Genomic DNA, 57,671 nt, shown 5'->3' on the forward strand with positions numbered 1-57,671 from the left:
CGCATCGACGGCCGTGACGTCAAGACCGTGCGCGACATCGTCGCCCAGGTCGGCGTGCTGCCGCGCGCCCATGGTTCGGCGCTGTTCACCCGCGGCGAGACCCAGGCGCTGGTCGTGACCACGCTCGGCACCGGCGAGGACGAGCAGTACATCGACGCGCTGCCCGGCACCTACAAGGAAACCTTCCTGCTGCACTACAACTTCCCTCCCTACTCGGTGGGTGAGACCGGCCGCATGGGTTCGCCCGGCCGCCGCGAGATCGGCCATGGCAAGCTGGCATGGCGCGCGATCCATCCGGTGCTGCCGCTGCATCACGAGTTCCCCTACACCCTGCGCGTGGTGTCGGAGATCACCGAGTCCAACGGCTCGTCGTCGATGGCGTCGGTGTGCGGCGCCTCGCTCGCGCTGATGGACGCCGGCGTGCCGCTGAAGCGGCCGACCGCAGGCATCGCCATGGGCCTGATCCTGGAAGGCAGCCGCTACGCCGTTCTGTCGGACATCCTCGGCGACGAGGACCACCTCGGCGACATGGACTTCAAGGTGGCGGGCACCGAGAAGGGCGTGACCTCGCTGCAGATGGACATCAAGATCGCCGGCATCACCGAGGAGATCATGAAGGTCGCCCTCGGCCAGGCCAAGGACGGTCGCGTCCACATCCTCGGCGAGATGTCGAAGGCGATCACCGCGGCCCGCGCCGAGCTCGGCGAGCATGCGCCGCGCATCGAGGTGTTCCAGATCGCCACCGACAAGATCCGTGAAGTGATCGGCACCGGCGGCAAGGTGATCCGCGAGATCGTCGAGAAGACCGGCGCCAAGATCAACATCGAGGACGACGGCACCGTGAAGGTCGCTTCCGCCAACGGCGAATCGATCCGCGCGGCGATCAAGTGGATCAAGTCGATCGCCTCTGATCCGGAAGTCGGCCACATCTACGACGGCACCGTGGTCAAGGTCATGGAGTTCGGCGCGTTCGTGAACTTCTTCGGCCCGCGCGACGGCCTCGTTCACATCAGCCAGCTCGCGGCCGCCCGCGTGCAGAAGACCTCGGACGTCGTCAAGGAAGGCGACAAGGTCAAGGTCAAGCTGCTCGGCCTCGACGATCGCGGCAAGGTCCGCCTGTCGATGAAGGCCGTCGACCAGACGACCGGCGAAGACCTCGAAGCCAAGCAGAAGGCCGAAGGCGGCCAGCCGCGCGAAGCCGCCGGCGAGTAACGGACAGCATCGGTCACACCGGCCGGTCACTGATCTGGAAAAGGGCGGCTGCGAAGCCGCCCTTTTTCTTGGTGCGCATGGATGCGCGATGGGCACGCCCGATCCGATACTGCGGCCCCTTCCCGACATGCGGCCTGCGGGCGAGCATTGCCGCTCCGCCGATTCGCGCACGCAAGGGGCTTTCGCGATGATCATCCTGTCAGTCTCGGGCAGCCTGCGCACCGTCTCGTCCAACACGTCGCTGCTCGAGGCGGCGCGGCGCCTTGCGCCGGCCGGCATGGCGATCACGCCCTATGTCGATCTGGCGCAGCTGCCGCACTTCAATCCCGATCTCGAGGATGCCATGCCGCCGCCAGCAGCAGCGTGGCGGGCCCGGGTCGAGGCCGCGGACGGCATTTTGATCTCCTGCCCCGAATATGCCCGCGGCATCCCCGGATCGTTCAAGAACGCACTGGACTGGCTGGTCGGCAGCACGACCTTCCCTGGCAAGCCGGTGGCGCTGTTCAACGCCTCGCCGCGCGCATCGGCGGCGCAGGATGCACTGCGCCTCGTGCTGACGACGATGTCGGCGCAACTCGTCGACGCCGCGGCGCTGACGCTTCCGCTTCTCGCCAGGGGAATGGACGCCGCGGCGATCGTCTCCGATCCGGACCTCGCGCGCCAAATCACCGCCACGCTGAATGCATTCGCGGCGGCGATCCGCGCGCAGCCGGCCAGTTCTCCCGACGCTTCGTCCGGTGTCTGAACACGACAGGCGCGGCTCCGCCGCGTGATTCGACCGCGCAATCGCACTGCAGCAAGGCTGGCGCGATGCGTCCGCGCAACCTGTAACCATCGCGAATTCAATGGCTTGAATTCATCGCCGGTTCATTCGCTGGAACAGAGAATCCCGATTTGTTACCTAGGGGTGCGCGACTCAACCGCGTGTTGATGATCAGGGGAAGCAGCGATGACGAGAAAGCTCGCGGCGGAGTTCTTCGGAACATTCTGGCTGGTGTTCGGAGGTTGTGGCAGTGCGGTTCTTGCTGCCGGTTTTCCGCAACTGGGAATCGCATTTGCCGGCGTCGCGCTGGCGTTCGGCCTTACCGTCCTCACCATGGCATATGCCGTCGGTGGCATCTCCGGCGGTCATTTCAATCCGGCGGTGTCGCTGGGCCTCGCGATCGCCAACCGCTTCGAATGGCGCGAGCTCATTCCCTACTGGATCGCCCAGGTCGTCGGTGGCGTCGTCGCTGCGGCCATTCTCTATGCGATCGCCTCCGGCGCGCCGGACTTCAAGGTCGGCGGCTTCGCCTCGAATGGCTACGGCGACCTGTCGCCGGGACACTACAGCCTGTTCGCGGCGTTCCTGATCGAGGTGGTGCTGACCGCCGCTTTCCTGGTGATCATCCTCGGCTCGACCTCGAAAGCGGCGCCCGCCGGCTTCGCACCGATTGCCATCGGTCTTGGCCTGACGCTGATCCACCTGATCTCGATTCCGGTGACCAACACGTCGGTCAATCCGGCGCGCTCGACCGCGGCCGCGCTGTTCGCCCAGACCGGGGCGATCAGCCAGCTGTGGCTGTTCTGGGTCGCGCCGCTGATCGGCGCCGCCATCGGCGCGCTGATCTGGAAGGTGCTGCTGTCGCCGGGCGAATCGCCGGGCCTGATCGGCCGCGAAGGATAATTGCGCGCCTCTCGTTTCGCGCGCTCACGATACCAGGCCGCCGCGCCCAGATCGGGCGCGGCGGCTTTTTTGCGCCCCCGATTCGCAGGAATCGTTCGCGGCGATCCCTGCGCGAGCGATGCACCGGCGAGCTGCGGCGTCTTGTCTCGCGGGCACCGGCAGCCTCCCCCGCGAACTCTTGATCTGTATCGCAGACGGCCGCCGCACACCTGTCCCATGCTTTCCAGCCGTCCGGCGCGCCGGCATCAAACCGTCATCGAAACTTCATCAGCAAATCTTATCGGCTCGATCAGCATAGATGGCTTCACCTGATGAACAGCCTTGCGTAGATTGGGCGCCAGCCAGTCTGGAATTTGTCAAAGGAGAAAGACATGGACGATCAAACCAAATGTCCGTTTTCGGGCGCCGCCCGCGGCCCCACCAACCGTGACTGGTGGCCGAATCAACTGGACGTTCAGGTCCTCCATCAGCACTCGACGCTGTCGAACCCGATGGACGAGGCGTTCGACTACGCCAAGGAATTCAAGACTCTCGACCTCGACGCCGTGATCAAGGACCTGCATGCCCTGATGACGGACTCGCAGGAGTGGTGGCCGGCCGACTTCGGCCACTACGGACCGCTGTTCATCCGCATGGCCTGGCACAGCGCCGGCACCTACCGCATCGGCGATGGCCGCGGCGGCGCCGGAGCCGGACAGCAGCGTTTCGCGCCGCTCAACAGCTGGCCTGACAACGTCAACCTCGACAAGGCCCGCCGCCTGCTGTGGCCGATCAAGCAGAAGTACGGCCGCAAGATCTCGTGGGCCGACCTGCTGATCCTGACCGGCAACGTCGCGCTGGAATCGATGGGCTTCAAGACGTTCGGCTTCGCCGGCGGCCGCGCCGACACCTGGGAGCCCGAGCAGTCGATCTACTGGGGTCCGGAAGGCAAGTGGCTGGCCGACGAGCGCTACAGTGGCGACCGCGACCTGCAAGACCCGCTCGGCGCCGTGCAGATGGGCCTGATCTACGTCAACCCGGAAGGCCCGAACGGCAATCCGGATCCGCTGGCGGCCGCACGTGACATCCGCGAGACCTTCGCGCGCATGGCGATGAACGACGAAGAGACCGTGGCGCTGATCGCCGGCGGCCACACCTTCGGCAAGACCCACGGCGCCGGCGACGCCGCCCTGGTCGGCCCCGATCCGGAAGCGGCCACCATCGAGGAACAGGGTCTCGGCTGGTCGAACAAGTTCGGCAGCGGCAAGGGGGGCGACGCCATCGGCAGCGGCCTCGAAGTGATCTGGACCACCACGCCGACGAAGTGGAGCAGCAACTTCTTCTGGAACCTGTTCGGCTACGACTGGGAGCTGACCAAGAGCCCGGCTGGCGCGCATCAGTGGAAGCCGAAGGGCGGCGCCGGCGCGAACACCGTGCCGGACGCCCACGACAAGTCGAAGCGCCACGCACCGTCGATGCTGACCACCGATCTCGCGCTGCGTTTCGACCCGGCCTACGAGAAGATCTCGCGCCGCTTCTACGAGAACCCGGACGAGTTCGCCGACGCGTTCGCGCGCGCCTGGTTCAAGCTGACCCACCGCGACATGGGCCCGCTGGCACGCTACCTCGGCCCGCTCGTTCCGAAGGAAGAGCTGATCTGGCAGGACCCGCTGCCGCCGCTCGACCACGAGGTGATCGGTGAGCAGGACATCGCCGCGCTCAAGGCCAAGATCCTCGCCTCCGGCCTGTCGGTGTCCGAACTGGTGTCGGCGGCATGGGCGTCGGCTGCGACGTTCCGCGGCTCCGACAAGCGCGGCGGCGCCAATGGCGCCCGCGTGCGCCTCGCGCCGCAGAAGGACTGGGAGGTCAACGAACCGGCCCAGCTCGCCAAGGTGCTGAAGACTCTCGAGGACATCCAGAAGGAGTTCAACGCCACCGGCAAGAAGGTGTCGCTTGCCGACCTGATCGTTCTCGGCGGCAGCGCCGCGATCGAGAAGGCGGCCAAGGACGGCGGCAACGACATCGCCGTGCCGTTCACGCCGGGCCGCGTCGACGCATCCCAGGACAAAACCGACGTTCATTCGTTCGCCCCGCTCGAGCCGACCTCCGACGGCTTCCGCAACTACACGCGCGGCGGCCGGCAGCGTCTGTCGCCCGAGCAGCAGCTGGTCGACCGTGCCCAGCTGCTGACGCTGACCGCACCGGAAATGACGGCGCTGGTCGGCGGCCTGCGCGTACTCGGCGCCAACACCGGCAAGTCCGCGCACGGCGTCTTCACCAAGAAGCCGGGGACGCTGACGAACGACTTTTTCGTCAACCTGCTCGACATGGCGACCCAGTGGCACCCGGCTGCGGACGGCGTGTACGAAGGGCGCGACCGCAAGACCGGCGAGGTCAAGTGGACGGGCACCCGCGTCGACCTGATCTTCGGTTCACACTCGCAGCTGCGCGCACTCGCCGAGGTCTACGGTTCGACCGACGCCAAGGCGAAGTTCGTCAAGGACTTCGTCGCGGCCTGGACCAAGGTGATGAACGCCGACCGCTTCGATCTCGTGAAGCACTGACACCGCCACGGCAGCGTCGCGGCGCAAGCCGCGCAGCAGCGCACATTCGAGCCGCCGGGCCCTGCGCCCGGCGGCTTTTTTTAAGCCGGGCGTGATTCCGGTCCCACACGTGGCAGCCACTGGCCACAGCGCGCACAGCATGTCTTGCCAGCGAACGGCACCTGCACGATAGATTTAGGCTATAAGACGCCGCACAATGGCAGTTGCCGCCATCGCGCACCTCTCACGCCAGCCGGAAACGCCATGATGAAACTGTACTTCTCGCCAAAGAGCCGCTCCTTCACCGCCCTGTGGCTGATGGAGGAGACCGGGCAGCCCTATGAGCGCGTGCTGACCGATATTTCGACCGGCGCGCAAAAGGCCCCCGCCTATCTCGCGATCAATCCGATGGGCAAGGTGCCCGGCCTGCAGGACGGCGACGCCGGCCTCGGCGAGGCGGCGGCGATCTGCGCCTATGTCGCCGAGCGCTATCCCGAAGCCAGGCTCGCCCCTCCGCTCGGCGACCCCCGCCGCGCGCGCTATCACTACTGGCTGTTCTTCGGACCGAGCTGCATCGAGCCGGCGATCATCCAGATCTTCACCAAGATCCAGGTGCCCGCCAGCACCGCGGGCTGGGGCGACGCGACGCAGGTGTTCGACGTCCTGGAGCAGGCCCTCGACAAGGGCCCGTGGCTGCTGGGCGAGGATTTTTCCGCCGCCGACGTCGTCATCGGCTCCGGCCTCGACGTCGCGGTGCGACGTTTCAAGATGGTGCCGACGCGGCCGGCATTCGATCGCTATCTCGATCTCTGCGCGGCACGGCCCGCGTTCCAGCGCGCGCAGCAGCTGTCGCTCGGCTGAGGCGCCGTCGCGAGAATCGCAGCCCGGATGAGCGCAGCGACATCCGGGTTTCGCACGGGTTTCGCGGAGCATTGCGCGATGCGACGATCGCGGCCGGTGATCACCGGTGAGCCGTTTGCGCTGCCATCGACCGTGTCCCGGAGCAGCATGGCTTCAGACCGAGCCGCAATCCGTCATATTGAGGTGCGAGCGAAAGCGAGCCTCCAAGGATCAACGGCCCCGAGGCTGCTGCACTGGCCGTCGCCCTTCGAGGGCCATGCTCCATCACAAGTCGGGCTTGCCCGACTTGTGGCTCTTCAAGAGACGCCTCGGCTAAAGCCGGGGCTATAGCCACCTCAGGGGGAGGGATCACCTGGATCCCATTTCAAACCACGACGTTCTGGAGACGGCCGGCTTACGCCTCGTCGGCCTTCAGCGCGCTCGGCTTCGGCATCAGGATGCTGTTGTAGCCGGAATCGACGTAGTGGATCTCGCCGGTGACGCCGCCCGACAACTCCGACAGCAAGTAGAGCGCCGAGCCACCGAGCTCGTCGAGGGTGACGCCACGGCCGAGCGGCGAGTGCTTTTCCTGGAACGCAAACATCGCGCGCGATTCGCCGATGCCGGCGCCGGCGAGCGTGCGCACCGGCCCCGCCGAGATGGCGTTGACACGGATGTTCTGCGGCCCGAAGTCGGCGGCGAGGTATCGCACCGAGGCTTCCAGCGCCGCCTTGGTGACGCCCATCACGTTGTAGTTCGGCATCGACCGCATCGAGGCGCCGTAGGTCAGCGTGATGATCGAGCCGCCATTCGGCATCATCTCGGCGGCGCGCTTGGTGAGCTCGGTAAAGGAGAAGCAGGAGATCACCATGGTGCGCGAGAAGTTCGCGCGCGTGGTGTCGACATAGCGGCCGCGCAGCTCGTTCTTGTCGGTGAAGCCGATGGCATGCACCAGGAAGTCGATGGTGCCCCACTTCTGCTTCAGCGTGTCGAACACCGCATCGACGCTGGCGATATCCTCGACATCGCACGGCAGCACGGTCTCGACGCCCAGCGATTCGGCGAGCGGCTTGACGCGGCGAGCCAGCGCATCGCCCTGATAGGTGAAGGCGAGCTCTGCGCCGTGCGCCGACAGCGTGCGGGCGATGCCCCAGGCGATCGAGTGATCGTTGGCGACCCCGAGGATCAATCCGCGCTTGCCCTGCATCAAGCCTGCCATCACATCGCTCCGTCGTTATGAGATTGGATGATCGGCGCTACCCTTGCGCATCACCTGCAACAGACAGGTGACAGTGTGGCGCCATGACTGTGGAAGCGTGCGCGCTCCGCCGGACGCGGGGCGCATCGCAACGATCGTTCGGCCGGGCTCACGCCTCCAGCCGCTTGAACACCAGCGTCGCGTTGGTGCCGCCGAAACCGAACGAGTTCGACAGCACGGCGCCGATCCTGGCATTGTCGATGCGCTTGCGCACGATCGGCATGTCGGCGAACGCCGGGTCGAGCTCCTGGATGTTGGCGCTCTCGCAGATGAAGCCGTTGTTCATCATCAGCAGCGAATAGATCGCTTCCTGCACGCCGGTGGCGCCGAGCGAGTGGCCGGTCAGCGACTTGGTCGCGGCGATCGGCGGACACTTGTCGCCGGCGCCGAACACGTTGCGGATCGCGTTGATTTCGGGCGCATCGCCCGCCGGGGTCGAGGTCGCATGCGGATTGATGTAGTCGATCGGCACATTGACGGTCGACAGTGCCATGCGCATGCAGCGCTCCGCGCCCTCGCCCGACGGAGCGACCATGTCGTAGCCGTCGGACGTCGCGCCGTAGCCGACGATCTCCCCATAGATCTTGGCGCCGCGCGCCCTGGCATGCTCGAGCTCTTCCAGCACCACGACGCCGGCGCCGCCGGCGATCACGAAGCCGTCGCGGTTGGCGTCATAGGCGCGCGAGGCAGTGGCCGGCGTCTCGTTGTACTTCGACGACATCGCGCCCATCGCGTCGAACAGCACCGACAGCGTCCAGTCGAGTTCTTCGCAGCCGCCGGCGAAGACGATGTCCTGCTTGCCGATCTGGATGGTCTCGTAGGCGTTGCCGATACAATGGTTCGACGTCGCGCAAGCCGAGGAGATCGAATAGTTGACGCCCTTGATCTTGAACCAGGTGGCGAGCGTCGCGGATGCCGTCGACGACATCGCTTTCGGCACGGCGAACGGACCGACGCGCTTTGGCCCCTTGGTGCGGGTGATGTCGGCGGCCTCGACCACAGCGCGCGTCGACGGACCACCGGAGCCCATGATGATGCCGGTGCGGACGTTGGAGACTTCGTTGTCCTCGAGGCCGGCGTCGCGGATCGCCTGTTCCATCGCGACATGGTTCCACGCAGCGCCTTCGCCGAGGAAGCGCATCGCGCGACGGTCGACGACGTCGGCCGGATTGAGGGTCGGCGCGCCGTGCACCTGGCAGCGGAAGCCGAGTTCGGCATACTTGTCAGCGCGCGAGATGCCGGACCTGGCATCATGCAGGCTCGAAAGCACTTCCTGAGTGTTGTTACCGATGGACGAGACAATCCCCATCCCGGTCACCACAACGCGCCTCATGATGTAGCCTCACTTTGAAAGATATCGACGTTAGCCGACTTGAGATTAGATGTGCTGCGACGATTTTGCGACGACGAAGCCGCAAATCGCGGCTCACTGTCCGGCAGAGTCCTGACCAGCCTTACGGCTGCATCACGGCATCCTGCCGAAACAGCCCCACCTTCAGATCCTTGGCGCGGTAGATAATCTCGCCGTCACTCGAAAGCCAGCCGTCGGCAATGCCGAGCATCAGCTTGGCGCGCATCACGCGCTTGATGTCGATATTGTACACGACCTTCGTGACGTTCGGCAGAACCTGGCCGGAGAACTTGAGTTCGCCGATGCCGAGCGCGCGGCCACGCCCCTCGCCGCCGAGCCAGCCGAGATAGAAGCCGACCATCTGCCAGAGCGCATCGAGACCAAGGCAGCCCGGCATCACCGGGTCACCCTTGAAGTGGCAGCCGAAGAACCAGAGATCCGACTTGACGTCGAGCTCGGCGCGGATGAGGCCCTTGCCATACTCGCCACCGTCGGCGCTGATCTCGGTGATGCGGTCGAACATCAGCATCGGCGGCAACGGCAGCTGCGCATTGCCGGGACCGAACATCTCGCCGCGACCGCACGCCAGCAGGTCCTCATATTCATAACTGCTGCGCCGATCGTGCATGCCGTGCTCGCCCCCTCAGGTTGCTGGATTCCGGATGGAATAATCCGTGCTGTCGGGCGCTCTCTATCATAGGGCTCAGGCGGGGCAAAGCCGCTGTGGATCAATCATATAGGGGCAATTTGCCCGGAGATCGCCACATGTTGCGCCGCACCCGGTTCCACGGTCGTGACCCTCACGGACCGTGCGGGGCGGCGTCCGGCCCCTGACGGTGCATGGCGGAGACAGTTGCGAGAAACTTGCATGTAGCTGCATCCTTTCCTATAATTGCACCGTCATAAAGACGGCGATCCGAACCGGGCAGATTTAAGTAGTAAAATGAGTGACTTGATCATCACCGACGATCAGAGCGACGCCGATATCCTCGGGGCGGTCCGCATGCCGACCCTGACGGGGTGCCCGTGGCACGACGTCAACGAGATGCTGCAGTCGGTGGGCCTGCGCCCGACCCGTCAGCGCATGGCGCTTGGGTGGCTGCTGTTCGGCAAGGGTGACCGTCACCTGACCGCGGAAATGCTCTACGAGGAAGCGATCCAGGCCAAGGTGCCGGTGTCGCTCGCCACCGTCTACAACACGCTGAACCAGCTGACCGAGGCCGGCCTCCTGCGTCAGGTCAGCGTCGATGGCACCAAGACCTATTTCGATACCAACGTCAGCGACCATCACCATTTCTACCTCGAGGGCAACCACGAGCTGGTCGACATCGCCGATCCGCACCTCGTGCTGCAGAAGATGCCCGACGTGCCGGAAGGCTACGAGATCGCCCGCATCGACATGGTGGTGCGGCTGCGCAAGGTGCGCTGAGCGCCCGGCCGTTTGACCGCAATTGCTTCGCCGGGTCGACAACAGAAACGAAAAGGCCGCGCCCCGGGCGCGGCCTTTTCGTTTGGACACGGTGCCGGGCAGCGTCAGTCGATCTTCTCGTCGGCGTACACGCCCCACAGCCGCTGCTGCTCGATCCAGCCGTCGAAACCCGCGCCGGTGATGCGGCACCAGCCGCTGGTGCAGCGCTTGACGGACGCGATCACCCCGGCCTGCAGCTTCGCCGACACCGCGCTGGTCGGATCGGCGCGGTCGTAGAGCGGCGCCACATCGTCCTTCGACTTCAGCGTCACCACCGCGGTGCGCTTGCCCGACAGCAGGGAATGGTAGACCCAGCCCTCGGCGCCTTCGGAATCCCGCACCCGCCGCCAGTTCTCGAACTCCGCGGTGATCTCCACCGGCAGTCCAACGCGGGTGTAGACCCAGCTGACGTCATTGTCCTTGGTGGGACCGCCGCGAACATTGACGTGATCTGATTTCAGGCTGACGTAGCGTGGCATCGGCAGGCCGCTGACCGGCCCCATCACATCCTTGGCAGCGTGTCCCGCGGTGACCCCCACATGGCAGAACAAACCCGCCAGCACCGCCACACCCCAATAGCACTTCAACGCCATTGCCCGTTCCTAGCATCCAATTCCGACATTCGCTCTCACTGACCAGCACTTCCGAAAGCGACTTTCGAAAGGACGCCAGCGCCCGCTTTTCGAAGTTCGCGGACCAGCGCGGCAACCCCTTCACGAACTTCGAAAAGCGAAGGGCACAGAAGTCTTTGAATCCAGTGCGGCTTTGGTTCGCGAGCGGTTTGGGTACCTCCCGCGGGCTGCTCTGAACCACCACACCGGCCGTGTCCGCCGCGCCGACACGCGCCTCGCGGGGAGGACGCCGGCCGTCCCGACAGGCCGCGGCCGCACCTGTCCGGGTTCCCGATGGGTTCTTGTGTTGGGCGGGCCTTCTGCTAGAGAGGACCCGATACGACCCTCACGACAAGAGCCGGCGAGAGCTTGGTATCCGGTGCGGACTTGCAGTTTCGGACAGCCCGGTTAACGAGGTCTCAACAGGCCGGCGGGAGCGGTGGGAAACGCAACAGCGCGACGCGACGTGTGACTTTGCTGCACTGACGAAGCTGCACGAATCCGACGCGCCGCTTATTCTGGTTCGGCCTGAACGCCCGCACCGCACATCGCGGCGCGGGGGCGGGCCCCAAGGCGCGGAAAGCACAGCATGACTGTCCGGAAGAAACCTCTCGTCGTCGTCACGCGCAAGCTGCCGGACAGCATCGAGACGCGGATGCGCGAGCTGTTCGACACCCGCCTCAATCTCGACGACCAGCCGATGACCCAGGACCAGCTCGCCGAGGCGGTGCGCACGGCCGACATCCTGGTTCCGACCGTGTCCGACGAGGTCGACGAGAAGGTGCTCAACCAGCCCGACCGCAAGCTGAAGCTGATCGCCAATTTCGGCAACGGCGTCGACAACATCGATGTCACCGCCGCGCACAACCTCGGCATCACCGTGACCAACACGCCGAAGGTCCTGACCGAAGACACCGCCGACATGACCATGGCCCTGATCCTCGCGGTGCCGCGCCGCCTCGCCGAGGGCTCCACCATCCTGACCGACGGCAAGGACTGGGCGGGCTGGTCGCCGACCTGGATGCTCGGCCACCGCATCGGCGGCAAGCGGCTCGGCATCATCGGCATGGGCCGCATCGGCCAGGCGGTCGCCCGCCGCGCCCACGCCTTCGGCCTGCAGATCCACTATCACAACCGCCGCCCGGTCGCGCCGCAGATCGAGGAAGAGCTCGGCGCCACCTACTGGGAGAGCCTCGACCAGATGCTCGCCCGCATGGACATCATCTCGGTGAACTGTCCGCATACCCCGGCGACGTTCCACCTGCTGTCCGCGCGGCGGCTCAAGCTGGTCCGCAAGAACGCCTACATCGTCAACACCGCGCGCGGCGAGATCATCGACGAGGACACGCTGACCAAGCTGATCGAAGCCGGCGACATCGCCGGCGCCGGCCTCGATGTGTTCGAGCACGAGCCGGCGGTCAGCCCCAAGCTGGTGCGGCTCGCCCGCGCCGGCAAGGTGGTGCTGCTGCCGCACATGGGCTCGGCCACCATCGAGGGCCGCGTCGAGATGGGCGAAAAGGTGATCATCAACATCCGCACCTTCCTCGACGGCCACAAGCCGCCGGACCGCGTGCTGCCGGGGATGCTGTAACGAGAGGCCGAACATGGCGGATCAAGGACCGACTGGTGATCCGCCAATGCTGCAGCGAAAACAGTGGACCGCTCGCCGCACGGCCGAGAGCGCCTGCAAGTTTCACTGCTGTGTCATCTGCGGCCTGGAAATCCCCACGTGTTTGACTGTCGCCCATCTTGACCAAAATGCCGGCAACAACTCTCCCGACAATCTCGCGTTCCTGTGCCAGACTCACCACTGGATGTACGACGCAGGTCTCTACCCCATCGAAGCGATCAAATTGCTGCGAAGTCACTGGCAACTGACTGAAGGTCGCCCTTCGCACAAGGCAAGAATGAAGGACGCAGGGTTCAAAGCGGCGCTCGCTCGAAAACGGAGCTCCAGCGCAAGGAAAGCCTGGACAACAAGGCGGCGATTGACGACCGATCTTCCGCAACCGTAGCTCGCAACAACAACCTGATCGAGAAGCTCGGACATCATCCGGACGCGTCGCCCGTTCGGCCGACACCTCATCCCCTTTCTGCCCAGCATTTGGGGCGCCCTGCCGAATCTTTATGTCGTAAAATCCCATTGTCGCCGGGTTATGCTGCGAGACTTCGCAGCGACGCATGACCGACGGGTGGCCCATGATCGACAGCCGGCAGCTCCTCCAGCTCTATCCTACCGATGGCGACATTCCCGCCGCGCATCGGCTGGACGGCCCGCTGCACCAGCGCTTCACCCTGGTGGACGGCCGGCTGAAGGACTGGAACGGCGGCACCCAGCAGGTCGTCTCGCCGATCCGGCTGCGCGATGGCGCCGGCGCGCTGACGCCGGTGGTGCTCGGCAGCATTCCCCATGGCGGCACCGCCGAGGCGGAAGACGCGCTCGCCGCAGCGGTCGCCGCCTATGACAACGGCCGCGGCACGTGGCCGACCATGACCGTGGCGGACCGCATCGCCTGCATGCAGACTTTCACCAAGGAAATGGTGGCGCGCCGCGCCGAGGTGGTGAAGCTGCTGATGTGGGAGATCGGCAAGAGCTTTGCCGATTCAGAGAAGGAATTCGACCGCACCGTCGACTACATCCGCGCCACCATCGACGCGCTGCGCGACCTCGACAACACCTCCTCGCGCTTCGTGATCGCCGAGGGCACCATCGGCCAGATCCGGCGCACCCCGCTCGGCGTCGTGCTGTGCATGGGTCCCTACAACTACCCGCTCAACGAGACCTTCGCGACGCTGATCCCGGCGCTGATCATGGGCAACACGCTGCTGTTCAAGCCGCCGAAGTTCGGCGTGCTGCTGTTCGCACCGTTGCTGGAGGCGTTCCGCAATGCCTTTCCCAAGGGCGTGATCAACACCGTGTACGGCCAGGGCGCCGAAGTGGTGCCGTATCTGCTCGGCTCCGGCAAGGTCAACACGCTGACCCTGATCGGCTCCAGCAAGGTCGCCGACCATCTCAAGAAGCTGCACCCGAAGGCCAACCGGCTGCGCGCCATCCTCGGCCTCGACGCCAAGAACGCCGCCATCGTGCTCGCCGACGCCGACATCGAACTCGCGGTCAAGGAATGCCTGCTCGGCGCGCTGTCGTTCAACGGCCAGCGCTGCACGGCGCTCAAGATGCTGATCGTGCATTCGTCGATCGTGGAGCGCTTCCTCGCGCGCTTCACCGAGGAGCTGGCGAAGCTCAAGGTCGGCATGCCGTGGGACGCCGGCGTCAACATCACCCCGCTGCCCGAGCCCGGCAAGACCGCCTACATGACGGCGTGTGTCGAGGATGCGCTCGCGCAGGGCGCGCGCATCGTCAATCCCGGCGGCGGTGCGCATTGCGAGACGTTCTTCTATCCTGCCGTGGTCTACCCGGTGCAAGAGGGCATGAAGCTGTACCGCGAGGAACAGTTCGGCCCGGTGGTGCCCGTGATGCCGTTCGACGACATCGAGACCGCGCTCGACTATGTCATCACCTCCGAGCACGGCCAGCAGGTCAGCATCTTCAGCTCCGATCCGGCCGAGATCGGCACGCTGGTGGACCCGCTGGTCAACCAGGTGTGCCGCGTCAACATCAACTGCCAGTGCCAGCGCGGGCCGGACATCTTCCCGTTCACCGGACGCAAGGATTCGGCCGAGGGAACGCTGTCGGTGACCGACGCGCTGCGCTCGTTCTCGATCCGCTCGATGGTGGCGGCAAAGCAGACCGAGGCCAGCAAGAAACTGCTGGACGACATCGTGCAGAACCACGAGTCCAAGTTCATCCACACCGGCTTCATTTTCTAGGCCGCTGCCGCGGCGGGTTCCCTGCAAGCTGCGACCCACCCGTGATGCGGCGCGCGCAGGACTGCCGCGCCACCAATGCGCTGCCGGCCATTGTCCCGGCCGGCCCGAGCCGCTATCAGGCGGGCCTCTGCGCGACTGGCGCTTGGATGGGCCACCATCGGGGAGCGCAGGGGTTTGCTGCCGCGCGCCTGGGCACCACTTCCCAATGAGGGTGCCATGACCGCGGACATCATCGACGGGCGCAAGCACGCCCAGCTTCTTCTCGACACCGTTGCCGCCGATATCGCCGCCCTGCCGCAGGCGCCGGGCCTGGCCGTCGTCCTGGTCGGTGGCGACCCGGCCAGCGCCATCTATGTCCGCAACAAGGTGCGGACGGCGCGGGCGGTCGGCCTGCGCGGCGAGACCGAGATCCTGCCCGACAACGTCTCCGAGGCGGGCCTGCTGGCGATCATTGCCAAGCTCAACGCACGCGACGACATCGACGGCATTCTCGTCCAGCTGCCGCTGCCGCCGCATATCAACACCCTGCGCGTCATGGCCGCGGTCGATCCGGCCAAGGATGTCGACGGCCTGCACGCGCTCAACGCCGGCAAGCTGCTGCATGGCGCGGATGCGCTCATTCCGTGCACGCCGCTCGGCTGCATGAAGCTGATCAAGTCGCTGGTGCCCGACCTCACCGGCTATCACGCCGTGGTCATCGGCAGCTCCAACATCGTCGGCAAGCCGATGGCCGCGCTGCTGCTGGAAGAGCGCGCAACGGTGACGCAGACCCACATCCACACCCGCGACACCCAGTTCATCTGCCGTGGCGCCGACATCCTGGTCAGCGCCGTCGGCAAGCCGGGCCTGGTGCGCGGCGACTGGATCAAGCCACGCGCCATCGTCATCGACGTCGGCACCACGCGTGTCGAGAAGGCCGATGGCGGCTACGATGTGCGCGGTGACGTCGCGTTCGAGGAGGCCGTGAAGGTCGCCGGCGCGATCACCCCCGTGCCCGGCGGCGTCGGACCGATGACCATCGCCTGCCTGATGGAGAACACCGTGAAGGCTGCCAGGGCGCGGCGCGCCCGCCCGCACTGACGTACGGCAAGCCGGCGGCCACGATCAGCGGTGGCCGCGCAGATCCGTGATGGCCGGATGGTCGCCGTTGAGCGGATTGGCCGGATCGCGGGCATAGCGCAGCGTCTCGAACCGCATGGCGCGGGCGTCGATCATCAGCAGACGGCCGACCAGCCCCTCGCCGAAGCCGACGATCTCGCGGATCACCTCGAGCGCGGTCATGGCGCCGAGCACCCCGGCGAGCGCACCAAGAATACCGGCTTCCTCGCAGCTCGGCACCGTGCCGGGCGGTGGCGGATCGGGAAACAGGCAGCGATAGGTCGGATTGAGCTGCCCCTCGGCATTGCGCTCATGGGCGCGAATGGTGGTGAGCGAGGCGTCGAACAGCCCGAGCGCCGCGGTGACCAGCGGCTTCCCCGCGAGGTAGCAGGCGTCCGACACCAGATAACGCGTGGCGAAATTGTCCGAACCATCGGCGACGATGTCGTAGCCGGCGAACAGCTCCAGCGCATTGGCGGCCGTCAGGCGCGTGGCGTGGGCCTGGAATGCGACATGCGGATTGAGCGCCTGCACGGTCTCGGCGGCGCTCTCGACCTTCGGCCGACCGACGTCCGGCGTGGTGTGGATGACCTGGCGCTGCAGGTTGGACAGCGACACGACGTCGTCGTCGATGACGCCGAGCGTGCCGACGCCGGCGGCGGCGAGATACATCAGCGCCGGAGCGCCGAGCCCGCCGGCGCCGATCACCAGCACCCGGGCTGCCTTGAGCTTCGCCTGGCCGGGGCCGCCGACCTCGCGCAACACGATGTGGCGCGCATACCGCTCCAGTTCTTCCGCGCTCAGCACGCTGGGCCGTTCCTTTCAAGGTCTGAAGGTCGCTGTCGCGGCCCGGTCATGCCGGCATGGCATGGCGACGCTGAACCGCCGCCGCGCTATGGCCGACCAAGCAGATATGGTACTTACCCCCGCCACGCCAGTGCGGTGGTTCGGAAGTTCGCTTCACGTCCGGTGATGCGGACTTCGGATTCGGGACACTGGCCAGAACAAACCGCGAAGGCCGACTGATGAAGCCGCTGATCGCCGCCACGCTGATGGTGGCCCTCTCAGGTGTCGCGGCGATCGCGCAGACACCGGTCCGCACCCTGTCGGTCAGGCCTGACGGCTCGACCGCGCCAGCCCAGCCCGTGCCGCCCAAGCCGGCGACCGCCGCGCCGAAGCCGGTCGATCCTGCCGCGGTGCAGGCGACCCAGGAGCGTCAGGCGATCCAGTCGGACCTCGCATGGGTCGGCGTCTACAACGGCGCCATCAACGGCGAGCCGGGCGAACGCACGGCCGCGGCGATCCGTACCTTCCAGAAGGACAATGGCGGCAAGCCGACAGGCACACTGACGCCGCAGGAACGTGGCGCGCTGTCCGCCGCCGCGAAGGCGCTGCAGGACAGCGTCGGCTGGAAGATCGGACTCGATCCGGTCAACAGCATCAAGCTCGGCCTGCCGACCAAGCTGGTGCCGACGCAGACGACCTCGCCAACCGGCACCAAATGGGCATCGGCCCAGGGCCAGATCCAGATCGAGACCTGGCGCACGCGGGACACCAACCTCACGATCGCAGCGATCGCCGAGCGCGAGAAGAAGGAGCCTGCCGGCCGCCGCGTCGACTACAGCGTGGTGAAGCCTGATTTCTTCGTGCTGTCGGGCTTGCAGGGGCTGAAGAAATTCTACGTCCGCGGCCAGATCAAGGGCAACGAGGTGCGCGGCCTGACCATCCTCTACGACCAGGCGACCGAAGGCACCATGGAGCCGGTGGTGATCGCGATGTCGAGCGCATTCGCGCCGTTCGCCGGCGCCGCGGCTGCGCCGCCGCCTCCGCCGCCACGCAAGAAGGTGGAGTATGCGACCGGCGTGGTGGTGAGCCCCGATGGCGCCATCGTCACCGACCGCAACGCCATCGACGCCTGCGAGACCGTTGTCGTGCCGCCCTACGGCCATGCCGAGCGCGTCGCCGACGACGCCACGCGCCAGCTCGTGCTGTTGCGGCTCTATGGCGCGAGCGGGCTGAAGGCCGCGAGCCTGGGTGGCGCGGTGAAATCCGATGTCGCCGTGAGCGGCATCGCCGACCCGCAAGCGCAGGGCGGCGGCGCAGCAGCGACCAGCATGACGGCCCGGCTGGTCAGCGATGGCGGCGGCGTGCGTCTCGATCCGGCGCCAGGCCTCGGCTTCGCCGGCGCGGCGGTCACCGATGCCGACGGCAAGGTCGTCGGGCTCGCGCAACTCAGGGCACCCCAGGTCGCGAGCACCGCGCCGGCGCCGGTTCAGGCGACGCTCGTGCCGGCAGAAGTCGTGCGTCAGTTCCTCGCCCGGCACAAGGTCGCGCCGACGGCCGCGGACAGCAAGCCCGGCGACATCAAGGCGTCGCTGCTGCGGGTGATCTGCATCCGAAAGTGATCTTTGAAACGCCAAGCGCGGTCATGTGCGACAATCGCGCACGGCACACCCCGAGGTCGCCGCACTTATTCCGGCTGCAATTCTGTGGCGATCTCACTTCTGGCAGGTCGGACACCAGAAGGTCGAGCGGCCGTTCTGGGTGAAACGCTTGATCGTGCCCTTGCAACCCTTTGTCGGACACTTCTCGTCCTCGCGGTCGTAGACGCGAAACGAGTGCTGGAAATAGCCGAGTTCGCCGGTGGTCTGGCGATGATCGCGCAGCGACGAGCCGCCCGCCTCGATCGCCTGATCGAGCACGGTGTGGATCGCATCCACCAGCCGCCTCGCATGATCGGACGGCGCGCCGCTGCGCAGCGCTAGCGTCGAGGCCTGCCGCTTCGGCGACAGATGGGCGCGAAACAGCGCTTCGCAGACATAGATATTGCCGAGCCCGGCGACGACGCGCTGATCGAGCAGCGCCGCCTTGAGGCTGGTCTTCTTGCCGACGCAGCCGGCCGCCAGCACCGCGGCATCGAACGAATGGCTCAGCGGCTCCGGCCCGAGGCCGCGCAGGAACGGCTCGTCGGCGAGTTCGTCATGCGCCACGATCTTCATGTAGCCGAAGCGGCGGGGATCGTTGAAGGTGACGATGGCGCCCGACGCCATGTGGAAGACGACATGGTCGTGCGCGCGGTCGGCGCTGCGCTCGTGATGGAAATGACCCGGGGTCGTCGCGGTGGCATGCTTGACGACGCGGAACGAGCCGGACATGCCCAGATGCATCAGCAGCACGTCGCCGGACGACAGCTCGGCCATCAGCAGCTTGGCCCGGCGCCCCATGCCGACGATGGTCTGGCCCTCGAGCCGGCCGACGAAATCCTTCTGGAACGGAAAGCGCAGATTGTGGCGGCGCGTCTCCACGCTGGCGATGCGCTGGCCTTCCATGACCGGCTGCAGGCCGCGGCGAACGGTCTCGACTTCGGGGAGTTCAGGCATCGGCGGACATTCGGTTGGCGCGGGCAGCGGCTCGGGTCATGGCGCGGGTAAGCTTGATTGTCACGAAACGGCCTCGTACATGAACCCGCCGGCACGGTTATCGGCAACGCTCGCCGCGGGCCAGGCCAGCCGTTAACGATGCTGGCTTGTAGCGCAGGCGGACCGGGCGCGCTATGGTCCGCCGCCGGAGACAGACAGTGATGGACCAACCCGACCAGACCACCCATTTCGGGTACCGCGACGTGCCGCTAGGCGACAAGCAGACCCTGGTGAACGATGTGTTCCACAGCGTCGCGGCGCGCTACGACCTGATGAACGACCTGATGTCGGCGGGCCTCCACCGGCTGTGGAAGGACGCCATGATCACGGCGCTCAATCCGCCGCGCGGCGACACGCCGTTCGCGCTGCTGGACGTCGCCGGCGGCACCGGCGACATCTCGTTCCGCGCCGCCCAGGCGGCAGGCTTCGGCTTTCACGCCACCGTGTGCGACATCAACACCGACATGCTGGAGGTCGGCCGCGACCGCGCCGTCAAGCTCAACCTCGACGACCGCGTCACCTTCGTCGAGGGCAATGCCGAAACGCTGACCTTCGCCGACCGCAGCTTCGATGCCTACACCATCGCCTTCGGCATCCGCAACGTGCCGCGCATCGACGCCGCGCTGCGCGAGGCCTACCGCGTGCTGCGGCCCGGCTCGCGTTTCCTGTGCCTGGAATTCTCAGCCGTCGATGTGCCCGGCCTCGACCGCATCTACGATCTCTACTCCTTCAACGTGATCCCGGCCATCGGCCGTGCCGTCACCGGCGACGCCGAATCCTACCGCTATCTCGTCGAATCGATCCGCCGCTTTCCGCGCCCGCCGGCCTTCGCCGACATGATGCGCGCTGCCGGCTTTGCCCGCGTCGGCTTTCAGCCGATGTCCGGCGGCATCGTGAACCTGCATTCGGGCTGGCGTTTGTGATCTCCGCGATCCCCCACGTGCTGCGCCTGATCCGCGCAGCCTTCGTCGTGGCCCGCGAGGGCACCTTCGCGGTGGTCGATCCGACACCGCTGCCGCCGCCGCTGCGCATGATGCTGCGCCTCGCGCGGCTGGTCGAGCGCCGTGACGCCAAGTCCGGCCCCCGCCTCGCCCGCGCGCTGACCCGGCTCGGCCCGACCTATGTCAAGCTCGGCCAGGTGCTGGCGACGCGCCCCGACGTCGTCGGCGTCGCGATGGCGCGCGATCTCGAACGGCTGCAGGACCGCCTGCCGGCGTTCTCGCAGGAAGAAGCGGAGGCGGTCGTCGCCTCGTCGCTGGAGCGGCCGCTGACCCAGGCGTTCGCGAGCTTCAGCCCGCCGGTCGCCGCAGCCTCCATCGCCCAGGTCCACCGCGCCGAAATCGAGAAGGACGGCGTGCGCCGCCCCGTGGCAGTCAAGATCCTGCGGCCGAACATCGCCGAGCGCTTCCGCCGCGATCTCGGCGCGCTGATGTTCGCCGCGCGCACCGCGGAGGCGCTGTCGCCGGAAGCGCGGCGGCTGCGCAGCATCGAGATCGTCGACACCCTGGCGCGCTCGGTGGCCATGGAGATGGACCTGCGGCTCGAGGCCGCGGCGCTGTCCGAGATGGCGGAGAACACCCGCGACGATCCCGACTTCCGCGTGCCGACGGTGGACTGGGACCGCACCAGCCATCACGTGCTGACGATGGAATGGATCGAGGGCCTGCCGCTGAGCGATCGCGCACGGCTGGAGGCGGCGCAGGTCGACCTGCCCGACCTCGGCCGCAAGGTGATCCAGAGCTTCCTGCAGCACGCGCTGCGCGACGGCCTGTTTCATGCCGACATGCATCCCGGCAACCTGTTCGTCGACGACAGCGGCCGCCTGGTCGCCGTCGACTTCGGCATCATGGGCCGTCTCGGCCTCAAGGAGCGGCGCTTTCTCGCCGAGATCCTGCTCGGCTTCATCACCCGCGACTACCGCCGCGTCGCCGAGGTGCACTTCGAGGCCGGCTACGTGCCGGCGCACCACTCGATCGAAAACTTTGCCCAGGCGATCCGGGCCATTGGCGAGCCGATCCACAACCGCCGCGCCGACGAAATCTCGATGGCGCGGCTGCTGACGCTGCTGCTGGAGGTCACCGGCCTCTTCGACATGCGCACGCGGCCGGAACTGATCCTGCTGCAAAAGACCATGGTGGTGGTGGAAGGCGTCGCGCGCAGCTTCAACCCCCGGCTCGACATCTGGAAAACCGCCGACCCGGTGGTGCGCGCCTGGATCGAGCGCAACCTCGGCCCGGTTGGCCGCATCGAGGGCGCCATGAGCGGCGCCGGCCAGCTCGGCAAGCTGTTCTCCGGCCTGCCGGCGATTGCCGCCCGCGCCGTGAGCGCGCTGGAGCAGGTCGAGGCGATGACCCGGGACGGCCTCGTGCTTGCGCCGGACACGGTCGCCGCGCTCGCCAAGGCGCAGGCGCGGCGCAACCGCTGGCAGACCCGCGCGCTGTGGGTGATCGCCCTGACGTTCCTGGCGATTCTCTGGAAGATCAGCTGACGCTCTTGCCTGCATTGCAGGCAATCAATTGATTGCATTGCAATCATTTGCTAGCCTCAGTCGGTCTGAAGTTGGGGCGCTGCCATGGCCAGCCTGACGATCCGCAAGCTCGACGAGGCCCTCAAGGCGGAGCTGCGGCTGCGCGCCGCCCGCCACGGCCGCTCGGTCGAGGACGAGGTGCGCGTCATCCTGCGGGAGGCCGCAAGCGCCGACGGAGAGACTGCGGAGACGCCGCCGCCATCCGCCGCGCCCCGCCCGGAACCGGCCCTGCAGCCCGGCCAGGACCGCCGGCGGGTCACCTTGATCATTGGCGGCGGCATCGCCGCCTACAAGTCGCTCGACCTCATCCGCCGCCTCAAGGAGAGGGCGATCGACGTCCGCTGCGTGCTGACCGCGGCAGCCCAGCAGTTCATCACGCCGCTCAGCGTCAGCGCGCTGGCGCATGAGCCCTGCTTCACCGACCTGTTCGACCCGCGCAGCGAGTTCGACGTCGGCCACATTCGCCTCGCCCGCGACTGCGACCTGGTGCTGGTGGCGCCGGCGACGGCGGACCTGATGGCCAAGATCGCCAACGGCCACGCCGACGACCTCGCCAGCGCCATCCTGCTCGCCACCAACCGGCCGATCCTGCTGGCGCCGGCGATGAACCCGCTGATGTGGGCCAACGCCGCGACCCGCCGCAACGTCGCGCAGCTGCAGCGCGATGGCGTGCGTCTGGTCGGCCCCAATGCCGGCGAAATGGCGGAGCGGGGCGAAGCCGGTGTCGGCCGCATGTCCGAGCCGCTGGAGATCGCCGCCGCCGCGCTGTCGCTGCTGCGGCCGCCGCAGCCAAAGCCGCTCGCCGGCAAACGCATCCTGGTCACCGCCGGCCCGACCCACGAGCCGATCGACCCGGTGCGCTATATCGCCAACCGCTCCTCGGGCAAGCAGGGCTTCGCCATCGCCGCGGCGGCGGCCGCCGCCGGCGCGCAGGTGACGCTGGTGTCCGGCCCGGTCAACCTCGCCGATCCGGCCGGCGTCGCCGTGCGCCATGTCGAATCGGCGCGCGACATGCTGGCGCAGGTCGAGGGCGCATTGCCGGCGGACGTCGCGATCTTCGCCGCAGCGGTCGCCGACTGGCGTGTCGCCAATGCGGGCGAACAGAAGATCAAGAAGACCGCAGGCGCCCTGCCGACGCTGAGCTTCGCCGAGAATCCCGACATCCTCGCCACCATCTCGCACCGGACGCAGGGACGGCCGCCGCTGGTGATCGGCTTTGCCGCCGAGACCGAGCACCTCATCGACAACGCCCGCGCCAAGCTCGCCCGCAAGGGCTGCGACTGGCTGGTCGCCAACGACGTCTCGCCCGCGAGCGGCGTGATGGGCGGCGACCGCAACACCATTCACCTCCTCAAGCGCGACAGCGATGCGATCGACTCCTGGCCGGTAATGACCAAGGACGACGTCGCCACCACGCTGGTCGCGCGCATCGCCGACGCCATTGGATCCCCCGCCTCATGACCACCACCACACCCGTTCGTATCGACGTGCAGCAGTTCCCTCATGGCGAGGGCCTGCCGCTGCCGGCCTACCAGACCAGCCACGCCGCCGGCCTCGACCTTCTCGCCGCGGTTCCCGACGCCGCGCCGGTGACGCTGGCGCCCGGCGCCCGCGCGCTGGTCCCGACCGGCCTCGCCATCGCACTGCCCGACGGCTACGAGGCGCAGGTGCGGCCGCGCTCCGGCCTCGCGGCCAAGCACGGCGTCACCGTGCTCAACTCGCCTGGCACGATCGACGCCGACTACCGCGGCGAGATCAGCGTGCTGCTGATCAACCATGGCGACGCTCCGTTCACGATCCGCCGCGGCGAGCGCATCGCGCAGATGGTGATCGCCCCCGTCGTGCAGGCCGAACTGGTTCCGGCCGCGTCGCTGTCCGACACCGCACGTGGCAGCGGCGGCTTCGGTTCCACCGGCCGCTAGCGTCACGGCGCGCGCAATTTGCGCCGCCGCCGCACCGTTCACGGTCTGGACTCTTACCCGTCGAGTCCGCTTGAGGATATTGTGAAACGATTCGCGAACGGCGGAGCGGCCGCTGTTCGTGCAATCGCACACAATGCGCCGTGCCATGCACGGCGGAACGGAATTTCGACGCCGGATCCCGGACTCTCGGTCGCCCGCCTTCGACCGACGGACGTGATGCGGCAGGGGCAGATCATGGCGGGCGTGGTCAGGGCGATTCGTCGGACCTTGATGTCGGGCACCGCGCTCGTGCGCGGCGGACTGGTGAGCCTCGCCGGCATCGCCGCCGCGCGCGCCGACGACGGCGAGCTGCGCGCGGTCGAGACCTTCCTCAACCTGACCCAGCAGGAAATCGCCGCACTGGCGATCGCCGCCGGCGTGCTCGGCTTCTCGGTGCTGGCGACCATCCTGCTGATGCGCACCCGCCTGCGCGCCGCCCATACCGAGGCGCGGCTGCGCGCCGACGTCCGTGCCCTGCAGAGCGAGACCGACAGCCTGCGCGCGCTGCTGTTCACCGAGCCGCAGGTGGTGATCTCCTGGCCCGCCGCAAGCCTGCGCCCCGAGATCAGCGGCGATCTCGCGTTGCTGCTGCCCCCGGCCGCCGCCCAGCAGAGCCCCCAGCGGATTCTCGCCTTCGGCACCTGGCTGCCGCCCGAGCAGGCGCTGCAGATGGACCACGCGGTGGATGCGCTGTGCGCCGACGGCGCCAGCTTCACGCTGCATCTCACCACCAGCAACGGCCGCACCGTCGAGGCGATCGGGCGCGCCATCGGCGGCAAGGCGATCGTCCGCATCCGCGAGCTGAGCGGCGTGCGCCGGGAACTCGCCGAGACCAGCCTGCGCTACCGCGACCTGCAGGAAGAGACATCGTCGCTGCGCGCCTTCGCCGCGGCGCTGCCATGGCCGGTGTGGGCCCGCCGCGACGACGGCACGCTGCTGTTTGCCAACGCCGCCTATGCGGAAGCGACCGAAGCCACGACGATTTCCGATGCGGTCGAGCGCAACCTCGAACTGCTCGACAGTGGCGACCGCCAGGCGATGGCCAGGGCCCTCGCCGACCGCGCCCATTTCGAAGCGCGCCTGCCGGTGGTGATCGGCGGCCAGCGCCGCATCTTCGACGTCCGCGCGCTGAAGGTCACCGGTGGCAGTGCCGGCGTCGCGGTCGACGCCAGCGAGGCATCGTCGCTGTCCGAGGCGCTCAAGCGCATGGCGGAGGCGCATCGCCGCACCCTCGACCAGCTGTCCTCCGGAGTGGCGGTTTTCGACGGCCAGCGCCGCCTCGCCTTCTACAACGATGCCTATCGCCGGCTGTGGAACCTCGACCAGGCGTTCCTTGATTCGCAGCCCGATGATTCCAGCGTGCTCGACCGCCTGCGCGCCACCCGCAAGATTCCCGAACCGCCGGACTTCCGGCAGTGGAAGGCCAAGCTGCACGAGGCCTACCGCGCCGTCGAGCCGGCGAAGGACACCTGGTACCTGCCCGACGGCCGCGCCATCGGCGTCGTCACCACGCCCAATCCCGAAGGCGGCGTCACCTACCTGTTCGACGACGTCACCGAGAGCCTGAAGCTGGCGCGCCAGTTCGACGGCCTGATCCGGGTCCAGCGCGAAACCCTCGATAACCTCGTCGAGGCCGTGGCGGTGTTCGGCAGCAATGGCCGGGCGCAGCTGTTCAACCCGGCGTTCGCGCGGATGTGGAAGCTGTCGCCGGAGGCGATGGAGGAGCATCCGCACATCGAGACGGTGGAAGGCTGGTGCCGGCCGCTGTTCGACGAAGCGGCGACCTGGCGCACCATCCGCGACGCCATCACCGGCATCGACAACCGCAACCCCGTGCCGCTCAAGCTCGAGCGCAAGGACGGCAGCGTGCTCGACTGCCTGGCGATGCCGCTGCCGGACGGCGCCACCATGCTGACGTTCCAGGACATCACCGACACGGTGAACGTCGAGCGGGCGCTGCGCGAACGCAACGAAGCGCTGGAGACGGCGGATCAGATGAAGGTGGATTTCGTCCACCACGTCTCCTACGAGCTGCGCTCGCCGCTGACCACGATCATCGGCTTCGCGCACTTCCTCAGCGATCCGGCGACCGGACCGCTGACGGTCAAGCAGGACGAATACCTCGGCTACATCACGTCCTCGACCAATGCGCTGCTCGCGATCATCAACAACATCCTCGACCTCGCCACCATCGACGCCGGTGCGATGACGCTGAACCTCGGCCCGGTCGACATCCGCAGCGCGATCGAGGCTGCCGCCGAAGGCATCCAGGACCGCCTCGCCCGCGACCACATCCGCCTGCAGATCGATGCGGCGCCGGGCATCGGCAACTTCGTCGCCGACGAGCGGCGCGTCGTGCAGGTGCTGTACAACCTGCTCGCCAACGCGGTCGGCTTTTCGCCGCAGGACGGCGTCATCACCATCAGCGCGCGCCGCCACAGCGACAGTGTCAGCTTCACGGTGAGCGATGCCGGCCCCGGCATCGCGCCCGACGTCAAGGACAAGGTGTTCGACTGGTTCGAGAGCCACAGCAATGGCTCGCGCCATCGCGGCGCCGGCCTCGGCCTGTCGCTGGTGCGCTCGTTCGTCGAACTCCACGGCGGCAAGGTCCGGGTGGATTCGGTCGTCGGCAAGGGCACCTCCGTCACCTGCGATTTCCCGATCGATCAGGCAGCGCATCGCACCGCCGCCGAATGACCACCCCCTCGACCCTCACGCTCTCCCTCGCCGACGAGACGGCCACAGCCCAACTGATGGCGGATCTGGCGCTGTTGATCAGCGCCGGCGACACGATCACGCTGACCGGCGACCTCGGCGCCGGCAAGACCGCCGCTGCCCGCGCCCTGATCCGCTACATCGCCGGCGACGAAACGCTGGAAGTGCCGAGCCCGACCTTCACGCTGCTGCAGACCTACGACCTCGCGGCCGTCCAGGTGCTGCACGCCGACCTCTATCGCCTCGGCGATCCGCTCGAACTCGAGGAGATCGGGCTGTCGCCGCTGCCGGACGGCGTGGTCTCGCTGATCGAGTGGCCTGACCGTGCCGCCGGCCTGCTGCCGGCCGACCGCATCGACCTCGCGCTCGGCCACGTGCCCGCGCTCGGCCCGGACGCCCGCACGGCAACCTTCACCGGCCACGGCCGTGGCGCAGCGGTGGTAACGCGGCTGGCACGGCTGCGCGACTTCCTCGAGAGCGCAGGCGAAAGCGCCGCGCGCCGCGAGCGCATGCCGGGCGACGCCTCGACCCGCAGCTATGCCCGCCTCTACCGCGACGGCGACAGCCGCATCCTGATGAACGCCCCGCGCCGCCCCGACGGCGCGCCCGTCTACGGCGGCAAGTCCTACAGCGCGGCGGTGCATCTCGCCGAGGACGTCAGGCCGTTCGTCGCCATGGCGGGCGGGCTGCGCGCGGCGGGCCTGTCGGCGCCGGCGATCCGCCACGCCGATCTCAGCGCCGGCTTCCTGGTTACCGAGGATCTCGGCCGCGAGATTTTCGTCACCGGCACACCGCCGGCGCCGATTCCCGAGCGCTATGAAGCCGCGACCGACCTGCTGGCGGCGCTGCACCAGCGCGCGCTGCCGCCGACCCTGCCGCTGGCATCGCAGCCCGACTACGCCATCCCGCGCTTCGACATCGACGCCATGCTGATCGAGGTCGGGCTGATGCCGGAGTGGTACCTGCCCGACCGCGGTGCGCCATCGGACGCGGCGCTGCGCGCCGAATTCGACGCGATGTGGCGCGCGCTGCTGGCGCGGCCCGCGTTGGCGACGACCACCTGGATGCTGCGCGACTACCACTCGCCGAACCTGATCTGGCTGCCGCAGCGACAGGGTACCGACCGCGTCGGCGTCATCGATTTCCAGGATACGGTCCTCGGACCGCCGGCTTACGACCTCGTATCTCTGCTGCAGGACGCGCGTGTCGACGTGCCGGAAGCGCTCGAGATCGCGCTGCTGACACGCTACGTGAAAACACGCCGCGCCGCCGATGCGGCCTTCGACGCCGCCGGCTTCGCCGAGAGCTATGCCATCATGTCAGCGCAGCGCAACACGCGCCTGCTCGGCACGTTCGCCCGCCTCAACCGCCGCGACGGCAAACCGCATTACCTGCTGCACCAGCCGCGGATCTGGACATATCTCGGCCGTGCGCTCGCCCATCCCGAATTGGCCGCTTTCCGCGACTGGTATGCGGCGCATGTGCCGGCGCCGGCCTGAGCCACTGCCGCCATTTACCGGCCGTTAGCCATTCCGCCGCTACGCTGCTGCCGCAATCTCTTCAGGTCCGGGCAGGAAGACGATGATGGCTGAGCGCCGCAACGGCGACCGTGTCGTGTTCGAGCGCGGCTTCGCCGCGCACATGATGGGTATCGACGGGACCTGGCGCCGCGGCTGCATCATGGAAGACGTCTCGGAGAGCGGCGCCAAGCTCACCGTGGAGGGATCGGTCGAAGGTCTCAACCTCAAGGAGTTCTTCCTGCTGCTCTCGTCCACCGGACTGGCCTACCGCCGCTGCGAACTGTCCTGGGTCAACGGCGACCAGATCGGCGTCATTTTTCTCAAGCAGGTCGACAAGAAGAAGCGCAATGGACGGCGGATGCAATCGGTCGATGCCTGAGGACAGCCGTCCCGGCCGCGCTGCGCGACCGCCTGCCGTCGCACATCCGTCACGTTTGCCGACTACAGCTTCGCACCATGGAATCGCCTGCTGCCGCGTCGCTGTCGACGCCAGGGCGCGGCGTACGTATCGTGCCAGGATGCCGCACGCTCCGCGGCACAATCGTCTCACTCCCTAGATTTTCGTGACCCCGATGTCCGTGAAACCCACCACAGCCATGGTCCTCGCCGCCGGTCTCGGCGTGCGGATGCGGCCGTTGACCGATCACATGCCGAAACCGCTGGTGCCGGTCGCCGGCCAGCCGCTGCTCGATCACGTGCTCGACAAGCTGGCTGCCGCCGGCGTCGAGAAGGCCGTGGTCAACGTCCACTATCTCGGCGACCAGATCATCGCGCATGTCGCGGCGCGCCGGCATCCGCAGGTGGTGATCTCCGACGAGCGCGGCGTCCTGCTGGGCACCGGCGGCGGCGTGGTCAAGGCGTTGCCCCTGCTCGGCGACAAGCCGTTCTTCCATCTCAACGCCGACACCATGTGGATCGACGGCGTGCGTCCCAACCTGACCCGCCTCGCCGAGACCTTCGATCCGGCGCGCATGGACATCCTGCTGCTGCTGGCGCCGACCGCAGCGAGCATCGGCTATTCCGGCAGCGGCGACTACGCCATGACCTCGGACGGCGCGCTGCGCAAGCGCAAGGAGAACCAGGTGGTTCCCTTCGTCTATGCCGGCGTCGCCATCATGTCACCGGCGATCTTTGCCGGTGCGCCGCAGGGCGAATTCTCGCTAACGAAGCTGTTCGACGCGGCGAATGAGCGCGAGCGCCTGTTCGGGCTGCGGCTCGACGGCACCTGGATGCATGTCGGAACTCCCGACGCCGTGAGCGCCGCGGAAGAAGCGTTCCTCGCCAGCGTCGCCTGAGCGCCCGGCCGCGTCATTCCATCTCCACGGCCCGCCGTGGCATGCTAAGCCCTGATCCCGAATCGGGCTGTCCATGCACGTCTTTACCGTTCCCGCGTCCGTTCCCTTTCTGCCGACCGTGCTCACGGCGCTGGTCGACGGCCGCCTGGTGCACGGCTTCGAGGCACGCACCGCGCCGGAACGTCTCGCCGACGTCACGCTGTACCTGCCGACCCGCCGCGCCGGCCGCGCCGCGCGCGAAGTGTTCCTCGACGTGCTCGGCACCGACGCGGTGGTGCTGCCGCGCATCCTGCCGCTCGGCGACATCGACGAGGACGAACTGGTGTTCGCGCAGGCCGCCCAAGACCCCGCCGCCGCGCTCGACCTCGAGCCGGCGCTCGGCGGCCTCGAACGCCGCCTGGTGCTGGCACAGCTGATCGCGGCCTGGGCGAAGCAGACCCGCCCGGCCAACCCGGCCGATGCGCCGCTCGTGGTCGGCGGCCCCGCCTCCATCCTGGCGCTTGCCGACGATCTGGCGCGGCTGATGGACGACATCACGACGCGCGGCGTGCCATGGCAGGCGCTCGACGGCCTCGTGCCCGACGCCTACGACGTCTACTGGCAGCAGACTCTGAAATTCCTGCGCATCGCCGCCGACGCATGGCCGCGCTACCTCGCTGAGCGCGGCAAGATCGAGCCGGCGCAGCGCCGCGACCGCCTGATCGAGGCCGAAGCGCGGCGTCTCGCCGCGCACACGCGCGGGCCGGTGATCGCGGCGGGATCGACCGGCTCGATGCCCGCAACGGCGAAATTCCTCAAGGTCGTCGCTTCGCTGCCGAACGGCGCCGTGGTGCTGCCGGGCCTCGACACCGACCTCGATGCCGACGCGTGGTCGCTGATCGGCGGCCGCAAGCGCGATTCCCGCGACGGCGACGCGTTGCCGGCGCCCGGTCATCCGCAGTTCGCGCTGCATGGCCTGCTCGAGCGCTTCGGCATCGACCGCGACGACGTCGTCGAACTCGCGCCGCATGCACCCCACGGCCGCGAGATGCTGACCTCCGAAGCACTGCGCCCGTCCAACGCCACGGCGCAGTGGCACCAGCGCCTGAGCCGCCCCGAGGTCGCCGCACGCATCGCCGACGGCATGGCCGACCTCGCGGTAGTGGAAGCGCCGACCGCCGACATGGAAGCGCTGGCCATCGCGGTGGCGATGCGCGAGGCGCATCAGCGACCCGACGCGACGGTGGCTTTGGTGACGCCGGACCGCGCACTCGCCCGCCGTGTCGTCGCGGCGCTCGACCGCTGGTCGCTGGACGTCGACGATTCCGGCGGCGATTCGCTGATGGACACCTCCGCCGGCCTGTTCGCGCGCCTGGTCGCAGCGGCGGCGTCCGATGGCCTCGCCCCGGCGACCCTGCTGGCGCTGCTGAAACATCCGCTGCTGCGCCTCGGTCATGAGGCCGGCACCTTCGCCGCCGCCATCGGTAATCTCGAACTGGCGCTGCTGCGCGGCACGCGGCCGCAACCGGGCACCGCGGGGCTGCAGCGCGATTTCGCAGCCGTCCGCAGCGAACTGACAAAACTGGCGCGCGGCGAGCCGTCGCTGCTGCACCGCTCCGAAGCGCGCACGCGGCTGGCACCCGCGGCGCTCGACGCCGTCGCCGACCTGATCGCACGGCTGCATGCCGCGTTCGCACCGCTGGAGCGGCTCGGCGGCGTCAAATCGCACGACCTCACGGACATCGCCAGCGCCCATCACCACGCCATCGTGGCGCTGTCCGTCGACGCCCGCGGCCTGCCGGCGGCGTTCGAGGGTCCCGACGGGCTTGCGCTGGCGCGCGCCTTCGACGAACTGCCGGCCGACGGCGCGCCGAGCGGCGTGGCGCTGACGCTCGCCGACTATCCCGACGTTTTCCAGACCACGTTCGGCGACCGCATCGTGCGCCGGCCGCAAGCGGCGAATGCGCGCCTGCGCATCTTCGGCCCGCTGGAGGCGCGCCTCACCACCACCGACCGCGTCATTCTCGGCGGCCTCGTCGAAGGCACCTGGCCGCCCGACCCGCGCATCGACCCCTGGCTCAACCGCCCGATGCGCCATCAGCTCGGCCTCGACCTGCCGGAGCGGCGCATCGGCCTGTCCGCCCACGACTTCGCCCAGTTGCTCGGCGCGCGCGAGGTGATCCTGACCCACGCCGCCAAGGTCGGCGGCTCGCCTGCGGTGGCGTCGCGCTTCCTGCATCGCCTCGAAGCGGTGGCCGGCGAGGCACGCTGGCGCGCCGCGCGGGCGAAAGGCGAGCACTACCTGACCTGGGCGATGGCGCTCGATCGCCCCGCCACCGTGACGCCGATCGGCCAGCCGCAGCCACGACCGCCGCGCGCCAGCCGGCCGATGAAGATGTCGGTCACCGAGATCGAGGACTGGCTGCGCGATCCCTACACCATCTACGCTCGCCGCATCCTGACGCTGCAGAAGCTCGACCCCGTCGACATGCCGCTGTCGGCGGCCGACCGCGGCTCGGCGATTCACGGCGCCATCGGCGAGTTCACCCAGACCTTCAGCGAGCGCCTGCCGGACGATCCGGTGCGCGCGCTGCGCGCCATCGGCGAGAGCCATTTCGCACCGCTGATGGAGCGCCCGGAGGCGCGCGCGCTGTGGTGGCCGCGCTTCCTGCGCATCGCCAGCTGGTTCGCGGGCTGGGAGCGCGAGCGGCGGGCGCTGATCGACGAGGTCAAGGCCGAGATCCGCGGCGAGATCGTCATCCCCATCGGCCGCGACCGTGCTTTTACCCTGTCGGCGCGCGCGGACCGCATCGATCGCCGCAAGCGCGGTGACTATGCCGTGCTCGACTACAAGACCGGCGCGCCGCCGACCGGCAAGCAGGTGCGCATGGGGCTGTCGCCGCAATTGACACTGGAATCGGTGATCCTGCGCGAAGGCGGCTTCGACGGCATCGCCGCCGGCGCCTCCGTTGGCGAGCTGATGTACATCCGCCTCAGCGGCAACTCGCCGCCGGGCAGGGCCGAGCCGCTGGAACTGACGCGCGATCGCCGCAAGGAGGAGCCGATCTCGCCCGACGAGGCGGCGATCGAAGCACGCGCCAAGCTCGAGGCGCTGATCCGCGCCTTCGAGAACGAACAGCAGGCCTACACCTCGCTGAACCTGACGATGTGGGCCAACCGCTACGGCGACTATGACGACCTCGCCCGCATCAAGGAGTGGTCGGCGGCCGGCGATGGCGGAGACGAGCTGTGAGCGGCCCGCGCACCATTCCGCGCGATGCACGCGACAAGCAGACGCGGGCCTCCAATCCGGCGGTCTCCGTATTCGTGTCGGCCAACGCCGGCTCGGGCAAGACCCATGTGCTGGTGCAGCGGGTGATCCGCCTGCTGCTCGACGACGTCGCGCCGGAAAAGATCCTCTGCATCACCTTCACCAAGGCCGCCGCCGCCAACATGGCGGAGCGGGTGTTCGACACCCTCGGCCACTGGATCACCCTCGACGACGCCGCCCTCGATGCCGCGATCACCGAAGCCGGCGCACAGACCGGGCCGGCGATGCGGCGGCGGGCGCGCGAGCTGTTCGCCTGCGCGCTGGAGACGCCGGGCGGCCTCAAGGTGCAAACCATTCACGCCCTGTGCACGCGGCTGCTGCAGCAATTTCCGTTCGAGGCCAACGTGCCGGCGCGCTTCAGCGTGCTCGACGACCGCGATCAGAACGAGCTGATGGAGCGCGCCAGCCTGCGGGTGCTGCTCGACGCCGCGGCGAGCCCGGACAGCCTCGCCGGCCGCGCCCTCGCCACCGCCATGACCAGCGCCGCCGACGTCACCTTTCGCGACGTGGTGCGCGAGGCCGTGCTGAGCCGCGACCATTTTCAGGCGTGGACCCACCAGGCCGGCACGCTGGACGCCGCGATGGCGCAGCTGCTGCAGGCCCTGGGGCTGTCGGCCGACGACAGCATGGCGCGGGTCGAGGCCGAGATCGTCGACGGGCCGCAACTGCCGCGCAGCGAATGGGCCGCGGTGGCCGGCCAGTTCGAGGGCGGCTCGAAGAGCGACCAGGACCAGGCGGCGCGGCTGCGCGAGGCGCTGACGCTGTCCGGCGCCGCGCAGGTCGAGGCCTATCTCACCGTGTTCTTCACCACGGCCGGCGAGCTGCGCAAATCGATCCTGACCAAGACGCTGGCCCGCGAGATGCCCGGGCTGGCGGCGATGCTCGACCGCGAGGCGACGCGGGTGCAGGCGCTGCTGCAGATCCGCCGCGCCGTCGCGGTGCGCGACCGCACCCAGGCGCTGGTGGTCATCGCCACGGCCGCCGCGGCGAACTACCGCCGCGAGAAGGAAGAACGCGGCCTGCTCGACTACGATGATCTCATCGACAAGACGCTGGCAATGCTCGAACGCACCTCGGCGGGCTGGGTGCATTTCAAGCTCGACCAGGGCGTCGACCATGTGCTGATCGACGAGGCGCAGGACACCAGCCCGCGGCAGTGGGACATCGTCGAGCACATCGTGTCCGAATTCACCGCCGGCGCCGGCGCGCGCGGCCGCACCCGCCGCACGATCTTCGCGGTAGGCGACGAGAAGCAGTCCATCTTCTCGTTCCAGGGCGCGGCGCCGCGCGAGTTCGATCTGCGCCGCGGCCGCTTCCGCGCCCGCTTCGAGGCCGCGGAGCTGCCGTTCGATCCGGTGGTGTTCAACTATTCGTTCCGCTCCGGTGCCGGCGTGCTCGACGCGGTGCAGAGCACGTTCCAGGCGCCGGAGATCTTCCGCAGCATCACCTCCGACCGCGACGGCATGGCGCCGCACATGGCGCTCGCCGATGCCGCGCCGGCGATGGTGGAGCTGTGGGAGCTGCAGGAGGCCGCCGACCGCGAGGATCTCGAAGGCTGGCGCGCGCCGTTCGACGCGGTGTCGGAGACCAGTCCCGAGGTGCGGCTGGCGCAGCGTATCCGCGACCGCATCAAGGCGCTGATTGCCGAGAAAGCCGCCACCGGCATCGCCGCGCGGCGGCGACCACTGCGCTACGGCGACATCCTCATCCTGGTGCGGCGGCGCGGCAAGACGTTCAGCGCGGTGATCCAGGCGCTCAAGCAGGGCGGCATCCCGGTGGCCGGCGCCGACCGCCTCAAGCTGACCGGGCACATCGCCATCATCGACCTGATGCATCTCGCCGATGCGCTGCTGTTTCCGCGCGACGACCTCGCACTCGCCGTGGCGCTGAAAAGCCCGTTGTTCGGCCTGACCGACGACGACCTGTTCCGCCTCGCCTGGCAGCGCGACGGAAGCCTGCGCGAGGCACTCACGCGGCACGCCGGTGGCGACCTCGTGCTCGCCGCGGCGCTGCGGCGCTTGCAGGCCTATGAGGCACGCGCGCTGACCGAGACGCCGTTCGCGTTCTACGCCTGGCTGCTCGGCGGCGACGATGGCCGCGCCCGCATCCTGCAGCGCCTCGGCCCAGAGGCGAGCGACGCGCTCGACGAATTCCTCGAACTCGCGCTGACCTTCGAGCGGCGCACACCGGCCTCGCTGCAGGGCTTCGTGGCGTGGCTGCGCTCCGCCGACACCGACATCAAGCGCGACATGGAGATCTCGCGCGACGAAGTACGGGTGATGACGGTGCACGGCGCCAAGGGCCTGGAGGCGCCGGTCGTCTTCCTCGCCGACACGACGTCGTCGCCGACCGACACCCAGCGCCTCAGCCTGATCCGGCTGCAGCAGGCCCATGACGGCATCGCCGCGCCGGTGGTATGGGCCGGCCGCAAGGCCGACGATCCCGAAAGCGTCGCCGCCGCGCGCGCGGCGATGACCGGCGACACCGAGGACGAATACCGCCGGCTGCTGTATGTGGCGATGACCCGCGCCGCCGACCGGCTGATCGTCGGCGGCTGCATGCCCGGCAACCGCAGCGAGGTGCGCGAGCACTCGTGGTACGACCTGATCCGCAAGGGGCTCGACGCCTCGGCGCTGCAGGTCGAGGAGCGGCCCTCCCGCCAGGGGCCGGTGCGCTTCTACAGCCGCGCCGGCGATGCGCCGCTGCCGGCGCCGGACGCACCGCCGGCGAGCGAGGCGACGCCGGAGGTCCTGCCGTCCTGGCTGCGCGCCCGCGCGATGCGCGATGCGCTCGACGAGGTGCTGCTGCGCCCGTCCGACGGCGACGACAGCGACGGCCATGGCGCGGTGCCGGGCGAAGCCGCCGCGCAGCGGGCGCTGGCGCTGCAGCGCGGCGCGCTGGTCCACCGCCTGCTGCAATCGCTGCCGGATGTCGCGCCCGCCCACCGCCGCGACACCGCGCGGCGCTACCTGGCGCGCAACGCCGACAGCTGGAGCGTCGCCGACCGCGACGCCCTCGCCGACGAGGTCATCGCCCTGATCGCCGATGCCCGCTTCGCCGCGGTGTTCGCCGCCGGCAGCCGCGCCGAGGTCTCGATCGCCGGCCGCCTGCCACGGTCAGGCCGCCCGCCGGCGCTGGTGTCCGGCCAGATCGACCGCCTGGTGGTGACGCCCGCCGAGGTGCTGATCGTCGACTTCAAGACGAATCACGCCCCACCGGCGACGCTGGCGGAAACCCCCGTCGCCTACCTCCGCCAGCTCGCCCTGTACCGCGCCGTGCTCGCCCGCCTGCACCCCGGCAAGATCGTCCGGGCCGCCCTGCTGTGGACGGAAGCCGCTGAAATCATGGAGGTTCCTTCGTCCGCTCTGGACGCAGAGCTCCTCCGCATCCTGGGTGACCTTGACCCGGCAAGGGCGCGTTCATAGGTTCGCCCTAGTCTTTCTTTGTCGCGCGCGACAGCTCGCACGCTCCCCACTCAACGAGGCTCATCATGTCGGTCGGGAAGGTATCGGACGCCAATTTCGAAGCAGAGGTCCTGAAGGCGCAGGGACCGGTGGTCGTCGACTTCTGGGCCGAGTGGTGCGGCCCGTGCCGCATGATCGCCCCGGCGCTCGACGAGATCGCCGGCGCGATGGGCGAGAAGGTCAAGATCGTCAAGCTCAACGTCGACGAGAATCCGCAGACCGCCTCCAAGTATGGCGTGATGTCGATCCCGACGCTGATGATCTTCAAGGGCGGCGAGCTTGCCTCGCGCCAGGTCGGCGCGGCGCCGAAGGCCAAGCTGCAGCAGTGGATCAACACGGCGGTCTGACGACCCCCGCACCTCATCGATGATTCGACGGCCGGCGCTCTGCCGGCCGTTGTCGTTCGTGGCGGGCGCTTCACCGCGGCGCGGCAGTCACGCGCCTTCATCGTCCGGCGCGTCGCCACCCTGTGCGAGGACCTGGAACAGCTTCAGCAGCCGCGCCGCGTCGCCCTCGACCGGCGCGAAGAACGCGGCGTCGCAATCCTCCACCACGACGACAGCCTTGCGCGCCAGTTCGCGCCCCGCACGCGTCACCGCGATCGCCTTGGCGCGCGGGTCATCGGGATGGGCTTGCCGCACGACCAGTTCAGCCGCTTCCAGCGCCCGCAGCACCTGCGATGTGGTCATCGGATCGATGCCGGTCAGCTCGGCGATCCGGGTCTGCGTCAGCGGCTCGGAGGCGCCGTACCAGGTCGCGGTCGTCAGCACCACGAACTGAGAGTGGGTCAGGCCGTAGGGCTGCAGCACCTGCCGCTGCCGGCGCTGCCAGGCGTTGGAGATCTTCCACAGCAGGAAGCCCGGGCTATCGGCCGGGCCGGACACCTTGCTCGGCAGCGGCGGCTTGCGGCGCGTCATGCGGTGTCCATGCCGGTGCCGGCGGCCCGCATCGCCGCCGCGATCAAAGCGAAATCGCTCGCCGCCAGCGGTAGATGCCCCCGGCGCAGCGTCACGCCCCAGTTCGGAGCCGCACAGAGCGCGAGGTGGTGTCTGATGCTGTCGATCGGCGCGTCCATGGCATCGACATAGCGGATCCGGCGGCGAAACGGAACGAACCCGCCGCCCATGTCGAACGCAAATACATCGTCATCGGCGACCTGCCCCACCGCAGTGAAGGCGCGCAAGGGCGGACCGCCCCTCTCTTCCGACGGCGAGTAGTACACCAGCCAGTCGCCGGTCCGCATGCGGCGCAGGGGCTGCGCGTTGCCGTGACAGAGTTGCGCGAAGCCGCCGGCAACACCGCGCCGCACATGCGCGCGGCTGACCACACCAAGCCACGCGCTCATGCGCCGCCCTCTTCGGCGAGACGTGCGAGGCGCGCCAGCACATCCGGAAAATCCGCCGCGACCGCCGCGCCGATGGCAGCGGCGTCGGGCCCGCGCGCCTCGAGCGCGTAGGTGATGTGCGCGCCCGCGCCCTGCGGCACGATGCGATGGTCGACCACGACGACGAGATCGCCGACCTGCGTCTCGTCGGTGAAGCCTTCGCCGTCGCGAACCGCGACGAGGCGGCAGCGCAGCGGCGCTTCGCCCGGCGGCGTCATGGTGAACCAGGTGCCGGCCGCGAACGGCCCGTCGATGGCGATCGCCGCGATGCCGGCGTTCCAGCGTCCCCAATGGAGGATATCGCTCATCAGGCGCCAGACCGCGGCTGGCGATGCGTTCGTCTCCCTGCTGTGCGCGACGCGCCAGACACTCACTTCATCCATGGCTCACCTTTTTAATATGTGCGCTTATTATAAGCGTGCATATTAAACATCGTCAAGCCGAACTCTTCCTGCGGACGGTGGCGATCAGGGCTGGGGAGGCAGCATCCACCCCGTGGCGAGCACATCGGCCCATTCCGGCCGGCCACGCTGCCGGGCGAGATCGGCCATGGCGTGATGATCGTAGCGCACATGGCGGAAGGTGACCTGCCAGCCATTGTCACCGCGGTCGAGGATCGCGTAGCTGGCGTCCGGCGTGCCGGTCTGAACGACATGCCGGACCGGGGTGACATCGCGATAGCCAGGACAACCGACGCTGCCGGGATTGACGATCAGGCGCCCATCGGGCAACCGCACCGCTCGCGGCAGATGGCTGTGCCCGCACAGCAGCAGCGGCTGGGGGACATCGCCGGCGCGGCGCACGACGACATCGAGCGGCGCGAGGGCGACGGCGCCGTCGGCATGCACGGTTTCGAGCCAGTAGGTTTCGTCGTCGGCCGGCGTCGCATGGCAGGCAAACACGTCGCCGCGAAACACCAGCGACGCCGGCAACGCCCGCAGCCAGTCGAGATGAGAGGCATCGAGCTCGGCATGAGCCGGACGCTCCCATGAGCCCATCGCCTCGGGACGCTGCTCGGTGAGATAGCGATCGTGATTGCCGCGCACGGTGACGATGTTTCGCTGCATCAGCAGCTCAATCGTGCGGCGTGCGTGCAGCGGCCCGCTGGCGACGTCGCCGAGATTGACGATCTCGGCGATGCCGTGCGCCGCGATATCCGCGAGCACCGCCTCCAGTGCCGCGCAGTTGCCATGGATGTCGGCGATCGCGGCGAACCGCATGCTCATGCTCCCGTCGTGCACGCCAGCGAGGACAGGCGCATCATTTCGGCGGCGTGCCGTTGCGTGCCAGCACTTCGCCCGCGAGATACAGCGAGCCGGTGATGAGGATGCGCGGCGGCACCTCGTAGGCGAGGCGGGCGATGCCGCGCAACGCCGCCTCGACATCCCCAGCGATCTCGACGCGCATGCCGATCTCGCGCGCCGCATCGACCAGACGTTCGACTGGCATCGCGTTGGGCTGGCCGGGAATCGGCACCGCGATGATATGGCGCGTCAGACCCGCGAAGTTCGACAGGAAGCCGCCCGCGTCCTTGTTGCCCATCATGCCCGCGACCACCACCAGCGGCCGCGGCACGCGTTCCTCGAGGTCGCCGAGCGCCGCGGCAACGACACGGCCGCCATCGACATTGTGGCCGCCATCGAGCCAGATCTCGGCTCCCGCGGGAGCGGCCGCGACCAGCGCACCGGCGCCGAGCCGCTGCATCCGCGCCGGCCACTCGGCGCGCGAGATGCCGGTCTCGTAGGCCGCCGGCTCGATGTAAAAGGCATCGGTGGCGCGCAGCGCCGCGATCGCGAGCCCCGCATTGTCGAACTGATGGCGGCCGAACAGCCGCGGCGCCGACAGGTCGAACAACCCGCGCTCGTCCTGGTAGACGAGCCGGCCGCGCTCGACGCCGACATGCCAGTGCTGGCCGGCGGCATGCAGCGGCGCGCGCGCCCGCACCGCCACCGCCTCGATCACGGCGCCGGCTTCCGGCACCTGCTCGGCCAGCACCACCGGCACACCGCGCTTAATGATGCCGGCCTTCTCGGCGGCGATCTTGTCGAGCGTATCGCCGAGGAAATCCTGGTGGTCGATGCCGACCGGCGTGATGACGCTGACAGCGGGCCGTTCGACCACATTGGTGGCATCGAGCCGGCCGCCAAGGCCGACCTCCAGGATGACTGCATCCGCCGGATGCTGCGCGAACAGCGTGAAGGCGGCCGCCGTCTCCATCTCGAACACGGTGATCGGCGCACCATCGTTGACCTGTTCGCAGCGCGCCAGCGCAGCACGCAGTTCGTCGTCCTCGACCAGCACGCCGCCGCCGACGCGTCCGAGACGGAAGCGCTCGTTGATGCGCACGAGATGCGGCGAAGTATAGACATGGACGCGCAGCCCGGCGGCCTCGAGCATCGCGCGCAGATACGCGACCGTCGAACCCTTGCCGTTGGTGCCGGCGACATGGATCACCGGCGGCAGCTGGCGCTCGGGATGACCGAGCCGCTCGAGCAACTGCTCGATACGACCAAGGGTCAGGTCGATGCGCTTGGGATGCAGCGCCGTCAGCCGCGCCAGGATATCGTCGAGCGGCGACGGCGGATTGGCGCCATGCCCCTGAAGCTGGCCGTGAAGTCCGTCATTCATCGCGGGTCCCCTCCGCGGCGCCGCGGATCACACCGGCGGCGCGGCCGTCGGATCGGCGGCGGTATCCGCCCCCATGACATGGCGCGGCGGTTCGGCCCCGGCCGGCGGCGCCTTCATCAAGAGGCGGCATAGCCGCGCCAGCGTCGGACGCAGGTCGTGGCGATGCACCACCATGTCGACCATGCCGTGATCCTTGAGATACTCGGCGCGCTGGAAGCCTTCCGGCAGCTTCTCGCGGATGGTCTGCTCGATGACGCGGGCGCCGGCGAAGCCGATCAGCGCGCCGGGCTCGGCAATATGCACGTCGCCCAGCATCGCATAGGACGCGGTGACGCCGCCGGTGGTCGGGTTGGTGAGCACGACGATGTAGGGCAACCGCGCCTCGCGCAGCATCTGCACCGCGACCGTGGTGCGCGGCAGCTGCATCAGCGACAGGATGCCTTCCTGCATGCGCGCGCCGCCGGAGGCTGCGAACACGATGCAGGGCGAGCGCTTCTCGACGGCCAGCTCCAGGCCCTTGATGATGGCCTCGCCGGCCGCCATGCCGAGCGAGCCGCCCATGAAGTCGAAGTCCTGCACCACCACGACGGCGGGCGTGCCCTCGAGCTTGCCGAAGCCGACCTTGACCGAATCGTTCAGGCCCGTCTTGGCGCGGGCGTCCTTGATCTTGTCGACATAGCGACGCTCGTCGCGGAACTTGAGCGGATCGGCCGCGACCTCGGGCAACGCGACATCGAACCAGGTCTCGTTGTCGAACACCGACTTCAGCCGCGCCACCGCGCCCATGCGCATGTGGTAGTTGGAGCCGGGAATGACGAACTGGTTGCTTTCGACGTCCTTGTAGAACACCAGCTGCCCGGAATCCGGGCACTTGATCCAGAGATTCTCCGGCGTCTCCCGGCGCAGGAAGCTGCGGATCTTCGGGCGGACGACATTGGTGATCCAGTTCATGGTGCACACTCCATCGCACAGTCTATGTGCGGCCTCGGGACCTGCACCACAAGGGGCCGGACCCTGGTCAAAACCTGCAAAAAAAGCCCTACTCGGCCGCCTGCCGGGCGTCCCGGACGCCGGCGGCCAGCGCCGCGGTCAGATCCGCGACCGCGGCGACGGTCTTCGCCGTCGCACGGCCCTCGGCGTCGAGGGTGCCCCGCAGCGCATCGACCAGCGCCGTGCCGACGACCACGCCATCGGCATGCCGTGCGATGGCACGGGCGGCGTCCGGCGTCCTGATGCCGAAGCCGACACTGACCGGAAGCGCGGTGTGGCGTTTGATCCGTTCCACGGCCTTGCTGACCGCCGCGGTGTCCGCGCTGGCGCTGCCGGTGATGCCGGTGATCGACACGTAGTAGACGAAGCCCGAGGTGTTCGCGAGCACCGCCGGCAGGCGCTTGTCGTCGGTGGTCGGCGTCGCCAGACGGATGAAGTTGAGCCCGGCGTTCAGCGCCGGCACGCACAGCTCGTCATCTTCCTCGGCCGGCAGATCGACGATGATCAGCCCGTCGACGCCGGCCGCCCTGGCATCCGCGAGGAACGCCGGGACGCCATAGATGAAGATCGGATTGTAGTAACCCATCAGGATCAGCGGCGTGGTGGTATCGTCCTTGCGGAACGCGCGCACGACGTCGAGCGTCTTCTTCAGCGTGGTGCCGGCCTTCAGCGCCCGCAGGCCCGCAGCCTGGATCGAGGGGCCGTCGGCCATCGGATCGGTGAACGGCATGCCGATCTCGATGACGTCGGCGCCGGCCTTCGGCAGCGCCTTGATGATCTCCAGCGAGGTGGCGAGGTCCGGATCGCCGGCCATCACGAAGGTGACGAACGCGGCGCGACCCTCGCGCTTCAGGTCGGCGAAACGCTGATCGATGCGGGTGGTCACTTGCTGCCTTTCAGAATGTCTGCGACCTGCGGAATGTCCTTGTCGCCACGGCCAGAAAGATTGACCACCATCAGGTGATCCTTGCCGCGCCTGGGCGCGAGCTCGATCACCTTGGCGATGGCATGGGCGGGTTCGAGCGCCGGAATGATGCCTTCGAGCTTCGACAGCAGCTGGAAGGCCGCGAGCGCTTCGTCGTCGGTGGCGGAGAGGTAGTTGACGCGGCCGGTCTCATGCAGCCAGGAGTGCTCGGGACCGATGCCGGGATAGTCGAGGCCGGCGGAAATCGAGTGCGCCTCGAGAATCTGGCCGTCGTCGTCCATCAGCAGATAGGTGCGGTTGCCATGCAGTACGCCGGGGCGACCACCGGCGATCGACGCCGCATGCAGCTGGGTGAGGCCGTGACCGGCGGCCTCGACGCCGAAGATCTCGACCGAGGGATCGTCGAGGAACGGGTGGAACAGGCCCATCGCGTTGGAGCCGCCGCCGATGCAGGCGACCAGCGAATCCGGCAAACGGCCCTCGATCTCGCGCATCTGCGCCCTGGTCTCATTGCCGATGATCGACTGGAAGTCGCGCACCATCATCGGATAGGGATGCGGGCCGGCGACCGTGCCGATGCAGTAGAAGGTGTCGTGGACGTTGGTGACCCAGTCACGCAGCGCCTCGTTCATGGCGTCCTTCAGCGTGCGCGAGCCGGACTGTACCGGCACCACCGTGGCGCCGAGCATCTGCATGCGGAAGACGTTCGGCATCTGCCGCTCGACGTCGACCGCGCCCATGTAGACCACGCAGTCGAGGCCGAAGCGCGCGCACAGCGTCGCAGTGGCGACGCCGTGCTGTCCGGCGCCGGTCTCCGCGATGATGCGCTTCTTGCCCATCCGCCGCGCGACCATGATCTGGCCGAGCACGTTGTTCACCTTGTGCGAGCCGGTGTGGTTGAGCTCTTCGCGCTTGAAATAGATCTTCGCGCCGCCGAGATGTTCGGTCAGCCGCTCGGCGAAATACAGCGGCGACGGCCGGCCGACATAGTCCTTGAGATAGCCGTCCATCTCGCGCTGGAATGCCGGATCGGCCTTGGCGTCGGCATAGGCCTTTTCCAGATCGAGGATCAGCGGCATCAGCGTTTCGGCGACGAAGCGGCCGCCGAACTGGCCGAAATGGCCGTGCTCGTCGGGACCACTGCGGAAGGAATTGGGTAGCGGCTGGTTCATGCGCGGCTCGCGGTGAGAGGGGACGGCGCGGCGCCGGCCGCGGCACGCGCGGCAGCGACGAAGGCCTGGATCCTGGTGATGTCTTTCACGCCGGGCACGCTCTCGACACCCGACGACACGTCGACCCCGCCGGCGCCGGTGACGCGCAACGCCTCGGCGACATTGCCGGCATCGAGGCCACCCGACACCATGAAGGGAATGGCGAGCGCCACACGCTCGAGCAGATGCCAGTCGAATGGACGGCCAAGACCGCCGGGACGGGTGGCGTCCTTCGGCGCGCGGGCATCGAACAGGATACGATCCGCCGCGGCGGCGTAACCCGGCAGGACGGCGAGATCAGCGACCGTCTCGACGGGAAGCGCCTTCATCACCGGCAAACCGAACCGCTGCTTGATGTCCCGCACCCGCGCCACGCTTTCCTTGCCGTGCAGCTGCAGCATCTGCGGGTCGAGCGCATCGATGATGTTGGCGAACGTCGCGTCGTCGGCATCGACCGTCAGCGCCACCTTGAGCGCGCGCCTGCGGACCTGACGACCGAGCTCACGCGCGCGGCCGAGATCGACATGGCGCGGCGATGGCGGAAAGAACACGAACCCCACCATGTCGGCGCCGGCCGCCAGCGATGCCTCGAGCGTCTCGGGCGTGGACAGGCCGCAGATCTTGACGAGCAGGGACATCGCTGGAAACGGGTTCCGGAGGGCCGGTCGGGCCGTATGACGGTTTGATGTGGACGGGGCGGGTTCTACAACGTCGCGAGGGGCTTGTCTCGCCCCCAATCGCCGCGCCGCCGCCGGGGCGCCGCAGGCGAGCCTTGCCTCAATAGCCTTGCCTCAGGAGCCTTGCTTCAGCGAGCTTCGCCTCAATTCGACCGGATGAGGGGAACCTGGGCCTGGGCGGCCTGGGCGCGCTCGGCACGCAGGTCGTCGAGCTGGAGACGGATCGCGCGGGCATCGGCCTCGAGCCGGCGCGCGGCACGGCGCCAGTGGCGCTGGCCGAACCAGGTCGCGACCCCGCCTGCGACAACCCCCAGGATCGCCACCAGGATGAGGACGACGAACAGCGGCAGGGTCACGGCAATGGACGGATCGACGGTATTGAAGGGATCGAACGAGACCGTCACGAGATGGCGGTTGGCGACCGCGAACACCACGAACACCACCGCCAGCGGGATCAGCACCAGGACGTTGACGATCTTTCGGAGCATGATCCCTCACCAGGCAGAGTTCGCCGCCAATGCCATCCGCCCCGCACATCGGCTCGGCCCGGCGTCATCATCACGGACATGGCGTCAAGGGTAGCACCAAACCGCAGACGAAAGGGAGAGTGCGGTTGCGGAGTGGCAGGGTACGCAACGGCCGCCGGGCTTGTTTGTCGCGGGCCTGGACAGCTGTGTTTCGGGAGGCAGCCCTGACGGCGTGATGTCGACGGTCCGCCCGAGACATCCGCAGATGCGACGCCGTGCCCTGCTGTGCGGTGACCGAAATATGACCGCGCGCCTGATCCAGAGTCTGCTCAGATGTCCGATTGGAGATCGAACGGGAGATCCGGCCGGAAACGATCAGTCCTGATCGGCGGACTCGTCATCGTCGTCCGCAGCCGACGCTGCAGCACCACCTGGCATGTCGCGATTGAGCCGCTCGCGCATTTCCTTGCCGGTCTTGAAGAACGGCACGCTCTTCTGATCGACCGGCACATGCTCGCCGGTTCGCGGGTTGCGGCCGGCGCGCGCCGGCCGGTGCTTGACCGAGAAAGCGCCGAAGCCCCGCAGCTCGACCCGATCGCCGCGCGCCAGCGCGGCGACGATTTCATCGAGGATCGCGTTCACGATGTTCTCGACGTCCCGCTGGTAAAGGTGCGGATTGTGCTCGGCGATACGCTGAACAAGTTCGGATTTAATCATCGGCACCAGTGTCCGTGGATCGTGCGATTTACCATTTCCGTGAAAATCCTCGGAGCTGTCAAGACGTTAATTGCTGCCAAAACCACGTGAAACTACGTGACAAACGCTGAAAAAACGGCCTGCGCGCGCATCAGCGACATTGCTGCAACGCGCCCAAACCAGGCGCTGCGCGGTCACTGCGCAGCCCCCGGCTGCCAGATCGCGAGCATGCCGTCGAGGCTGGCGCGATCGACCGCCTGAAGCACCGCGGAGTGCTCGAGCCGCTGCGCGAACGACGTCAGGCCGACCGCTTCCAGGCTCACCACCGCCGCCGCGCGCAGGAATGTCATATCGCTGAGGCTCGGCGTCAGCTTGAAATCGCGAACCGGGAGATCGGCAGGAATTTTCTTCTCCGCGACCAGCCAGGCGATCGCGGTCTTCTCGTCGCCGAGCTGGTCGACCAGCTTCAGCCCGACGGCCTGGTGGCCGGTGAACACGCGGCCATCGGCGACGGTCTGCAGCGTATCGTCGTCCATCTGGCGACGGTCCTTCACGAGGTTGCGAAACCAGGCGTAGGAATCCTTCACCAGCATATCGAGGGCGGCGCGCGCCTCGGGGCTGGTCGGCTCGAAGCCGTTCGGCGCGGCCTTGAGCGGCGACGACTTCACTTCCTCGACCTTGACCCCGACGGTCTTCAGCAGCTCGGCGAAGTTGGGAAACTGGAACAGCACACCAATCGACCCGACCAGTGACGTCTGCTGGGCGACGATGTGGTCGGAGGCCAGCGCGGTGATGTAGGCGCCGGAGGCGCACAGGCCGTCAACGACCACCACCAGCGGTTTCTTGGCCTTGAGGCGGATCAGCGCGTCATAAAGCTGCTCGGAGCCCGAGGTGGTGCCGCCCGGCGAATTGATATGGACGATGACGGCTGCGGCCGGCGACTTCTCCAGCCGCTCCAGCGCCTCGACCCGGTCACGGTTGCTCTGGATGAGCCCCTCGATGGTGACCCGTGCGATGGCGTTGCCGCCGGTCAGCGCATTGCGGCCGGAAGGCGTCGCCACCACGGCCACGACGATCAGGGCGACGATGGCGGCGACCGTCGCGACGACGCGCCAGAATGTGAGCTTGCGGCGAATCCGCCGGCGGTCGACGATCACATCGGGGTCGTAGGTCATCGGAACTCTCCGGGAGATCTGCGCCGCACGTCATGTCCGTGCGACCTTGAGATGGCGTAACCTGATTTGTTCAATTGCAACGCAATATGAAAAAAACATGATCGTATCCACGATCATGGCCTGCCAGCTCGTTCACTAGAGCATTTTCGGGCCGGCGGATACGGCCCGCCCGGCCGCGCCGCGCCATCGGACAGGCTGTGACAAACAAAAGGGGCCCCGGCGATGCCGGAGCCCCCTTCCGTACGGCGGTGCCGATACGGCTTACTTGTCGGCGCGCTGCTTGAGCGCGGTGCCGAGAATGTCACCCAGCGTGGCGCCCGAATCGGACGAACCGTACTGCGCGATGGCTTCCTTCTCCTCGGCGACTTCCAGCGCCTTGATCGACACCTGGACCTTGCGGGCCTTCTTGTCGAACTGGATGACGCGGGCGTCGACCTTCTCGCCGACGGCGAAGCGCTCGGGGCGCTGCTCCGAACGGTCGCGCGCGAGCTCCGAGCGCTTGATGAAGGTGTTGAAGTCGGTGCCGACGATCTGCACGTCGATGCCGCCTTCCTTCACGTCGAGCACCTCACAGGTGACGACAGCGCCCTTCTTGACATCGCCCGGCTCGGCGAAGGGGTCGCCTTCGAGCTGCTTGATGCCGAGCGAGATGCGCTCCTTCTCCACATCGACGTCGAGCACCACGGCCTTGACCATGTCGCCCTTCTTGAAGTTGTCGATGACCTGCTCGCCCGGAAGCTTCCAGTCGAGGTCGGAGAGGTGGACCATGCCGTCGACGTCGCCGTCGAGACCCAGGAACAGACCGAACTCGGTCTTGTTCTTGACCTCGCCCTCGACCACCGAACCCACCGGATACTTCTCGACGAAGGTCTCCCAGGGGTTGCGCATGGTCTGCTTGAGACCGAGCGAAATGCGGCGCTTGGAGGAATCGACCTCGAGCACCTGCACCTCGACCTCCTGAGACGTCGACACGATCTTGCCGGGGTGCATGTTCTTCTTGGTCCACGACATCTCGGAGACGTGGATCAGGCCTTCGATGCCCGGCTCGAGCTCGACGAACGCACCGTAGTCGGTGATGTTGGTCACGCGGCCGGTGAAGCGCGCCTGCAGCGGGTACTTGGCCTCGATGCCCTGCCACGGATCGTCCAGCAGCTGCTTCATGCCGAGCGAGATGCGGTGGGTCTCGTGGTTGATCTTGATGATCTTGACCTTGACGGTCTGGCCGATCGACAGCACCTCGGTCGGGTGGTTGACACGGCGCCACGCGATATCGGTGACGTGCAGCAGGCCGTCGATGCCGCCGAGGTCGACGAACGCACCGTAATCGGTGATGTTCTTGACGACGCCGTCGATGACCTGACCCTCTTCGAGGTTCTGCACCAGCTCCTGGCGCTGCTCGGCGCGGGTCTCTTCCAGCACGGTGCGGCGCGACACGACGATGTTGCCGCGGCGACGGTCCATCTTGAGGATCTGGAACGGCTGCGGGTTGTTCATCAGCGGAGCGACGTCGCGGATCGGACGGATGTCGACCTGCGAGCGCGGCAGGAAGGCCACGGCGCCGTCGAGGTCGACGGTGAAGCCGCCCTTGACCTGGTTGAAGATGACGCCCGAGACCTTCTCGTTGTTCTGGAACGCCTTCTCGAGCTTGCCCCAGCTCTCTTCGCGGCGCGCCTTGTCGCGCGACAGCACGGCTTCGCCGAGGGCATTCTCGATACGGTCGAGGAACACTTCGACCTCGTCACCCACCTTCAGGGTGCTTTCGCGGCCGGGGCCGGCGAACTCGCGAAGCGCCACGCGGCCTTCGGTCTTCAGGCCGACGTCGATGACGGCCATGTCCTTCTCAATGGCAACGACCTTGCCCTTGACGACGGAGCTTTCCTGCAGGTTGCCACCGCCGAAGCTCTCGTCGAGCATCGCGGCGAAGTCCTCACGGGACGGGGTGTAGGAGGTACCGGTAGCTGAAACCATTTGTTCTCCAGATGCGGGATCTTGCCGGCGTTCGGGTTGATGGCGCATCGACCGTGCAGGGCCGGGATCCGCAGCCCCAGCGACCGCCCTGCAAGAACGCAGAAACGGGCCGGCAGAGGCCTGCACGAACGATGCGATGAGCTGATGTCCGGTTCCTTCAGGACCAGTCCGACAGGACTGTCCCGAGGGGCCAATCGGGCCCCGATCGCATAAACGATGCCGGGAGCGGGCGTTCCTCCAAAGACGGTGGGAGCTTCAAAAGCGCTAGCTCCGCGACCGGCCCGCTCGGACGGCCTCGACAATTGCGATGGCAGCCCGGACGCCGCCTTCTATATCCAAATGGGAATTGTCCAGCAAGTGCGCATCCGCAGCCGGCTTCAAGGGCGCGACGGCGCGGTTCTTGTCGCGCTCGTCGCGCGCCAGGATATCGGCGAGCACCGCGGCCTCGTCGGCCGCCTCCCCCCGCCCCCGGGCCTCGAGGGTGCGCCGCTGCGCCCGCACCACGGGATCGGCGACGACGAAGATCTTCACCGCGGCATCCGGGCAGATCACGGTTCCAATGTCCCGGCCATCCAGCACCGCTCCGGGGGGAACCGCCGCGAACCGGCGCTGGAACTCGACCAGCGCCTGGCGGACGCTGGGGATCGCCGACACCACCGAGGCGGCACTGCCCATCGCCTGGCTCTTGAGGACGGGATCGCCAAAGGACTGCGGATCGAGTTTCCGCGCCGCCCGCACCGCCGCGGCCTCATCCGTGAGATCGAGACCGGCATCGAGCACCGCCTTCGCGACGGCGCGGTAGATCACCCCGGTGTCGAGGTGGCGCAGGCCGTAATGTTCGGCGAGGCGCCGCGCGAGGGTGCCCTTGCCGGAGGCCGCGGGACCGTCGATGGCGATGATCATGCGAGGTCCGCGCCGAGCCGCTGCATCATGGGCACGAAATCCGGGAAGCTGGTGGCGATGAAGGTGGCGTCATCGATGCCGACAGGCGCGTCGGCGGCGAGGCCCATCACCAGCGCCGACATGGCGATGCGATGGTCCATATGGGTGGCGACGAGACCGCCGCCGGGCACATGGCCACGGCCCTCGACGATGAGATCGTCGCCGGCGATCTCGACCTTGACGCCATTGACCCGCAGCATGTCCGCCGTGGCTTCGAGACGGTCGGATTCCTTGACCCGCAGCTCGTGCAGGCCGCGCATCACCGTGGTGCCTTCGGCATAGGCCGCAGCGACCGCCAGCACGAGATATTCGTCGATCATCGACGGTGCGCGCTCCGGCGGCACGGTGACACCACGCAGCTTCGAGCCGCGCACGCGCAGCCGCGCCATCGGCTCGCCGGCGTCGCCGCGAACATGGCTCTCCTCGATCGAGCCGCCCATCTCGCGCAGCGTCGTGAACAGGCCGGTTCGCAGCGGATTGGTCATGACGTCGGTCAGCACGACGTCCGAACCCTCGACGACGAGCGCCGCCACCAGCGGAAACGCGGCCGACGACGGATCAGCCGGCACCACCACGCCCGCGCCGGTGAGCTCCGGCTGGCCTTGCAGCGTGATCTTGCGGCCGTGAACGCCTTCAGCTTCCGACACGATGGTCGCGCCGAAATGCGCCAGCATCAGCTCGGTGTGGTCGCGGCTGGCTTCAGGTTCGATCACCGTGGTCGTGCCGGGCGCGGCAAGGCCCGCCAGCAGCACCGCCGACTTGATCTGAGCCGAGGCGACAGGTGAGCGGTAGACGATTGGCAGGGGATCGCGCGCGCCGGTGAGCGTCAGCGGCAGCCGGCCGCCCTCGGCGGCCGAGGTCGCCGCCGCGCCCATCAGTTCGAGCGGATCGAGAATCCGGCGCATCGGCCGCTTGCGCAGCGAGGCATCGCCATCAAAGGTCGCGGTGATCGGACAGCCGGCCACGGCGCCCATGACCAGACGGCAGCCGGTGCCGGAGTTGCCGAAATCGAGCGGCGCGGCCGGCGCGGCGAAGCCGCCGACCCCGACGCCGCGGACCGTCCACGCGCCCACGCCGGTGCGCACGACGCTGGCACCGAGCGCCTGCATCGCCTTGGCGGTGTTGAGCACGTCTTCGCCCTCGAGCAGACCGGTGATCCGGGTTTCGCCCACGGCCAGTGCGCCGAGGATCAGCGCCCGATGCGAAATCGACTTGTCGCCGGGCACCCGCGCCTCGCCGGAGAGGGCGGAGCTGCTGCGCGCCTGCATCGGGCGGAGCTGGCCAGAATGTGTCAAGATCGTGTTTCCCGTGTTCTGGACCTGCGCCAGTGTCCCTTTGCGACGGGTCGGGGCCCGCCGGCATGCGGCAGTGGCCGAATCAGACCCTCCGCCACCGGGGAGGCACTGGAAATCCGTGATTTCCGTGGAATTTTGCGGCATCTGCCGGGCCGTGGCGGCCGAACGTCGCGCCGAACCCCACACCTCGGCCTCCTATCACGCGCCGCCGGCGGCGTCATGCCCTCCCCGGGGGGCAAACCCGCTATTGACAGCGGCGCGGCAACTAGCCAAGTGAAGCACCGACTTTCAGACATCCCCAGGACACCCGACGTGGCGAAACCCGAGCTCGGAACGAAGCGCATCTGTCCGACGACAGGCAAGAAGTTCTACGATCTGAACAAGAATCCGGTGATTTCGCCCTATACCGGCGAGGTCGTGCCGATTGCTCCGGTTGCGCCGGTCCGCACGCGTGGCGAGAGCGCCCGCGTCAATGCGACCGATGACGCGGCGCCGGAGGCGGCGGAAATGGAGACGGTGTCCCTCGAGGAAGCCGACGCCGAGGAAAATACCGGCAAGGTCAACGCGGTGTTGCCGGAATCCGAGGACGACATCGAGATCGATGACAGCCTCGACGACGATGACGATGACGATTCGACCTTCATCGCCGACGAAGAAGAAGGGGATGAAGACGTCACGGACATCATTGGTGACGTTTCTGGTGATGAAGAGACTTGAGATAATTTCAAATATGTGAAAAAGGGTTCGCCGCGCACCGGTGATTGATTTGCCGGCGCGACAAATCCGGGGCCATAGCTCAGCTGGGAGAGCGCTTGCATGGCATGCAAGAGGTCGGCGGTTCGATCCCGCCTGGCTCCACCAATTCCCCGGCGATCCGCCTGAGGCGCGATCACCGTTTCCATCCCGGACTTCTGTCCTTATCCGGACCTCTGTCCTTGTCCGGGCTTTCCTTCTCCCCATCCTGGCGATCCCTTTCCTGCGCGAGGTTTTTCATTCCCGCGCGACATTCCGCCTGACCGATCCATCATGCTGCCACCAGGGCGATCGCCGGTTACGGCTTGATCGCACTGCCGAGGCGGTATCCACTTTTGCAACAGGCCATGACGGAATGCGGCTGGCTCGCTCCTGCCGCCGACGATAAGGCTTGCGACCGGGAAACGTTCTTCATCCAGCGAGGATTGGACTCATGACGTCACAGGCTGCGGGTGCAATGGCGGGACTGCGCGTGATCGATCTCACGCGCGTGCTGGGCGGCCCTTACTGCACCCAGGTCCTCGCCGACCACGGCGCCGACGTCATCAAGGTCGAGCCGCCGGCCGGCGACGAAGTGCGCGAATGGGGCCCTCCCTTCCATGACGGCGACGCGGCGTATTTCCTGGGCATCAACCGCAACAAGCGCTCGATCGGTCTCGACCTCGCCTCGGAAGGCGGCCGCGCCGTGCTGATGGACATGCTCAAGGACGCCGACGTCCTGATCGAGAACTTCAAGCCGGGCACGCTCGACAAGTGGGGCATCGGCAACGACGTGCTCCGGGAAAAATTCCCGCGCCTGATTCACTGCCGCATCTCCGGCTTCGGCGGCGACGGCCCGCGCGGCGGCAATCCCGGCTATGACGCCATCATCCAGGCCATGACCGGCATGATCGCGGCGACCGGCTCGCCGGAGAGCGGCCCGATGCGAATCGGCGTGCCGCTGGTCGACGTCTCGACCGGGCTGTTCGCCACGGTCGGCATCCTGATGGCGCTGGCAGAGCGGCAGCGCTCGGGCCTCGGCCAGTTCCTCGAGACCACGCTGTTCGAGACCGGCCTCGCCATCATGCATCCGCACACCGCGAACTACTTCCTGCATGGCAAGCCGCCCTCGCTCACCGGCAACGAGCATCCCAATCTCGCGCCCTACGCGATCTTCGCCACCCGGGACGGCAAGATCTTTACCGGGGTGGGCAACGACGGCACCTTCCGCAAGCTGTGCAAGGAGATCGGCAAGCCCGAACTGGGCACCGACCCGCGCTTCGCCCGCAACCGCGACCGCGTCACCAACCGCGAGGCGCTGCGCGCCGAGCTGGAGGCGGTGTTTCGCGAGCACGACACCGAACCGCTGTGCGACCGCCTGCTGTCCGCCGGCCTGCCGGCGGGCCCGGTGCAGTCGATCGACAAGGCGCTGGAAGGCCCGCACGTCGCCCACCGCGGCGATGTCATCAGCAAGGACTGGTACAAGGGCGTCGCATCGCCGATCCGCTTCGACCGGACCAAGGCCACGCTGCGCCGCACGCCGCCAAAATTCGGCGAGCATGCCGAGGAGGTGCTCGGCGAGTTCGGCTACTCCAAGGCCGATATCGCCGACCTGATGGCCAAGGGCATCGTCTCCACGCCCGGCGAAAAGAAGCGCTGAACACAACCGGCCGCGATCCGCCCGCCGTCGCCAAGACACAGACACGCCGCCGCCGCCTCGGTCGCGGCAGCGCGTGTCGTCGCGCGAATTTCCGCTTTGCGCACCGCGCCTTCCACCCTTACCATCGCCGTCATATGCATGTCGTCCGGCGCCTTTAACGCGCTTGCTTCAATGACGACAGCTCCAGGGAGATGGCTGATGACAGTTCGCCGGATCGGTTTGGGCCTTCTGGCCTCCGCCTTTGCCGCACTCGCCTCGCCGGCACAGGCGGTGACCGAGATCCAGTGGTGGCACGCCCTGACCGGCGCCAACAACGACGTGGTGGTGAAGCTCGCCGAGGAATTCAACGCCTCCCAGAGCGACTACAAGGTGGTGCCGGTCTACAAGGGCAGCTACCCCGACACCATGAACGCCGGCATCGCCGCCTTCCGTGCCGGCACCGCGCCGCACATCCTGCAGGTGTTCGAGGTCGGCACCGCCACCATGATGGCCGCCACCGGCGCCGTGAAGCCGGTCTACAAGCTGATGCAGGAAGCCGGCGAGACATTCGATCCCAACGCCTACCTGCCGGCGATCACCGGCTACTACTCGACCTCCAAGGGCGAGATGCTATCGTTCCCCTTCAACTCGTCGTCCATGGTGATGTGGATCAACAAGGACGCGCTGAAGAAGGCTGATATCGCCGAAATTCCGAAGACCTGGCCCGAGGTGTTCGCGGACGCCAGGAAGCTGCATGCCGCCGGCTACGCCACCTGCGGCTTCTCCACCGCCTGGGTCACCTGGGCCAATCTCGAGCAGCTGTCGGCGTGGCACAACCTGCCGCTCGCCACCAGGGCCAACGGCCTCGACGGCTTCGACACCGAGCTGAAGTTCAACGGCCCGGTGCAGATCAAGCACCTGCAGACGCTGATCGATCTGCAGAAGGACAAGACCTACGACTACTCCGGCCGCACCAACAACGCGGAGGGACGCTTCACCTCCGGCGAGTGCCCGATCTTCCTGACGTCGTCGGGCTTCTTCGGCCAGGTTCGCGCCAACGCCAAGTTCGACTGGACCAGCGCGCCGATGCCCTACTATCCGGACGTCGCCGGCGCGCCGCAGAATTCGATCATCGGCGGCGCCTCGCTGTGGGTGATGGGCGGCAAGAAGCCGGAAGAATACAAGGGCGTCGCCAAGTTCCTCGCCTTCCTGTCCGACACCGACCGCCAGGTCGCGATCCACAAGGCGTCCGGCTACCTGCCGATCACCAAGGCCGCCTACGCCAAGGCCAAGGAGCTCGGCTTCTACAAGGACGCGCCCTATCTCGAGACGCCGCTCCTGGAGCTGACCAACAAGGAGCCGACCGAGAACTCGCGTGGCCTGCGCCTTGGCAACATGGTGCAGCTGCGCGACGTCTGGGCCGAGCAGATCGAGGCGGCGCTCGCCGGCAAGAAGAGCGCGAAGGACGCGCTCGACACCGCCGTGCAGCTTGGCAACCAGATGCTGCGCCAGTTCGAGCGCACCGTCTCGCGCTGAGGCACATCGACCAAGGCCTGCCCTTCGGCGCGGTCCGAAGGGCAAGCCCGTCGCACGCCTGACGACGCTATCGCGTGAGTCAACTCACTCATCCTGAGGAGCCCGCGCAGCGGGTGTCTCGAAGGATGAGGCCACAAGACGAGCGCCTGGGCTCTCATGGCTCGGGACGCGGCCCGGAGGGCCGCTCCTCACCATGAGGAATAAACGGCACGGCAAGATCAGGGTTGGGAGCCGTCGTTGTCATGGAAAAGCAGTCGGTCTTCCAGTCACGCGTGCTGCCTTACGTGCTGCTGCTGCCGCAACTCGCCGTGGTCGTGCTGTTCTTCTACTGGCCAGCGATCCAGGCGGTGTGGCAGTCGTTCCTGCTACAGGACGCCTTCGGCCTCTCCACCTCCTTCGTCGCGTTCGAGAACTACGCCGACATCCTGACCCAGGGTGAATACCTCGACACCATCCTGCGCACGCTGGTGTTCTCCGGCGCGATCGCCTTCGCCTCGCTGTCGGCGGCGCTGCTGCTGGCGGTGATGGCCGACAAGCCGCTCGCCGGTGTCACGATTTACCGCACGCTGCTGATCTGGCCCTATGCGGTCGCCCCGGCGATCGCGGGCGTGCTCTGGCTGTTCATGCTGCACCCGGCGCTCGGCATCTTCGCGAAGGCGCTGCGCGCCCTCGGCGTCGACTGGAATCCGCTGCTCAACGGCAACCAGGCCTTCCTGCTGGTGGTGCTGGCCGCGGCGTGGAAGCAGATTTCCTACAACTTCCTGTTCTTCCTCGCCGGCCTGCAGGCAATCCCGAAGAGCGTGATGGAGGCCGCGGCGATCGACGGCGCACGGCCGATGCGGCGGTTCTGGACCGTGACCTTTCCGCTGCTGATGCCGACCATCTTCTTCCTGATCGTCATCAACACGGTCTACGCCTTCTTCGACACCTTCGGCGTCATCGACACCATGACCGGCGGCGGCCCGGCCAAGGCGACCGAGACGCTGGTCTACAAGGTCTATCTCGACGGCCTGCTCGGCAACAATCTCGGCAGCTCGGCGGCACAGTCGGTGATCCTGATGTTCATCGTCACCGCGCTGACGGCGATCCAGTTCCGCTATGTCGAGCGCAAGGTGACCTACTGAGGGCGACGATGATGGTCGAACGCAAGGGCATTCGCTGGCTGGTGGCACATGCGATCCTGTGGATCGGCATCGCCATCGTCGCATTCCCGGTCTATCTCGCCTTCGTCGCCTCGACGCAAGACAACGCGGCGATCGCCAACGGCCAGATCTCGCTGCTGCCGGGCAGCCACTTTCTGGAGAACTACTACCGCACGATCTTCATCGGCACCCACGGCTCGACCCGCGAACCGGTCGGCACCATGCTGGTCAACTCGTTCATCATGGCGATGCTGATCGCGCTGGGAAAGATCGCGATCTCGATCCTGTCGGCCTATGCCATCGTCTATTTCCGCTTCCCTTTCCGCAAAACCGTGTTCTGGCTGATCTTCGTCACCCTGATGCTGCCGGTCGAGGTGCGCATCTATCCGACCTACAAGATCGCCGCCGACTTGTCGCTGCTCGACAGCTACGCCGGCCTGACGCTGCCGCTGATCGCCTCCGCCACGGCGACGCTGCTGTTCCGCCAGTTCTTCATGACCGTGCCGGACGAATTGCTGGAAGCCTCGCGCATCGACGGCGCCGGGCCGCTGCGATTCTTCCGGGACACGCTGCTGCCGCTGTCGCGCACCAACATGGCGGCGCTGTTCGTGATCCTGTTCATCTATGGCTGGAATCAGTACCTGTGGCCGCTGCTGATCACGACACGCGACGACATGCAGACCGTGGTGATCGGCATCCGCAAGATGGTGACGACCCAGGACGCGCTGACCGAATGGTCGCTGGTGATGGCAACCGCGGTGCTGGCGATGCTGCCGCCGGTCGCGATCGTGATCGCGATGCAGAAGCTGTTCGTGCGCGGCCTCGTGGAAACCGAGAAATGAGCGGGAGTGGGGATGGCCAACGTCGTATTGCGTGATGTCCGCAAGACCTATCCGGGCGGCGTCGACGCCATCAAGGGTGTGAGCTTCGAGGTCGCCGACGGCGCGCTGTGCGTGCTGGTCGGCCCGTCGGGCTGCGGCAAGTCGACCCTGCTGCGGATGGTGGCGGGCCTCGAAACCATCACCGGCGGCGCCATCGACATCGGCGGCCGCGTCGTCAACGAGGTCGAGCCCGCCGACCGGGACATCGCCATGGTGTTCCAGAACTACGCGCTCTACCCGCACATGAGCGTCTACGACAACATGGCCTATGGCCTGCGCAACCGCGGCGTGGCGAAGGCGGAGATCGACGCGCGGGTGCGCGAGGCGGCGCAGGTGCTGGAAATCGGGCCGATGCTCGCGCGCAAGCCCAAGCAGCTGTCCGGCGGCCAGCGCCAGCGCGTGGCGATGGGGCGGGCGATCGTGCGCCACCCCAAGGTGTTCCTGTTCGACGAGCCGCTGTCCAACCTCGACGCCAAGCTGCGCATCGCGATGCGGGTCGAGATCAGCAAGCTGCAGCGGCGGCTCAAGACCACCTCGATCTATGTCACCCATGACCAGCTCGAGGCGATGACGCTCGCCGACATGCTGGTGGTGATGAACGGCGGCGCGGTCGAGCAGATCGGCCACCCGCTCGAGGTCTACAAGGCGCCGGCCACGACCTTCGTCGCCGCCTTCATCGGCGCGCCGCCGATGAACCTGTGGCCGCTGGCGCCGGCGGAGGCAGCCGCGCTGGCGGCGCCGGCGGCGGAGACCGGCGCCATTCTCGGCGTGCGCCCGGAGGATCTCACCGTGTCCAGCGAGGCGCCGCCACCGGGCGGCCTCGCGCTCGACATCACGGTCGAGGCCGTCGAACTGGTCGGCCCTGAAATCTTCGTCTACGGCCGTCGCGCCGACGGCGGCAGCGGCCCTTCGAGCGAGCTGATCGTCCGCATCCCCGGCCAGACCGCGCCGGACATCGGCGAGCGGCTGCGCGTGGTGGCGCCGCGCGGCAAGCTGCACCTGTTCAGCGCCGACGGCCGGCGGCGGCTGACCATATGAAGGGGCGGCGACGCCCGATCAACCTGCCGGCGCCCTACCTGCGGCGCATCACCCTGGACATGACGAGGGTCGCCGACAGCAACCGCGAACGCTACCCGTTCTGCCTGCCGCTGTTCGCCAGCGGTTTCGAGCTGCAGTTCGACAAAGCCATCACCGTGATCGTCGGCGAGAACGGCACCGGCAAGTCGACTCTGCTGGAAGGCATCGCCAAGCTCGCCGGCTATGACGAGGCCGGCGGCGGCAAGGGCTATCGCCCGGTGGACCACTCCGGCGCGCTCGA

Annotated in this window: 50 protein-coding genes, 1 tRNA gene and 1 riboswitch (2 of these 52 cut by a window edge); of the genes, 30 read left to right on the forward strand and 21 right to left on the reverse strand. The window is 67.8% G+C overall.

The genetic code is table 11. The features are described from left to right. The 5 genes from pnp to JQ639_RS25410 form a co-directional block, all read left to right on the forward strand. On the forward strand, positions 1-1,212 hold the 3' portion of the coding sequence (gene pnp / locus JQ639_RS25390; RefSeq protein ID WP_211968795.1) for a polyribonucleotide nucleotidyltransferase. It extends 945 nt beyond the left edge of the window; the window shows 1,212 of its 2,157 coding nt (coding positions 946-2,157); the start codon falls outside the window, past its left edge; it ends in the stop codon at positions 1,210-1,212. Between the two features lie 187 nt (positions 1,213-1,399). Beyond that, on the forward strand, positions 1,400-1,957 hold the full coding sequence (locus tag JQ639_RS25395) for an NADPH-dependent FMN reductase (RefSeq protein WP_211968794.1): 558 nt from the start codon (positions 1,400-1,402) through the stop codon (positions 1,955-1,957). Positions 1,958-2,161: 204 nt separating this feature from the next. Further along, positions 2,162-2,878 carry an aquaporin Z gene (gene aqpZ, locus JQ639_RS25400; protein ID WP_211968793.1) on the forward strand — a complete coding sequence of 239 codons (717 nt, stop codon included), beginning with the start codon at positions 2,162-2,164 and terminating at the stop codon, positions 2,876-2,878. A gap of 371 nt (positions 2,879-3,249) precedes the next feature. Beyond that, positions 3,250-5,421, forward strand: a complete 2,172-nt coding sequence (gene katG / locus JQ639_RS25405; protein ID WP_211968792.1) for a catalase/peroxidase HPI — start codon at positions 3,250-3,252, stop codon at positions 5,419-5,421. A gap of 243 nt (positions 5,422-5,664) precedes the next feature. Continuing rightward, the gene (locus JQ639_RS25410) at positions 5,665-6,261 is read left to right on the forward strand and encodes a glutathione S-transferase family protein (RefSeq protein WP_211968791.1); all 597 of its coding nucleotides are present in this window, start codon (positions 5,665-5,667) and stop codon (positions 6,259-6,261) included. Between the two features lie 394 nt (positions 6,262-6,655). On the opposite strand, the gene fabI is transcribed toward JQ639_RS25410, so the two are convergent. The 3 genes from fabI to fabA form a co-directional block, all read right to left on the reverse strand. After that, the gene (gene fabI, locus JQ639_RS25415; RefSeq protein ID WP_211968790.1) at positions 6,656-7,459 is read right to left on the reverse strand and encodes an enoyl-ACP reductase FabI; all 804 of its coding nucleotides are present in this window, start codon (positions 7,457-7,459) and stop codon (positions 6,656-6,658) included. Positions 7,460-7,607: 148 nt separating this feature from the next. Then, positions 7,608-8,831: a beta-ketoacyl-ACP synthase I gene (gene fabB / locus JQ639_RS25420; RefSeq protein ID WP_211968789.1), complete on the reverse strand. Its 1,224-nt coding sequence runs from the start codon at positions 8,829-8,831 to the stop codon at positions 7,608-7,610. Between the two features lie 121 nt (positions 8,832-8,952). Further along, positions 8,953-9,477, reverse strand: a complete 525-nt coding sequence (gene fabA, locus JQ639_RS25425; RefSeq protein ID WP_211968788.1) for a 3-hydroxyacyl-[acyl-carrier-protein] dehydratase FabA — start codon at positions 9,475-9,477, stop codon at positions 8,953-8,955. A 315-nt stretch (positions 9,478-9,792) separates the two neighbouring features. Between fabA and irrA the strand changes: the two genes are divergently transcribed. Further along, entirely contained in the window at positions 9,793-10,278 is a 486-nt protein-coding gene (irrA, locus tag JQ639_RS25430) for an iron response transcriptional regulator IrrA (protein WP_371745170.1), read from the forward strand. Positions 10,279-10,382: 104 nt separating this feature from the next. Here irrA and JQ639_RS25435 read toward each other — a convergent pair whose 3' ends face one another. Beyond that, positions 10,383-10,910, reverse strand: coding sequence for an SH3 domain-containing protein (locus tag JQ639_RS25435; protein WP_211968787.1), 528 nt, complete (start codon positions 10,908-10,910; stop codon positions 10,383-10,385). A gap of 607 nt (positions 10,911-11,517) precedes the next feature. Here JQ639_RS25435 and JQ639_RS25440 point away from each other — a divergent pair. The 4 genes from JQ639_RS25440 to JQ639_RS25455 all read left to right on the forward strand — a co-directional run bounded on the left by JQ639_RS25440 (position 11,518) and on the right by JQ639_RS25455 (position 15,836). Next, entirely contained in the window at positions 11,518-12,519 is a 1,002-nt protein-coding gene (locus JQ639_RS25440) for a 2-hydroxyacid dehydrogenase (protein WP_211968786.1), read from the forward strand. A gap of 13 nt (positions 12,520-12,532) precedes the next feature. Next, positions 12,533-12,943, forward strand: coding sequence for an HNH endonuclease signature motif containing protein (locus JQ639_RS25445; RefSeq protein WP_211968785.1), 411 nt, complete (start codon positions 12,533-12,535; stop codon positions 12,941-12,943). A 184-nt stretch (positions 12,944-13,127) separates the two neighbouring features. Next, positions 13,128-14,756 (forward strand): NADP-dependent glyceraldehyde-3-phosphate dehydrogenase, encoded by a 1,629-nt coding sequence (locus tag JQ639_RS25450; protein ID WP_211968784.1) that lies wholly within the window; start codon positions 13,128-13,130, stop codon positions 14,754-14,756. Positions 14,757-14,877: 121 nt separating this feature from the next. Further along, a riboswitch (ZMP/ZTP riboswitch) is annotated at positions 14,878-14,957 on the forward strand. Between the two features lie 15 nt (positions 14,958-14,972). After that, the gene (locus JQ639_RS25455; protein WP_211968783.1) at positions 14,973-15,836 is read left to right on the forward strand and encodes a bifunctional 5,10-methylenetetrahydrofolate dehydrogenase/5,10-methenyltetrahydrofolate cyclohydrolase; all 864 of its coding nucleotides are present in this window, start codon (positions 14,973-14,975) and stop codon (positions 15,834-15,836) included. Positions 15,837-15,860: 24 nt separating this feature from the next. On the opposite strand, the gene JQ639_RS25460 is transcribed toward JQ639_RS25455, so the two are convergent. Then, positions 15,861-16,661 (reverse strand): HesA/MoeB/ThiF family protein, encoded by an 801-nt coding sequence (locus JQ639_RS25460; RefSeq protein ID WP_211968782.1) that lies wholly within the window; start codon positions 16,659-16,661, stop codon positions 15,861-15,863. 218 nt (positions 16,662-16,879) lie between these two features. Here JQ639_RS25460 and JQ639_RS25465 point away from each other — a divergent pair, with 218 nt between their 5' ends. Beyond that, complete coding sequence (locus tag JQ639_RS25465) at positions 16,880-18,259, forward strand: serine protease (RefSeq protein ID WP_211968781.1); 1,380 nt, start codon at positions 16,880-16,882, stop codon at positions 18,257-18,259. A gap of 93 nt (positions 18,260-18,352) precedes the next feature. On the opposite strand, the gene mutM is transcribed toward JQ639_RS25465, so the two are convergent. Beyond that, on the reverse strand, positions 18,353-19,234 hold the full coding sequence (mutM, locus tag JQ639_RS25470) for a bifunctional DNA-formamidopyrimidine glycosylase/DNA-(apurinic or apyrimidinic site) lyase (protein ID WP_211968780.1): 882 nt from the start codon (positions 19,232-19,234) through the stop codon (positions 18,353-18,355). Between the two features lie 200 nt (positions 19,235-19,434). Between mutM and ubiE the strand changes: the two genes are divergently transcribed. From ubiE to trxA, 11 genes are all read left to right on the forward strand, one after another. Further along, on the forward strand, positions 19,435-20,196 hold the full coding sequence (ubiE, locus tag JQ639_RS25475; RefSeq protein WP_211968779.1) for a bifunctional demethylmenaquinone methyltransferase/2-methoxy-6-polyprenyl-1,4-benzoquinol methylase UbiE: 762 nt from the start codon (positions 19,435-19,437) through the stop codon (positions 20,194-20,196). Then, the gene (gene ubiB / locus JQ639_RS25480) at positions 20,193-21,761 is read left to right on the forward strand and encodes a 2-polyprenylphenol 6-hydroxylase (RefSeq protein WP_211968778.1); all 1,569 of its coding nucleotides are present in this window, start codon (positions 20,193-20,195) and stop codon (positions 21,759-21,761) included. The genes ubiE and ubiB overlap by 4 nt, the downstream gene beginning before the upstream one ends. 84 nt (positions 21,762-21,845) lie before the next feature. After that, on the forward strand, positions 21,846-23,261 hold the full coding sequence (gene coaBC / locus JQ639_RS25485; protein WP_211968777.1) for a bifunctional phosphopantothenoylcysteine decarboxylase/phosphopantothenate--cysteine ligase CoaBC: 1,416 nt from the start codon (positions 21,846-21,848) through the stop codon (positions 23,259-23,261). Next, positions 23,258-23,722 carry a dUTP diphosphatase gene (dut, locus tag JQ639_RS25490; RefSeq protein WP_211968776.1) on the forward strand — a complete coding sequence of 155 codons (465 nt, stop codon included), beginning with the start codon at positions 23,258-23,260 and terminating at the stop codon, positions 23,720-23,722. The genes coaBC and dut overlap by 4 nt, the downstream gene beginning before the upstream one ends. Before the next feature lie 216 nt (positions 23,723-23,938). After that, on the forward strand, positions 23,939-26,458 hold the full coding sequence (locus JQ639_RS25495) for a sensor histidine kinase (protein WP_371745169.1): 2,520 nt from the start codon (positions 23,939-23,941) through the stop codon (positions 26,456-26,458). Beyond that, the gene (gene tsaE / locus JQ639_RS25500; protein WP_211968775.1) at positions 26,455-27,975 is read left to right on the forward strand and encodes a tRNA (adenosine(37)-N6)-threonylcarbamoyltransferase complex ATPase subunit type 1 TsaE; all 1,521 of its coding nucleotides are present in this window, start codon (positions 26,455-26,457) and stop codon (positions 27,973-27,975) included. Before JQ639_RS25495 ends, tsaE begins: the two co-directional genes overlap by 4 nt. Before the next feature lie 82 nt (positions 27,976-28,057). Then, entirely contained in the window at positions 28,058-28,375 is a 318-nt protein-coding gene (locus tag JQ639_RS25505) for a PilZ domain-containing protein (protein ID WP_211968774.1), read from the forward strand. A 193-nt stretch (positions 28,376-28,568) separates the two neighbouring features. Next, positions 28,569-29,291, forward strand: coding sequence for a nucleotidyltransferase family protein (locus tag JQ639_RS25510; protein ID WP_211968773.1), 723 nt, complete (start codon positions 28,569-28,571; stop codon positions 29,289-29,291). A gap of 73 nt (positions 29,292-29,364) precedes the next feature. Further along, the gene (gene addB, locus JQ639_RS25515; protein ID WP_211968772.1) at positions 29,365-32,523 is read left to right on the forward strand and encodes a double-strand break repair protein AddB; all 3,159 of its coding nucleotides are present in this window, start codon (positions 29,365-29,367) and stop codon (positions 32,521-32,523) included. Beyond that, positions 32,520-36,026 carry a double-strand break repair helicase AddA gene (gene addA / locus JQ639_RS25520; RefSeq protein ID WP_211968771.1) on the forward strand — a complete coding sequence of 1,169 codons (3,507 nt, stop codon included), beginning with the start codon at positions 32,520-32,522 and terminating at the stop codon, positions 36,024-36,026. Before addB ends, addA begins: the two co-directional genes overlap by 4 nt. 65 nt (positions 36,027-36,091) lie before the next feature. Further along, complete coding sequence (gene trxA / locus JQ639_RS25525) at positions 36,092-36,412, forward strand: thioredoxin (RefSeq protein ID WP_211968770.1); 321 nt, start codon at positions 36,092-36,094, stop codon at positions 36,410-36,412. A gap of 87 nt (positions 36,413-36,499) precedes the next feature. Here the strand turns inward: trxA and JQ639_RS25530 are convergent, their stop codons facing one another. From JQ639_RS25530 to aroA, 15 genes are all read right to left on the reverse strand, one after another. Then, positions 36,500-36,982, reverse strand: a complete 483-nt coding sequence (locus tag JQ639_RS25530) for a MarR family winged helix-turn-helix transcriptional regulator (RefSeq protein ID WP_211968769.1) — start codon at positions 36,980-36,982, stop codon at positions 36,500-36,502. Further along, a complete protein-coding gene (locus tag JQ639_RS25535) occupies positions 36,979-37,410 on the reverse strand; it encodes an EVE domain-containing protein (RefSeq protein ID WP_211968768.1) in 432 nt (143 codons plus the stop codon). The genes JQ639_RS25530 and JQ639_RS25535 overlap by 4 nt, the downstream gene beginning before the upstream one ends. Beyond that, the gene (locus tag JQ639_RS25540; RefSeq protein ID WP_211968767.1) at positions 37,407-37,832 is read right to left on the reverse strand and encodes an SRPBCC family protein; all 426 of its coding nucleotides are present in this window, start codon (positions 37,830-37,832) and stop codon (positions 37,407-37,409) included. Before JQ639_RS25540 ends, JQ639_RS25535 begins: the two co-directional genes overlap by 4 nt. A gap of 84 nt (positions 37,833-37,916) precedes the next feature. Next, positions 37,917-38,669: a metallophosphoesterase family protein gene (locus tag JQ639_RS25545; RefSeq protein WP_211969066.1), complete on the reverse strand. Its 753-nt coding sequence runs from the start codon at positions 38,667-38,669 to the stop codon at positions 37,917-37,919. Positions 38,670-38,709: 40 nt separating this feature from the next. Beyond that, positions 38,710-40,077: a bifunctional folylpolyglutamate synthase/dihydrofolate synthase gene (locus JQ639_RS25550; RefSeq protein ID WP_211968766.1), complete on the reverse strand. Its 1,368-nt coding sequence runs from the start codon at positions 40,075-40,077 to the stop codon at positions 38,710-38,712. Between the two features lie 27 nt (positions 40,078-40,104). Next, positions 40,105-41,028: an acetyl-CoA carboxylase, carboxyltransferase subunit beta gene (gene accD, locus JQ639_RS25555; protein WP_211968765.1), complete on the reverse strand. Its 924-nt coding sequence runs from the start codon at positions 41,026-41,028 to the stop codon at positions 40,105-40,107. Between the two features lie 88 nt (positions 41,029-41,116). Next, a complete protein-coding gene (trpA, locus tag JQ639_RS25560; RefSeq protein ID WP_211968764.1) occupies positions 41,117-41,953 on the reverse strand; it encodes a tryptophan synthase subunit alpha in 837 nt (278 codons plus the stop codon). Next, positions 41,950-43,164, reverse strand: coding sequence for a tryptophan synthase subunit beta (gene trpB, locus JQ639_RS25565; RefSeq protein ID WP_211968763.1), 1,215 nt, complete (start codon positions 43,162-43,164; stop codon positions 41,950-41,952). The genes trpA and trpB overlap by 4 nt, the downstream gene beginning before the upstream one ends. Beyond that, positions 43,161-43,841 carry a phosphoribosylanthranilate isomerase gene (locus JQ639_RS25570; RefSeq protein ID WP_211968762.1) on the reverse strand — a complete coding sequence of 227 codons (681 nt, stop codon included), beginning with the start codon at positions 43,839-43,841 and terminating at the stop codon, positions 43,161-43,163. The genes trpB and JQ639_RS25570 overlap by 4 nt, the downstream gene beginning before the upstream one ends. A gap of 182 nt (positions 43,842-44,023) precedes the next feature. Beyond that, positions 44,024-44,368 (reverse strand): LapA family protein, encoded by a 345-nt coding sequence (locus tag JQ639_RS25575; RefSeq protein ID WP_211968761.1) that lies wholly within the window; start codon positions 44,366-44,368, stop codon positions 44,024-44,026. Between the two features lie 354 nt (positions 44,369-44,722). After that, complete coding sequence (locus JQ639_RS25580) at positions 44,723-45,064, reverse strand: integration host factor subunit beta (protein WP_211968760.1); 342 nt, start codon at positions 45,062-45,064, stop codon at positions 44,723-44,725. Between the two features lie 173 nt (positions 45,065-45,237). Continuing rightward, entirely contained in the window at positions 45,238-46,218 is a 981-nt protein-coding gene (gene sppA, locus JQ639_RS25585; RefSeq protein ID WP_211968759.1) for a signal peptide peptidase SppA, read from the reverse strand. 261 nt (positions 46,219-46,479) lie between these two features. Further along, a complete protein-coding gene (rpsA, locus tag JQ639_RS25590; RefSeq protein ID WP_211968758.1) occupies positions 46,480-48,186 on the reverse strand; it encodes a 30S ribosomal protein S1 in 1,707 nt (568 codons plus the stop codon). Between the two features lie 264 nt (positions 48,187-48,450). Beyond that, the gene (cmk, locus tag JQ639_RS25595; RefSeq protein WP_211968757.1) at positions 48,451-49,089 is read right to left on the reverse strand and encodes a (d)CMP kinase; all 639 of its coding nucleotides are present in this window, start codon (positions 49,087-49,089) and stop codon (positions 48,451-48,453) included. Next, positions 49,086-50,423 (reverse strand): 3-phosphoshikimate 1-carboxyvinyltransferase, encoded by a 1,338-nt coding sequence (gene aroA / locus JQ639_RS25600; protein ID WP_211968756.1) that lies wholly within the window; start codon positions 50,421-50,423, stop codon positions 49,086-49,088. The genes cmk and aroA overlap by 4 nt, the downstream gene beginning before the upstream one ends. Before the next feature lie 312 nt (positions 50,424-50,735). Between aroA and JQ639_RS25605 the strand changes: the two genes are divergently transcribed. The 8 genes from JQ639_RS25605 to JQ639_RS25640 all read left to right on the forward strand — a co-directional run. Then, positions 50,736-51,140 carry a TIGR02300 family protein gene (locus JQ639_RS25605; protein ID WP_211968755.1) on the forward strand — a complete coding sequence of 135 codons (405 nt, stop codon included), beginning with the start codon at positions 50,736-50,738 and terminating at the stop codon, positions 51,138-51,140. 68 nt (positions 51,141-51,208) lie between these two features. Further along, positions 51,209-51,284: transfer RNA gene (locus tag JQ639_RS25610), tRNA-Ala, on the forward strand. 325 nt (positions 51,285-51,609) lie between these two features. After that, positions 51,610-52,815: a CaiB/BaiF CoA transferase family protein gene (locus JQ639_RS25615; RefSeq protein ID WP_211968754.1), complete on the forward strand. Its 1,206-nt coding sequence runs from the start codon at positions 51,610-51,612 to the stop codon at positions 52,813-52,815. Positions 52,816-53,013: 198 nt separating this feature from the next. Further along, entirely contained in the window at positions 53,014-54,330 is a 1,317-nt protein-coding gene (gene ugpB / locus JQ639_RS25620; protein ID WP_211968753.1) for a sn-glycerol-3-phosphate ABC transporter substrate-binding protein UgpB, read from the forward strand. Between the two features lie 242 nt (positions 54,331-54,572). Then, complete coding sequence (gene ugpA, locus JQ639_RS25625) at positions 54,573-55,454, forward strand: sn-glycerol-3-phosphate ABC transporter permease UgpA (protein ID WP_211968752.1); 882 nt, start codon at positions 54,573-54,575, stop codon at positions 55,452-55,454. An 11-nt stretch (positions 55,455-55,465) separates the two neighbouring features. Continuing rightward, positions 55,466-56,314, forward strand: a complete 849-nt coding sequence (gene ugpE / locus JQ639_RS25630) for a sn-glycerol-3-phosphate ABC transporter permease UgpE (protein WP_211969065.1) — start codon at positions 55,466-55,468, stop codon at positions 56,312-56,314. Positions 56,315-56,326: 12 nt separating this feature from the next. After that, positions 56,327-57,391, forward strand: a complete 1,065-nt coding sequence (locus tag JQ639_RS25635) for a sn-glycerol-3-phosphate import ATP-binding protein UgpC (RefSeq protein ID WP_211968751.1) — start codon at positions 56,327-56,329, stop codon at positions 57,389-57,391. Further along, on the forward strand, positions 57,388-57,671 hold the beginning of the coding sequence (locus JQ639_RS25640) for an AAA family ATPase (RefSeq protein WP_211968750.1). Its footprint extends 493 nt past the window's final position; the window shows 284 of its 777 coding nt (coding positions 1-284); its start codon is at positions 57,388-57,390; its stop codon lies beyond the right edge, outside the window. The genes JQ639_RS25635 and JQ639_RS25640 overlap by 4 nt, the downstream gene beginning before the upstream one ends.

This window comes from Bradyrhizobium sp. U87765 SZCCT0048 (assembly GCF_018131225.1).
Lineage (GTDB): Bacteria > Pseudomonadota > Alphaproteobacteria > Rhizobiales > Xanthobacteraceae > Bradyrhizobium_A.

Coding starts and splice junctions, on each gene's coding strand:
- addB (WP_211968772.1), top strand. CDS start 29,365: ATGCACGTCTTTACCGTTCCCGCGTCCGTTCCCTTTCTGCCGACCGTG.
- JQ639_RS25635 (WP_211968751.1), top strand. CDS start 56,327: ATGGCCAACGTCGTATTGCGTGATGTCCGCAAGACCTATCCGGGCGGC.
- accD (WP_211968765.1), bottom strand. CDS start 41,028: ATGAACTGGATCACCAATGTCGTCCGCCCGAAGATCCGCAGCTTCCTG.
- JQ639_RS25455 (WP_211968783.1), top strand. CDS start 14,973: ATGACCGCGGACATCATCGACGGGCGCAAGCACGCCCAGCTTCTTCTC.
- fabB (WP_211968789.1), bottom strand. CDS start 8,831: ATGAGGCGCGTTGTGGTGACCGGGATGGGGATTGTCTCGTCCATCGGT.
- JQ639_RS25570 (WP_211968762.1), bottom strand. CDS start 43,841: ATGTCCCTGCTCGTCAAGATCTGCGGCCTGTCCACGCCCGAGACGCTC.
- trxA (WP_211968770.1), top strand. CDS start 36,092: ATGTCGGTCGGGAAGGTATCGGACGCCAATTTCGAAGCAGAGGTCCTG.
- JQ639_RS25615 (WP_211968754.1), top strand. CDS start 51,610: ATGACGTCACAGGCTGCGGGTGCAATGGCGGGACTGCGCGTGATCGAT.
- ugpB (WP_211968753.1), top strand. CDS start 53,014: ATGACAGTTCGCCGGATCGGTTTGGGCCTTCTGGCCTCCGCCTTTGCC.
- JQ639_RS25445 (WP_211968785.1), top strand. CDS start 12,533: ATGGCGGATCAAGGACCGACTGGTGATCCGCCAATGCTGCAGCGAAAA.
- JQ639_RS25505 (WP_211968774.1), top strand. CDS start 28,058: ATGATGGCTGAGCGCCGCAACGGCGACCGTGTCGTGTTCGAGCGCGGC.
- JQ639_RS25495 (WP_371745169.1), top strand. CDS start 23,939: ATGCGGCAGGGGCAGATCATGGCGGGCGTGGTCAGGGCGATTCGTCGG.
- rpsA (WP_211968758.1), bottom strand. CDS start 48,186: ATGGTTTCAGCTACCGGTACCTCCTACACCCCGTCCCGTGAGGACTTC.
- JQ639_RS25580 (WP_211968760.1), bottom strand. CDS start 45,064: ATGATTAAATCCGAACTTGTTCAGCGTATCGCCGAGCACAATCCGCAC.
- JQ639_RS25395 (WP_211968794.1), top strand. CDS start 1,400: ATGATCATCCTGTCAGTCTCGGGCAGCCTGCGCACCGTCTCGTCCAAC.
- fabA (WP_211968788.1), bottom strand. CDS start 9,477: ATGCACGATCGGCGCAGCAGTTATGAATATGAGGACCTGCTGGCGTGC.
- mutM (WP_211968780.1), bottom strand. CDS start 19,234: ATGCCTGAACTCCCCGAAGTCGAGACCGTTCGCCGCGGCCTGCAGCCG.
- JQ639_RS25510 (WP_211968773.1), top strand. CDS start 28,569: ATGTCCGTGAAACCCACCACAGCCATGGTCCTCGCCGCCGGTCTCGGC.
- JQ639_RS25410 (WP_211968791.1), top strand. CDS start 5,665: ATGATGAAACTGTACTTCTCGCCAAAGAGCCGCTCCTTCACCGCCCTG.
- katG (WP_211968792.1), top strand. CDS start 3,250: ATGGACGATCAAACCAAATGTCCGTTTTCGGGCGCCGCCCGCGGCCCC.
- JQ639_RS25575 (WP_211968761.1), bottom strand. CDS start 44,368: ATGCTCCGAAAGATCGTCAACGTCCTGGTGCTGATCCCGCTGGCGGTG.
- JQ639_RS25550 (WP_211968766.1), bottom strand. CDS start 40,077: ATGAATGACGGACTTCACGGCCAGCTTCAGGGGCATGGCGCCAATCCG.
- aqpZ (WP_211968793.1), top strand. CDS start 2,162: ATGACGAGAAAGCTCGCGGCGGAGTTCTTCGGAACATTCTGGCTGGTG.
- tsaE (WP_211968775.1), top strand. CDS start 26,455: ATGACCACCCCCTCGACCCTCACGCTCTCCCTCGCCGACGAGACGGCC.
- ugpE (WP_211969065.1), top strand. CDS start 55,466: ATGGTCGAACGCAAGGGCATTCGCTGGCTGGTGGCACATGCGATCCTG.
- JQ639_RS25535 (WP_211968768.1), bottom strand. CDS start 37,410: ATGAGCGCGTGGCTTGGTGTGGTCAGCCGCGCGCATGTGCGGCGCGGT.
- irrA (WP_371745170.1), top strand. CDS start 9,793: ATGAGTGACTTGATCATCACCGACGATCAGAGCGACGCCGATATCCTC.
- JQ639_RS25540 (WP_211968767.1), bottom strand. CDS start 37,832: ATGGATGAAGTGAGTGTCTGGCGCGTCGCGCACAGCAGGGAGACGAAC.
- JQ639_RS25450 (WP_211968784.1), top strand. CDS start 13,128: ATGATCGACAGCCGGCAGCTCCTCCAGCTCTATCCTACCGATGGCGAC.
- JQ639_RS25545 (WP_211969066.1), bottom strand. CDS start 38,669: ATGCGGTTCGCCGCGATCGCCGACATCCATGGCAACTGCGCGGCACTG.
- JQ639_RS25435 (WP_211968787.1), bottom strand. CDS start 10,910: ATGGCGTTGAAGTGCTATTGGGGTGTGGCGGTGCTGGCGGGTTTGTTC.
- JQ639_RS25530 (WP_211968769.1), bottom strand. CDS start 36,982: ATGACGCGCCGCAAGCCGCCGCTGCCGAGCAAGGTGTCCGGCCCGGCC.
- coaBC (WP_211968777.1), top strand. CDS start 21,846: ATGGCCAGCCTGACGATCCGCAAGCTCGACGAGGCCCTCAAGGCGGAG.
- trpB (WP_211968763.1), bottom strand. CDS start 43,164: ATGAACCAGCCGCTACCCAATTCCTTCCGCAGTGGTCCCGACGAGCAC.
- JQ639_RS25465 (WP_211968781.1), top strand. CDS start 16,880: ATGAAGCCGCTGATCGCCGCCACGCTGATGGTGGCCCTCTCAGGTGTC.
- ubiE (WP_211968779.1), top strand. CDS start 19,435: ATGGACCAACCCGACCAGACCACCCATTTCGGGTACCGCGACGTGCCG.
- fabI (WP_211968790.1), bottom strand. CDS start 7,459: ATGGCAGGCTTGATGCAGGGCAAGCGCGGATTGATCCTCGGGGTCGCC.
- JQ639_RS25440 (WP_211968786.1), top strand. CDS start 11,518: ATGACTGTCCGGAAGAAACCTCTCGTCGTCGTCACGCGCAAGCTGCCG.
- dut (WP_211968776.1), top strand. CDS start 23,258: ATGACCACCACCACACCCGTTCGTATCGACGTGCAGCAGTTCCCTCAT.
- sppA (WP_211968759.1), bottom strand. CDS start 46,218: ATGACCTACGACCCCGATGTGATCGTCGACCGCCGGCGGATTCGCCGC.
- cmk (WP_211968757.1), bottom strand. CDS start 49,089: ATGATCATCGCCATCGACGGTCCCGCGGCCTCCGGCAAGGGCACCCTC.
- ugpA (WP_211968752.1), top strand. CDS start 54,573: ATGGAAAAGCAGTCGGTCTTCCAGTCACGCGTGCTGCCTTACGTGCTG.